At 58.3% G+C, this 53,457-nt stretch carries 63 protein-coding genes, 1 other RNA gene and 1 pseudogene (2 of these 65 cut by a window edge); 36 read left to right on the forward strand and 29 right to left on the reverse strand.

Going from position 1 to position 53,457, the window contains the following annotated elements; translation table 11 throughout:
• Positions 1-336, forward strand: partial view of an ATP-dependent RNA helicase SrmB gene (gene srmB / locus ACF8MC_RS12345; protein WP_016929798.1) — the 3' end only. The gene continues 987 nt to the left of window position 1, outside the view; 336 of the gene's 1,323 nt are visible here — the last part of the coding sequence; its start codon lies off the left edge, out of view; its stop codon occupies positions 334-336.
• 52 nt (positions 337-388) lie between these two features.
• On the opposite strand, the gene ACF8MC_RS12350 is transcribed toward srmB, so the two are convergent.
• The 3 genes from ACF8MC_RS12350 to grcA form a co-directional block, all read right to left on the reverse strand.
• Entirely contained in the window at positions 389-1,144 is a 756-nt protein-coding gene (locus ACF8MC_RS12350) for an ankyrin repeat domain-containing protein (protein WP_074026092.1), read from the reverse strand.
• Positions 1,137-2,099, reverse strand: coding sequence for a DUF2974 domain-containing protein (locus tag ACF8MC_RS12355; protein ID WP_154030226.1), 963 nt, complete (start codon positions 2,097-2,099; stop codon positions 1,137-1,139). The genes ACF8MC_RS12350 and ACF8MC_RS12355 overlap by 8 nt, the downstream gene beginning before the upstream one ends.
• Before the next feature lie 183 nt (positions 2,100-2,282).
• A complete protein-coding gene (gene grcA / locus ACF8MC_RS12360; RefSeq protein WP_164105142.1) occupies positions 2,283-2,666 on the reverse strand; it encodes an autonomous glycyl radical cofactor GrcA in 384 nt (127 codons plus the stop codon).
• Between the two features lie 346 nt (positions 2,667-3,012).
• Here grcA and ung point away from each other — a divergent pair, with 346 nt between their 5' ends.
• The gene (gene ung / locus ACF8MC_RS12365) at positions 3,013-3,696 is read left to right on the forward strand and encodes a uracil-DNA glycosylase (RefSeq protein ID WP_033635636.1); all 684 of its coding nucleotides are present in this window, start codon (positions 3,013-3,015) and stop codon (positions 3,694-3,696) included.
• Positions 3,697-3,752: 56 nt separating this feature from the next.
• On the opposite strand, the gene grpE is transcribed toward ung, so the two are convergent.
• On the reverse strand, positions 3,753-4,337 hold the full coding sequence (gene grpE, locus ACF8MC_RS12370; RefSeq protein WP_025159545.1) for a nucleotide exchange factor GrpE: 585 nt from the start codon (positions 4,335-4,337) through the stop codon (positions 3,753-3,755).
• A 125-nt stretch (positions 4,338-4,462) separates the two neighbouring features.
• On the opposite strand from grpE, the gene nadK reads away from it, so the two are divergent.
• From nadK to bamE, 3 genes are all read left to right on the forward strand, one after another.
• Positions 4,463-5,341, forward strand: a complete 879-nt coding sequence (gene nadK, locus ACF8MC_RS12375) for an NAD(+) kinase (protein WP_019452304.1) — start codon at positions 4,463-4,465, stop codon at positions 5,339-5,341.
• Positions 5,342-5,427: 86 nt separating this feature from the next.
• Positions 5,428-7,089, forward strand: coding sequence for a DNA repair protein RecN (recN, locus tag ACF8MC_RS12380; protein WP_161727085.1), 1,662 nt, complete (start codon positions 5,428-5,430; stop codon positions 7,087-7,089).
• A 240-nt stretch (positions 7,090-7,329) separates the two neighbouring features.
• Positions 7,330-7,668: an outer membrane protein assembly factor BamE gene (bamE, locus tag ACF8MC_RS12385; protein ID WP_004929101.1), complete on the forward strand. Its 339-nt coding sequence runs from the start codon at positions 7,330-7,332 to the stop codon at positions 7,666-7,668.
• A gap of 113 nt (positions 7,669-7,781) precedes the next feature.
• Here bamE and ACF8MC_RS12390 read toward each other — a convergent pair whose 3' ends face one another.
• Both ACF8MC_RS12390 and ACF8MC_RS12395 read right to left on the reverse strand, forming a co-directional pair.
• The gene (locus ACF8MC_RS12390; protein ID WP_004929098.1) at positions 7,782-8,066 is read right to left on the reverse strand and encodes an RnfH family protein; all 285 of its coding nucleotides are present in this window, start codon (positions 8,064-8,066) and stop codon (positions 7,782-7,784) included.
• Positions 8,059-8,493 (reverse strand): type II toxin-antitoxin system RatA family toxin, encoded by a 435-nt coding sequence (locus ACF8MC_RS12395; RefSeq protein WP_033648948.1) that lies wholly within the window; start codon positions 8,491-8,493, stop codon positions 8,059-8,061. The genes ACF8MC_RS12390 and ACF8MC_RS12395 overlap by 8 nt, the downstream gene beginning before the upstream one ends.
• A 161-nt stretch (positions 8,494-8,654) precedes the next feature.
• On the opposite strand from ACF8MC_RS12395, the gene smpB reads away from it, so the two are divergent.
• The 3 genes from smpB (at position 8,655) to ACF8MC_RS12410 (ending at position 10,293) form a co-directional block, all read left to right on the forward strand.
• Positions 8,655-9,137, forward strand: a complete 483-nt coding sequence (smpB, locus tag ACF8MC_RS12400; RefSeq protein WP_033654311.1) for an SsrA-binding protein SmpB — start codon at positions 8,655-8,657, stop codon at positions 9,135-9,137.
• A gap of 49 nt (positions 9,138-9,186) precedes the next feature.
• Positions 9,187-9,550: a transfer-messenger RNA gene (gene ssrA / locus ACF8MC_RS12405) on the forward strand.
• Positions 9,551-9,633: 83 nt separating this feature from the next.
• Entirely contained in the window at positions 9,634-10,293 is a 660-nt protein-coding gene (locus tag ACF8MC_RS12410) for a hypothetical protein (protein ID WP_164105140.1), read from the forward strand.
• 149 nt (positions 10,294-10,442) lie between these two features.
• Here ACF8MC_RS12410 and ACF8MC_RS12415 read toward each other — a convergent pair whose 3' ends face one another.
• A complete protein-coding gene (locus ACF8MC_RS12415; RefSeq protein ID WP_239506353.1) occupies positions 10,443-10,703 on the reverse strand; it encodes a hypothetical protein in 261 nt (86 codons plus the stop codon).
• Between the two features lie 455 nt (positions 10,704-11,158).
• Here ACF8MC_RS12415 and ACF8MC_RS12420 point away from each other — a divergent pair, with 455 nt between their 5' ends.
• Positions 11,159-11,947 carry a malate dehydrogenase gene (locus tag ACF8MC_RS12420; protein ID WP_164105139.1) on the forward strand — a complete coding sequence of 263 codons (789 nt, stop codon included), beginning with the start codon at positions 11,159-11,161 and terminating at the stop codon, positions 11,945-11,947.
• Between the two features lie 253 nt (positions 11,948-12,200).
• Here ACF8MC_RS12420 and ACF8MC_RS12425 read toward each other — a convergent pair whose 3' ends face one another.
• Positions 12,201-12,455, reverse strand: coding sequence for a hypothetical protein (locus ACF8MC_RS12425; protein WP_306464036.1), 255 nt, complete (start codon positions 12,453-12,455; stop codon positions 12,201-12,203).
• Between the two features lie 365 nt (positions 12,456-12,820).
• On the opposite strand from ACF8MC_RS12425, the gene ACF8MC_RS12430 reads away from it, so the two are divergent.
• A complete protein-coding gene (locus ACF8MC_RS12430; RefSeq protein ID WP_164105138.1) occupies positions 12,821-13,777 on the forward strand; it encodes a retron St85 family effector protein in 957 nt (318 codons plus the stop codon).
• Positions 13,767-14,705: a retron St85 family RNA-directed DNA polymerase gene (locus ACF8MC_RS12435; RefSeq protein ID WP_164105137.1), complete on the forward strand. Its 939-nt coding sequence runs from the start codon at positions 13,767-13,769 to the stop codon at positions 14,703-14,705. The genes ACF8MC_RS12430 and ACF8MC_RS12435 overlap by 11 nt, the downstream gene beginning before the upstream one ends.
• 827 nt (positions 14,706-15,532) lie before the next feature.
• On the opposite strand, the gene ACF8MC_RS12440 is transcribed toward ACF8MC_RS12435, so the two are convergent.
• The 5 genes from ACF8MC_RS12440 to ACF8MC_RS12460 form a co-directional block, all read right to left on the reverse strand.
• Positions 15,533-15,757: a hypothetical protein gene (locus ACF8MC_RS12440; RefSeq protein ID WP_164105136.1), complete on the reverse strand. Its 225-nt coding sequence runs from the start codon at positions 15,755-15,757 to the stop codon at positions 15,533-15,535.
• Complete coding sequence (locus ACF8MC_RS12445; protein ID WP_064581110.1) at positions 15,717-16,364, reverse strand: hypothetical protein; 648 nt, start codon at positions 16,362-16,364, stop codon at positions 15,717-15,719. The genes ACF8MC_RS12440 and ACF8MC_RS12445 overlap by 41 nt, the downstream gene beginning before the upstream one ends.
• A gap of 159 nt (positions 16,365-16,523) precedes the next feature.
• Entirely contained in the window at positions 16,524-18,185 is a 1,662-nt protein-coding gene (locus ACF8MC_RS12450) for a DUF2534 family protein (RefSeq protein ID WP_204350886.1), read from the reverse strand.
• 71 nt (positions 18,186-18,256) lie between these two features.
• Positions 18,257-18,673, reverse strand: a complete 417-nt coding sequence (locus tag ACF8MC_RS12455) for a DUF2946 domain-containing protein (protein WP_239506352.1) — start codon at positions 18,671-18,673, stop codon at positions 18,257-18,259.
• A 114-nt stretch (positions 18,674-18,787) separates the two neighbouring features.
• Positions 18,788-19,240, reverse strand: a complete 453-nt coding sequence (locus ACF8MC_RS12460; protein WP_033649793.1) for a GNAT family N-acetyltransferase — start codon at positions 19,238-19,240, stop codon at positions 18,788-18,790.
• An 86-nt stretch (positions 19,241-19,326) separates the two neighbouring features.
• Between ACF8MC_RS12460 and ACF8MC_RS12465 the strand changes: the two genes are divergently transcribed.
• Positions 19,327-20,061: a bifunctional 2-polyprenyl-6-hydroxyphenol methylase/3-demethylubiquinol 3-O-methyltransferase UbiG gene (locus ACF8MC_RS12465; protein WP_033649792.1), complete on the forward strand. Its 735-nt coding sequence runs from the start codon at positions 19,327-19,329 to the stop codon at positions 20,059-20,061.
• A gap of 62 nt (positions 20,062-20,123) precedes the next feature.
• Here the strand turns inward: ACF8MC_RS12465 and ACF8MC_RS12470 are convergent, their stop codons facing one another.
• Entirely contained in the window at positions 20,124-20,621 is a 498-nt protein-coding gene (locus ACF8MC_RS12470) for a GNAT family N-acetyltransferase (RefSeq protein WP_033649791.1), read from the reverse strand.
• 85 nt (positions 20,622-20,706) lie between these two features.
• Between ACF8MC_RS12470 and ACF8MC_RS12475 the strand changes: the two genes are divergently transcribed.
• The gene (locus tag ACF8MC_RS12475; protein WP_033635666.1) at positions 20,707-21,633 is read left to right on the forward strand and encodes a LysR substrate-binding domain-containing protein; all 927 of its coding nucleotides are present in this window, start codon (positions 20,707-20,709) and stop codon (positions 21,631-21,633) included.
• On the opposite strand, the gene ACF8MC_RS12480 is transcribed toward ACF8MC_RS12475, so the two are convergent.
• Positions 21,628-22,143: a DUF1543 domain-containing protein gene (locus ACF8MC_RS12480; protein WP_033649790.1), complete on the reverse strand. Its 516-nt coding sequence runs from the start codon at positions 22,141-22,143 to the stop codon at positions 21,628-21,630. The two genes, ACF8MC_RS12475 and ACF8MC_RS12480, sit on opposite strands and share 6 nt — an antisense overlap.
• 120 nt (positions 22,144-22,263) lie before the next feature.
• Here ACF8MC_RS12480 and ACF8MC_RS12485 point away from each other — a divergent pair, with 120 nt between their 5' ends.
• Positions 22,264-22,446, forward strand: coding sequence for a YodC family protein (locus ACF8MC_RS12485; RefSeq protein ID WP_025303973.1), 183 nt, complete (start codon positions 22,264-22,266; stop codon positions 22,444-22,446).
• Positions 22,447-22,478: 32 nt separating this feature from the next.
• On the opposite strand, the gene ACF8MC_RS12490 is transcribed toward ACF8MC_RS12485, so the two are convergent.
• Both ACF8MC_RS12490 and ACF8MC_RS12495 read right to left on the reverse strand, forming a co-directional pair.
• Complete coding sequence (locus ACF8MC_RS12490) at positions 22,479-22,757, reverse strand: GNAT family N-acetyltransferase (RefSeq protein WP_025303974.1); 279 nt, start codon at positions 22,755-22,757, stop codon at positions 22,479-22,481.
• Between the two features lies 1 nt (position 22,758).
• Positions 22,759-22,988, reverse strand: a pseudogene (locus ACF8MC_RS12495) ((4Fe-4S)-binding protein).
• A 192-nt stretch (positions 22,989-23,180) separates the two neighbouring features.
• On the opposite strand from ACF8MC_RS12495, the gene ACF8MC_RS12500 reads away from it, so the two are divergent.
• Positions 23,181-23,594: a DoxX family protein gene (locus tag ACF8MC_RS12500; RefSeq protein ID WP_033635670.1), complete on the forward strand. Its 414-nt coding sequence runs from the start codon at positions 23,181-23,183 to the stop codon at positions 23,592-23,594.
• 50 nt (positions 23,595-23,644) lie between these two features.
• Here ACF8MC_RS12500 and smrA read toward each other — a convergent pair whose 3' ends face one another.
• Positions 23,645-24,217 carry a DNA endonuclease SmrA gene (gene smrA / locus ACF8MC_RS12505; protein WP_103773057.1) on the reverse strand — a complete coding sequence of 191 codons (573 nt, stop codon included), beginning with the start codon at positions 24,215-24,217 and terminating at the stop codon, positions 23,645-23,647.
• Between the two features lie 184 nt (positions 24,218-24,401).
• Between smrA and ACF8MC_RS12510 the strand changes: the two genes are divergently transcribed.
• Together ACF8MC_RS12510 and ACF8MC_RS12515 are read left to right on the forward strand one after the other, a co-directional pair.
• Positions 24,402-24,737 carry an MbeD/MobD family mobilization/exclusion protein gene (locus tag ACF8MC_RS12510; protein ID WP_004928976.1) on the forward strand — a complete coding sequence of 112 codons (336 nt, stop codon included), beginning with the start codon at positions 24,402-24,404 and terminating at the stop codon, positions 24,735-24,737.
• A gap of 67 nt (positions 24,738-24,804) precedes the next feature.
• Positions 24,805-25,251, forward strand: coding sequence for a DUF1198 family protein (locus tag ACF8MC_RS12515; protein WP_025303978.1), 447 nt, complete (start codon positions 24,805-24,807; stop codon positions 25,249-25,251).
• 25 nt (positions 25,252-25,276) lie between these two features.
• Here the strand turns inward: ACF8MC_RS12515 and ACF8MC_RS12520 are convergent, their stop codons facing one another.
• From ACF8MC_RS12520 to ACF8MC_RS12530, 3 genes are all read right to left on the reverse strand, one after another.
• Entirely contained in the window at positions 25,277-25,615 is a 339-nt protein-coding gene (locus ACF8MC_RS12520; RefSeq protein WP_016929830.1) for a DUF2002 family protein, read from the reverse strand.
• A gap of 91 nt (positions 25,616-25,706) precedes the next feature.
• Positions 25,707-26,888: an MFS transporter gene (locus tag ACF8MC_RS12525; RefSeq protein WP_033635673.1), complete on the reverse strand. Its 1,182-nt coding sequence runs from the start codon at positions 26,886-26,888 to the stop codon at positions 25,707-25,709.
• Between the two features lie 98 nt (positions 26,889-26,986).
• Positions 26,987-27,883: a LysR family transcriptional regulator gene (locus ACF8MC_RS12530; RefSeq protein ID WP_033649787.1), complete on the reverse strand. Its 897-nt coding sequence runs from the start codon at positions 27,881-27,883 to the stop codon at positions 26,987-26,989.
• Between the two features lie 105 nt (positions 27,884-27,988).
• On the opposite strand from ACF8MC_RS12530, the gene ACF8MC_RS12535 reads away from it, so the two are divergent.
• Both ACF8MC_RS12535 and ACF8MC_RS12540 read left to right on the forward strand, forming a co-directional pair.
• Positions 27,989-29,371, forward strand: coding sequence for an MFS transporter (locus ACF8MC_RS12535; RefSeq protein WP_033649786.1), 1,383 nt, complete (start codon positions 27,989-27,991; stop codon positions 29,369-29,371).
• The gene (locus ACF8MC_RS12540; RefSeq protein WP_164105134.1) at positions 29,368-29,748 is read left to right on the forward strand and encodes a DUF4440 domain-containing protein; all 381 of its coding nucleotides are present in this window, start codon (positions 29,368-29,370) and stop codon (positions 29,746-29,748) included. Before ACF8MC_RS12535 ends, ACF8MC_RS12540 begins: the two co-directional genes overlap by 4 nt.
• Before the next feature lie 195 nt (positions 29,749-29,943).
• Here the strand turns inward: ACF8MC_RS12540 and asr are convergent, their stop codons facing one another.
• The gene (gene asr / locus ACF8MC_RS12545; protein WP_004928953.1) at positions 29,944-30,294 is read right to left on the reverse strand and encodes an acid resistance repetitive basic protein Asr; all 351 of its coding nucleotides are present in this window, start codon (positions 30,292-30,294) and stop codon (positions 29,944-29,946) included.
• A 230-nt stretch (positions 30,295-30,524) separates the two neighbouring features.
• On the opposite strand from asr, the gene ACF8MC_RS12550 reads away from it, so the two are divergent.
• The gene (locus tag ACF8MC_RS12550) at positions 30,525-30,833 is read left to right on the forward strand and encodes a YqjD family protein (protein ID WP_004928950.1); all 309 of its coding nucleotides are present in this window, start codon (positions 30,525-30,527) and stop codon (positions 30,831-30,833) included.
• A gap of 61 nt (positions 30,834-30,894) precedes the next feature.
• Here ACF8MC_RS12550 and ACF8MC_RS12555 read toward each other — a convergent pair whose 3' ends face one another.
• Positions 30,895-32,328 carry a PLP-dependent aminotransferase family protein gene (locus ACF8MC_RS12555; RefSeq protein ID WP_164105185.1) on the reverse strand — a complete coding sequence of 478 codons (1,434 nt, stop codon included), beginning with the start codon at positions 32,326-32,328 and terminating at the stop codon, positions 30,895-30,897.
• 95 nt (positions 32,329-32,423) lie between these two features.
• On the opposite strand from ACF8MC_RS12555, the gene ACF8MC_RS12560 reads away from it, so the two are divergent.
• The 5 genes from ACF8MC_RS12560 (at position 32,424) to nrdF (ending at position 36,880) form a co-directional block, all read left to right on the forward strand.
• Positions 32,424-32,855, forward strand: coding sequence for a carboxymuconolactone decarboxylase family protein (locus ACF8MC_RS12560; RefSeq protein ID WP_041036428.1), 432 nt, complete (start codon positions 32,424-32,426; stop codon positions 32,853-32,855).
• A 274-nt stretch (positions 32,856-33,129) separates the two neighbouring features.
• Complete coding sequence (gene nrdH, locus ACF8MC_RS12565) at positions 33,130-33,360, forward strand: glutaredoxin-like protein NrdH (protein ID WP_033635681.1); 231 nt, start codon at positions 33,130-33,132, stop codon at positions 33,358-33,360.
• Between the two features lie 9 nt (positions 33,361-33,369).
• Entirely contained in the window at positions 33,370-33,774 is a 405-nt protein-coding gene (nrdI, locus tag ACF8MC_RS12570; RefSeq protein WP_033649781.1) for a class Ib ribonucleoside-diphosphate reductase assembly flavoprotein NrdI, read from the forward strand.
• Positions 33,756-35,900, forward strand: a complete 2,145-nt coding sequence (nrdE, locus tag ACF8MC_RS12575) for a class 1b ribonucleoside-diphosphate reductase subunit alpha (RefSeq protein WP_072265932.1) — start codon at positions 33,756-33,758, stop codon at positions 35,898-35,900. Before nrdI ends, nrdE begins: the two co-directional genes overlap by 19 nt.
• Positions 35,901-35,908: 8 nt before the next feature.
• On the forward strand, positions 35,909-36,880 hold the full coding sequence (gene nrdF / locus ACF8MC_RS12580) for a class 1b ribonucleoside-diphosphate reductase subunit beta (protein WP_033635683.1): 972 nt from the start codon (positions 35,909-35,911) through the stop codon (positions 36,878-36,880).
• 62 nt (positions 36,881-36,942) lie between these two features.
• Here nrdF and ACF8MC_RS12585 read toward each other — a convergent pair whose 3' ends face one another.
• From ACF8MC_RS12585 to ACF8MC_RS12595, 3 genes are all read right to left on the reverse strand, one after another.
• Positions 36,943-37,146: a DUF1289 domain-containing protein gene (locus ACF8MC_RS12585; protein ID WP_033654334.1), complete on the reverse strand. Its 204-nt coding sequence runs from the start codon at positions 37,144-37,146 to the stop codon at positions 36,943-36,945.
• A 64-nt stretch (positions 37,147-37,210) separates the two neighbouring features.
• On the reverse strand, positions 37,211-37,951 hold the full coding sequence (locus ACF8MC_RS12590) for an SDR family oxidoreductase (RefSeq protein ID WP_164105133.1): 741 nt from the start codon (positions 37,949-37,951) through the stop codon (positions 37,211-37,213).
• A gap of 151 nt (positions 37,952-38,102) precedes the next feature.
• Entirely contained in the window at positions 38,103-39,047 is a 945-nt protein-coding gene (locus ACF8MC_RS12595) for an MBL fold metallo-hydrolase (protein ID WP_048321887.1), read from the reverse strand.
• 206 nt (positions 39,048-39,253) lie between these two features.
• Here ACF8MC_RS12595 and ACF8MC_RS12600 point away from each other — a divergent pair, with 206 nt between their 5' ends.
• Positions 39,254-40,225: a patatin-like phospholipase family protein gene (locus tag ACF8MC_RS12600; RefSeq protein WP_043147847.1), complete on the forward strand. Its 972-nt coding sequence runs from the start codon at positions 39,254-39,256 to the stop codon at positions 40,223-40,225.
• A 97-nt stretch (positions 40,226-40,322) separates the two neighbouring features.
• On the opposite strand, the gene ACF8MC_RS12605 is transcribed toward ACF8MC_RS12600, so the two are convergent.
• A complete protein-coding gene (locus ACF8MC_RS12605) occupies positions 40,323-41,678 on the reverse strand; it encodes a 2-hydroxycarboxylate transporter family protein (RefSeq protein ID WP_392423408.1) in 1,356 nt (451 codons plus the stop codon).
• 326 nt (positions 41,679-42,004) lie between these two features.
• Between ACF8MC_RS12605 and ACF8MC_RS12610 the strand changes: the two genes are divergently transcribed.
• Positions 42,005-43,597: a sensor histidine kinase gene (locus tag ACF8MC_RS12610; protein ID WP_039568659.1), complete on the forward strand. Its 1,593-nt coding sequence runs from the start codon at positions 42,005-42,007 to the stop codon at positions 43,595-43,597.
• Between the two features lie 32 nt (positions 43,598-43,629).
• Entirely contained in the window at positions 43,630-44,316 is a 687-nt protein-coding gene (locus ACF8MC_RS12615) for a response regulator (RefSeq protein ID WP_033635694.1), read from the forward strand.
• A 16-nt stretch (positions 44,317-44,332) separates the two neighbouring features.
• On the opposite strand, the gene ACF8MC_RS12620 is transcribed toward ACF8MC_RS12615, so the two are convergent.
• Positions 44,333-44,596 carry a hypothetical protein gene (locus ACF8MC_RS12620; protein ID WP_126171105.1) on the reverse strand — a complete coding sequence of 88 codons (264 nt, stop codon included), beginning with the start codon at positions 44,594-44,596 and terminating at the stop codon, positions 44,333-44,335.
• A 126-nt stretch (positions 44,597-44,722) separates the two neighbouring features.
• Between ACF8MC_RS12620 and proV the strand changes: the two genes are divergently transcribed.
• The 3 genes from proV to proX all read left to right on the forward strand — a co-directional run bounded on the left by proV (position 44,723) and on the right by proX (position 48,096).
• Positions 44,723-45,925, forward strand: coding sequence for a glycine betaine/L-proline ABC transporter ATP-binding protein ProV (proV, locus tag ACF8MC_RS12625; protein ID WP_033649772.1), 1,203 nt, complete (start codon positions 44,723-44,725; stop codon positions 45,923-45,925).
• A complete protein-coding gene (gene proW, locus ACF8MC_RS12630) occupies positions 45,918-47,024 on the forward strand; it encodes a glycine betaine/L-proline ABC transporter permease ProW (RefSeq protein ID WP_033649771.1) in 1,107 nt (368 codons plus the stop codon). The genes proV and proW overlap by 8 nt, the downstream gene beginning before the upstream one ends.
• Positions 47,025-47,094: 70 nt before the next feature.
• Complete coding sequence (proX, locus tag ACF8MC_RS12635) at positions 47,095-48,096, forward strand: glycine betaine/L-proline ABC transporter substrate-binding protein ProX (protein ID WP_033635697.1); 1,002 nt, start codon at positions 47,095-47,097, stop codon at positions 48,094-48,096.
• Positions 48,097-48,125: 29 nt separating this feature from the next.
• Here the strand turns inward: proX and ACF8MC_RS12640 are convergent, their stop codons facing one another.
• Positions 48,126-49,004: a LysR family transcriptional regulator gene (locus ACF8MC_RS12640; RefSeq protein ID WP_033649770.1), complete on the reverse strand. Its 879-nt coding sequence runs from the start codon at positions 49,002-49,004 to the stop codon at positions 48,126-48,128.
• Positions 49,005-49,109: 105 nt separating this feature from the next.
• Between ACF8MC_RS12640 and ACF8MC_RS12645 the strand changes: the two genes are divergently transcribed.
• The 5 genes from ACF8MC_RS12645 to ACF8MC_RS12665 form a co-directional block, all read left to right on the forward strand.
• Entirely contained in the window at positions 49,110-50,309 is a 1,200-nt protein-coding gene (locus ACF8MC_RS12645; RefSeq protein ID WP_033635700.1) for an MFS transporter, read from the forward strand.
• Positions 50,310-50,430: 121 nt separating this feature from the next.
• Entirely contained in the window at positions 50,431-51,177 is a 747-nt protein-coding gene (locus ACF8MC_RS12650; protein ID WP_033649769.1) for an AzlC family ABC transporter permease, read from the forward strand.
• Entirely contained in the window at positions 51,167-51,514 is a 348-nt protein-coding gene (gene ygaH / locus ACF8MC_RS12655; protein ID WP_103773066.1) for an L-valine transporter subunit YgaH, read from the forward strand. Before ACF8MC_RS12650 ends, ygaH begins: the two co-directional genes overlap by 11 nt.
• Before the next feature lie 161 nt (positions 51,515-51,675).
• On the forward strand, positions 51,676-52,194 hold the full coding sequence (mprA, locus tag ACF8MC_RS12660) for a transcriptional repressor MprA (RefSeq protein ID WP_004928879.1): 519 nt from the start codon (positions 51,676-51,678) through the stop codon (positions 52,192-52,194).
• A 27-nt stretch (positions 52,195-52,221) separates the two neighbouring features.
• Positions 52,222-53,457, forward strand: the 5' portion of a protein-coding gene (locus ACF8MC_RS12665) for an efflux transporter outer membrane subunit (protein WP_033635706.1). It continues 216 nt past the right edge of the window; only the first 1,236 of its 1,452 coding nucleotides appear in the window; its start codon is at positions 52,222-52,224; the stop codon falls past the right edge of the window.

The raw sequence follows: 53,457 nt of genomic DNA on the forward strand, positions 1-53,457 counted from the left end.
GACACCTACCTGCACCGCATTGGCCGTACCGGCCGCGCCGGGCGCAAAGGCACCGCCATTTCGCTGGTGGAAGCGCACGACCATCTGCTGCTGGGCAAAGTGGGCCGTTACCTGAACGAGCCGCTGAAAGCGCGCGTGATCGACGAACTGCGGCCAAAAACCAAGGTGCCGAACGAGAAGAGCAACGGCAAGCCGTCGAAAAAAGTGCTGGCCAAACGCGCGGAAGATAAAGCGAAGAACAAAGAAAAGGCCAAGGTGAAAGTGCGCCATCGCGACGCCAAAAACGTCGGCAAACGCCGTCAGGCGAAGGCCAAACCGGCCGGCGACGCGGAATAACCACCGCTGCCTAAGAAAAAACCGCCTGTACAGGCGGTTTTTTTATGGGCGTTTACGGCTGCGCGTAGTGCGTGGCCAGGCGGTGCCCCTGCAGCCATTTATCCAGTTCGCGGAACTGCGCCTTCAGCTCGTCATTCTGCAAATGCACCGGCGTTTGCGAGAAATAAAACTGGAACGCAAAGCCCTGCTGGTTGCGCGCCCGGGCATCGGCCCCGGCCTGCAACAACAGCAGCGCCAGGTGCGGCGCGTTAATCTTCGCCGCCAGATGCAGCGGGGTATCCCCCAGCCGATCGCTCAAGGTGGTGTCCGCCCCGGCCGCCAGCAACAGCCGCAGCTGCTCTTCGCGCCCGGCCAGCACCGCCGCCGCGAGCGGCGTGGCGCCGGTAACGGCATTGCGCACGTTCACCGGTGCCCCTTCGGTCAGCAGCAACCGCAGGTACTGCGCGTCTTGCAACATCGCCGCGGTGTGCAGCGCGCTGTTGCCGTCCAGCCCCGCCGCCGCCGGGTCAGCCCCGAGATCCAGCAACGCCTGCACGCTACCCGGCTGCTGCGAAAGCACCGCCCACTGCAACAGCGTGACCTGCCGATCGCCCCGCTCGCGCAAACGATCCTGCGTGGCCTGCGCACGGATGCCCTGCGTATCGCCGCGCGCCACCGCCTGAGCCAGCGCCAGATTGCTGTGGCCGTCAAACGGCGAAATCTCCTGCCCCATCTGTTGCTCCTTAGCCATCATCAGTAAACCGGTCACCGCGACCAGCGCCAGTAAGGCTATCGCCAGCGCCCACCGCAAGCGACGCCCTTCAGGCATTGGCCTTCGCCTCCCACGGCTTTTGTTCCGTCATCGAGCTTATCACCTTGTCGATGCCGTGCGCCGTCAGGCTGCGATCCAGATGCTTGCTCGGCCGCCAGTCATCGATGCCGGTCAGGGTATCGTTGTTGGCCAGGGTGATGTTGTGGCCGATGGCGTCCGGGATCAGCGAGGTCGATTCTTGGGTGCTGGTCAGCATGTCATATTGCTCGCTGTAGCGGCGAATGCTGCCGGCTTCGGCATCTTTCTTCGCCGCCGCCGGATCGATACCCAGGCGATTCAGGGTGTAATCCGAGACCCCGGCCGCGTTGAAGGTGACCGCGACGGTGCCGGTCGCCAGCGCCGCCGTGGCCGCCAGACCGCCGCCGAGCGAATGGCCGGCGATCACCAGCGCATCGCCGAAGGCCGCCTTGGCGCTTTTGGCGGCGGCAACCGCCTGATTGTACTGCACATCGTCATAGCCCGTCGCCTGCCGCACGTTGCTCAGCCAGTCGCGCCAGTCGTTGGTGCCGGCGAACGCCAACACATACTGCTTGTCGTTGCTGTAAATCCCGGCCTGGAAACCGCTGCCCGCGTCGTGCAGGCTGGCGGGATCGATGCCAAAACCGAGCAGCGCGCTGTCGCTCAGGCGATTGAACCCGGCGGCACCCTGGCCATTGAGTGAATAAACGTCCTTGGCCAACAGCGCCAACGCATAATCCCCCTCCTGCGATTGCTGCCCCCGCGTCACGCCCGGCGCTGCCGCCGCCGTCGGCGCCGCCGCGGAGATATCGCCAACCAGCGTATTCAACAGATTCTGCGCATTGAGCGTGTTCTGAGAGGGAGAGGCCACCGGCGCCGGATTTGCCGGCGTTGCCGCGGGCAGCGCCGCCGTCGCCGTCTCGGCAGCGGCGCGCGGTGTAGGGATCGCGGCCACCGGGGATACTGCAGAGGTAAAACTTAAAGGCATACTCATGCCGACTCCTTGTCGATAGACTTTTTATTTAGCACCTGAATAGGTGCTGATTTAGCTATCGGCAGGTCGGATGAGTTCTGTATTAGAAATGCTTATCTTTGTGCAGAATGTGATCCGCGTTCGATTTTCGGCCGTCAAACGCAGAAAAGGGAGCCGAAGCTCCCTGATTGACTGCGCCGCAAATTACAGGCTTTCGGTAAAGGTGCGGGCGATAACGTCGCGCTGCTGTTCCGGCGTCAGGGAGTTGAAGCGCACCGCATAGCCGGACACGCGGATGGTCAGCTGCGGGTATTTTTCCGGGTGCTTGACCGCGTCTTCCAGGGTTTCGCGACGCAGCACGTTGACGTTCAGGTGCTGGCCGCCTTCCACGCGCACGGTCGGCTGCATTTCCAGCGGCACTTCACGGTATTCGATCTGGCCCAGATCGCTCATCGCGACAACCTGATCTTCCGCGTAGTTGGCCTTGGCGCACACGCAGCGAGCTTCCGCTTTTTCATCGTCCAGCAGCCAGAAAGAATTCACCAGCGCCTGGTCGTTCGCTTTGGTAATTTGAATACCGGTAATCATTATGTTGCCTCCGTACAAGGGCGTAAAAATTCACGTCGTGAGAAAACCCAATTCTGGTTTCGGCCATTTGGTAAAACCATTGTTGTCTTGTTGTTCTGTATACCAGCCTGACCAAGCCAGTTCCTTGATTAAAGTCAATTTTTACCGGGTAGGCACAAGGCGTGAAGGAGCAAATTTATGTTTTATATCAATTTTCCCACTGCGGCAAAAACCAATTATTTTTGTAAATTTTCAAAATTAATTGCATAAGACGCAGCGGCGAGAAATGAAAAGCGGGTTTCGCTGCGCGAGCCGACACGGTAAGCTATAGCCCATGAATTGCTAAAGAAAACAAAGGAGAGCGTTTATGGCCACCTCCCTCACCTGGCATGACGTGATCGGCAAAGAGAAAGAGCAGCCCTATTTTGTTGAAACGCTCGCCTTTGTTGCCGCTGAACGCCAGGCCGGTAAGACCATTTATCCACCGCAGAAGGACGTGTTCAACGCTTTCCGCTATACCGAGCTGGCGGACGTCAAAGTCGTCATCCTCGGCCAGGATCCGTATCACGGCCCCAATCAGGCGCACGGCCTCTCTTTCTCGGTGCGCCCCGGCGTGCCGGCGCCGCCGTCGCTGGTGAACATGTATAAAGAGCTGGCGACTGATATTCCCGGTTTCGAACGCCCGGATCACGGCTACCTGCAAAGCTGGGCCGAACAGGGGGTGCTGCTGCTCAACACCGTGCTGACGGTGGAAGGCGGCCGCGCGCACTCGCACGCCAACCTGGGCTGGGAAACCTTTACCGACAAAGTGATCGCCGCCCTGAACGAGAACCGTGAAGGCGTGGTGTTCCTGCTGTGGGGCTCGCACGCGCAGAAGAAAGGCAACTTTATCGACCGCAACCGCCACCATGTGCTGAAGGCGCCGCACCCGTCGCCGCTCTCCGCGCACCGCGGTTTCCTCGGCTGCCGCCACTTCTCGCAGGCCAATCAGCTGCTGGAGCAGCAAGGGCTCACGCCGATCGACTGGATGCCGCGCCTGCCGCAGGCGTAGTCCAGAGACAAAAAAGGCACCCTCGGGTGCCTTTCTTTATGCCGTTGCCGGGGCGATTACGCCTTGGCTTTGGAGACCGCAACCATCGCAGGGCGCAGCAGGCGGCCGTTCAGCGTATAGCCTTTCTGCATCACCATCATCACGTGGTTCGGCTGATGATCGGCGGATTCCATCATGCTCATCGCCTGATGCACTTCCGGGTTGAACGGCACGTTGACGTCGCCGACGATTTCGATGCCGTACTTACGCACCACGTCCAGCAGCGATTTCAGCGTCAGCTCGATGCCTTCGATCATCGCGGCCAGTTCCGGATTGTTTTTATCTGCCAGATCCAGCGCGCGCTCCAGGTTGTCGATCACCGGCAGCAGATCGCCGGAGAATTTCTCCAGGGCGAACTTGTGCGCTTTCTCGACGTCCAGTTCGGCACGGCGGCGGATGTTCTCCGCTTCGGCTTTGGCGCGCAGCAGGCTGTCGCGCTCGTGCTGCTGAGCTTCCGCCAGTTGGGCTTCCAGTTCGGCGATACGCGCATCGCGCAGATCGACGCCTTCCGCCGCTTCCGGCAGCGTATCCTCGTGATGAGCGTGTTGTTCCATTTCTTCCGAGACTTGCTCGTTTGGCGTCTTCTGTTCTTTACTACTCATGAATATCTCCGCGTTTTAGCATTAATCTCGCAACTTGGCTTATTATGGGGATCAAAACCGGGGTTTCAAGTCAACCGGTCACAATGTGGGGCATAAACGGCTCCCGGTGAGGAAAATCACAACAAATGAATAAAAAATTCGCCTGTATTGGCATTGTTGGCCACCCGCGTCACCCTTCAGCGCTGGCAACCCACGAGATGCTGTTCCACTGGCTGGTCGCCCGCGGCTATTCGGTGATGGTCGAACGCCAGATCGCTCATGATTTGGGGCTGAAAGACGCCGTCACCGGCAGCCTGGCGGATATCGGCCAGCGCGCCGACCTGGCGGTTGTGGTCGGCGGCGACGGCAACATGCTCGGCGCCGCGCGCGTGCTGGCGCGCTACGACATCAAAGTGATCGGGGTCAACCGCGGCAACCTCGGCTTCCTCACCGATCTCGATCCCGACAACGCCCTGCAGCAGCTGGCGGACGTGCTGGAAGGCGAATACATCGACGAACAGCGTTTCCTGCTGGAAACCATCGTGCATAAAGAGCACCAGCAGTGCCGCATCAGCACCGCCATCAACGAAGTGGTGCTACACCCCGGCAAAGTGGCGCACATGATCGAATTCGAGGTGTACATCGACGATCGCTTCGCCTTCTCGCAGCGTTCCGACGGCCTGATCATCGCCACGCCGACCGGCTCCACCGCCTACTCGCTCTCCGCCGGCGGACCGATCCTCACCCCGTCGCTGGAGGCGATCGCGCTGGTGCCGATGTTCCCGCATACCCTCTCCGCCCGGCCGCTGGTGATCAACGGCGACAGCACTATCCGCCTGAAGTTTTCGCAGATCGGCAGCGATCTGGAGATCAGCTGCGACAGCCAGATCGCGCTGCCGATCCAGGAAGGCGAAGAAGTGCTGATCCGCCGCAGCGATTTCCACCTGAACCTGATTCACCCAAAGGACTACAGCTATTTCAACACGTTAAGCACCAAACTGGGCTGGTCGAAAAAATTGTTCTAAAATCTGCGCCGGCCACTTTACTGTATATAAAACCAGTTTATACTGTATGAAACTACAGTTATGTGTTTATACACAGGAAGGTTCCCATGCTGGCGCAATTAACCATCAGCAACTTTGCTATCGTTCGTGAGTTGGAAATCGATTTTCAACCGGGTATGACGGCGATCACCGGTGAAACCGGCGCCGGCAAATCCATCGCCATCGATGCGCTGGGGCTGTGCCTCGGCAACCGCGCCGACGGCAACGTGGTGCGCCTGGGAGCCGCCCGCGCCGACATCTGCGCCCGCTTCTCGCTGGCGGACACCCCGTCCGCGCGCGAGTGGCTGGAACAGAACCAGCTGGACGACAGCAACGAATGCCTGCTGCGCCGGGTGATCAACGCCGACGGCCGTTCGCGCGGCTTTATCAACGGCACCGCCGTGCCGCTGTCGCAGCTGCGCGAGCTGGGGCAACGCCTGATTCAAATCCATGGCCAACACGCCCATCAGCTGCTGCTCAAACCGGAGCACCAAAAAGCGCTGCTCGACGCCTACGCCGACGAACCCGCCCTGCTGGCGGCGATGAGCCAGGCCTACCAACGCTGGCACCAAAGCTGCCGCGAGCTGGCGCACCATCAGCAGCAGTCCATCGAGCGCGAAGCGCGCAAGCAGCTGCTGCAATACCAATTGAAAGAGCTGAACGAATTCGCGCCGCAGGCCGGCGAGTTCGAACAGACCGACGCCGAGTACAAGCGCCTGGCCAACAGCGGCCAGCTGCTGACCCTCAGCCAGCAGGCGCTGCAGCTGCTGGCCGACAGCGACGAAAGCAACATGCTCAGCCAGCTTTACAGCGCCAAGCACCTGCTGCTCGAGCTGGCCGGGCTGGACGACAAGCTCAGCGGCCTGCTGGACATGCTGGAAGAGGCCTCTATCCAGATCAGCGAAGCCAGCGACGAGCTGCGCCACTACGCCGATCGCATGGATCTCGATCCCAACCGCCTGCACGAGCTGGAACAGCGCCTGTCGCGCCAAATCAGCCTGGCGCGCAAACACCAGGTTGCGCCGGAAGAGCTGCCGCAGCTGCATCAGCAGTTGCTGGATGAACAGCAGCTGCTGTCGCAGCAGGAAAGCGACCATGAGCACCTGAACGAGGCGGTCACCCTGCATCACCAGCAGGCGCTGGCGCTGGCGGAACAGTTGCATCAGAAACGTCTGCATTACGCCGCCGAGCTGACCACGCTCATCACCGACAGCATGCAGGCGCTCTCCATGCCGCACGGCAAGTTCAACATCGACGTGCGTTTCGAGCCGCAGCATCTGAGCGCCGAAGGGGCCAGCCGCACCGAGTTCTGCGTCTCCACCAACCCGGGGCAGCCGCTGCAGCCACTGGCGAAGGTCGCCTCCGGCGGTGAGCTGTCACGCATCGCGCTGGCGATTCAGGTGATCACCGCCCGCAAGATGGAAACCCCGGCGCTGATCTTCGATGAGGTGGACGTGGGTATCAGCGGCCCGACCGCCGCCATCGTCGGCCGCCTGCTGCGCCAGCTCGGCGAATCCACCCAGGTGATGTGCGTGACCCACCTGCCGCAGGTGGCGGGATGCGGGCATCAGCACCTGTTCGTCAGCAAGCAGACCGACGGCACGGTCACCGAAACCCAGATGGCGCCGCTGGATAAACGCGCCCGGCTGCAGGAGCTGGCGCGCCTGCTCGGCGGCAGCGAAGTCACCCGCAATACGCTGGCGAACGCCAAAGAACTGCTGGCGGCATAAAAAAGCTCAACTTTTTCACTTTCCTGCGGTCTGACAGTGACGCTGTAGACCCGAAAGATATCTAAAGTGCAGCGCGGCGGCGATCCTAAGCCTCCTCAACGGCCTGAAACAGGCCAAGCGCTTGAGGTGCTGAAAGAAAGCCAACGCGTCGCAACTTGAAAGATGAAGGGTATAAAGGTTTCCAACTGCCGCAAGGTCTATTATCATCGGCATCCTATGCCCTAAAGGAATGTGATTACTATGCGCTGTAAAACGCTGACTGCCGCCGCTGTAGTTCTTGTGATGCTGACTGCAGGCTGTTCTACTTTTGAAAAGGTGGTTTATCGTCCTGACATCAACCAGGGGAACTACCTGACGTCGACCGACGTGGCGAAAATTCAGAAAGGGATGACCCAGCAACAGGTCGCTTACACATTGGGCACCCCAATGCTGCAAGACCCGTTCGGAACTCAGACGTGGTTCTATGTGTTCCGCCAGCAGCCTGGCCATGAAGACATCACCCAGCAGACGCTGACGCTGACCTTCGACAGCGCAGGCGTGTTGACCGATATCCAGAACAAACCGGCGCTGACCAAGTAATCGGCGCCGCTCTTCCGGCCCATGAGGGGGCATGCTGTTCCTCATGACAGTCGCAGGCTGCAACGCGGAAGAGAAAATCAGTTTCAGATAAAAAATAAGGCGCTTATAGCGCCTTATTTTTTTGCCTTTTCTGCCCGTTGCCGGCGCAGCTCTTTCGGATCGGCTATCAGCGGCCGGTAGATCTCCACCCGGTCGCCGTCGTTCAGCGTATCGCCCAGCTTGGCCGGGCGGCTGTAGATGCCGATTTTGTTGCTCTTGAGATCGATATCCTGGCGCAGCTCCAGCAGGCCCGAAGCCTGGATCGCTTGCTCGACGCTGCTGCCCTCGGCCAGCTTCACCTTGCGCAGGTACTGGCGCTCCGGCAAGGCGTACACCACCTCGACCTGGATGTCAGACACTGTAGACCTCTTTCGCCCGCTGGGTGAATGCCTGCACCATGTTGCCCGCCAGCTCTTTGAACACCTTGCCGAACGCCAGCTCAATCAGTTTGTTGGTGAACTCGAAGTCCAGGTGCAGCTCCACCTTGCAGGCCTCTTCGCTCAGCGGCGTGAACTGCCAACCGCCCATCAGCTTGCGGAACGGGCCATCGACCAGCTGCATATTGATGCTCTGGTTATCCAGCAGCGTATTGCGCGTGGTGAAGGTCTTGCTGATACCGGCCTTGGCGACGTCCACCGCGGCGGTCATTTCGTTGGAGGTAGCGTTAAGCACCCGGCTGCCGGTGCAACCTGGCAGAAAATCGGGATAAGAGTGAACATCGTTAACCAACTGATACATCTGCTCGGCGCTGAACGGCACTAATGCAGACCGACTGATCTGGGGCATATCATTTCCTGTGAGACATAAAACGTACAGATAATACCATTTATCTGGCGGCAAACAAAAAATCTGCTAAGGGATGAGGGCGCCAAAAATGCGAAAAATTGCGCAGGTGCTGAACGGGAAAGGATTTCTTTCGCTGAAGCATCCAGTATAATGAACGCACTATGACAAAGAAAAAAGCACACAAACCCGGTTCCGCCACCATTGCTCAAAACAAGCGCGCGCGTTTCGAATACTTCATTGAAGAAGAGTTCGAGGCGGGCCTGTCGCTGCAAGGGTGGGAAGTTAAATCGCTGCGTGCAGGCAAAGCCAACCTCAGCGACAGCTACGTGACGTTCCGTGACGGTGAAGCCTATCTGTTTGGCGCCACCATCACCCCGCTCAACGTGGCTTCGTCGCATGTGGTGTGCGATCCGACGCGTACCCGTAAACTGCTGCTGAAACGACGCGAGCTGGATACCCTGCTCGGCCGCGTCAACCGCGATGGCTACACCGTGGTGGCCTTGTCCCTGTATTGGAAAAATGCCTGGAGCAAGATCAAGATCGGCGTAGCCAAAGGCAAGAAAGAGCACGACAAACGCGATGACATCAAAGATCGCGAATGGCAGACGGCGAAAGCCCGTATCATGAAGCACGCCAATCGTTAAGCCGCTGGCTTATCGAAGTAGACTTCTGGTATACTGCACAAAGTTACTTGGGGCTGATTCTGGATTCGACGGGATTTGCGAAGCCCTAGGAGCATGCCGAGGGGCGGTTGGCCTCGTAAAAAGCCGCAAAAAAATAGTCGCAAACGACGAAAACTACGCTTTAGCAGCTTAATACCCTGCTTAGAGCCCTCTCTCCCTAGCCTCCGCTCTTAGGACGGGGATCAAGAGAGGTCAAACCCAAAAGAGATCGCGTGGATGTCCTGCCTGGGGCTGAAGCGTTAAACTCAATCAGGCTAGTCTGTCAGTAGCGTGTCCATCCGCAGCTGGCCGGCGAATGTAAAGATTGGACTAAGCATGTAGTGCCGACGGTGTAGTAATTTCGGACGCGGGTTCAACTCCCGCCAGCTCCACCAAATAAAACAAGGGGTTACGTGAAAGCGTAGCCCCTTTTTCTTACAAGTGGCGGCAAAATGGCGACAGCCAAATGCAGGTGGGTATGGAAGATATTAAAGCAGCCAGCACACGATTAATCCTATCCTCTGCTGGCCTCATTCTCTTTTTAGGGGGCTGGGCATCTTTCGCTGACTCGATCCCGATCGGGAGTCTGGGATTAAGAATTACTTCTCTTCGTATAGCTCCCATCATACTGATCGCATTTTGGGCTTTCAGTTGGCAGCGTTTTTTCGTGCTCTCCCGTACCGCTAACAAACCCGCAATTGATGATTTGTTACTCAAAAGCGTCAATGCATCTACACTTGCCCGCTCAATATTTCCCCCTAAACTCTTTGGTTTGCCTGGTGCTGTCGGGGTGCATAAGTGGGGGTGGGATCATTCAGAAATTCCACAGGCAGCTCCTGACAACCATATATTTTATAAACGCATGTTTTTTAGTCGTTTGTTCATGTTTCACTATTTTGGCAATGACACAAACGACAGTGCACTATGCGTACACTTTGGCCCGGTTGCTTCAAATATTAATAATGGGTCAGTAACACCACTTAAACGTGGTTACTGGAAATGCATTTGGTTTGAAATCAAAACATTAGCACCTAGATTTTTTGATACCCCTATCATCGGGTTTCACTATTTCCCCCATTTTTTCGCCTACGTCGCCTTTGTTTGCCTGCTCGTCTGGTGTTTTGGTTTGGTTACATAAATTTCAGTTCCATCGACACAGATTCATCCCCCAAAACCCTTGCCACACCTGGCTCGCCGCGTGCTGGCGACTTTTCCGCGCGATCCACTCCAAACGATCCGCGATCCACGTAATTTATATTTATCCCATATTTTTCAATGCATTGTGATTCACACCCATAACACTGCGTGATCCGAAAACTGAAAAACACTGAAATTCTTTTCAATCTTTTCAGTTTGGGATTGCTCGCAAAGCCCCAGGCGTGGCGCGGCTCGGCGGGGTGTTTTGTAGAAAATCAGAACTGAAAAAATTTCCTGATCCAAATTGCGCAGGCGGGTGCGGTGTAGTGCCGTTTTCGTGGGCAAGGTGTTTATTTCGTGGGATTTCTGCCGCGCTGGCGGCACGCTGCTGCGGTGATCGAATTTATTCACAGTGATATGTAGCCGGGCTAGAAAGCGGCTCAAAATGGCTTACAGGCAGCCAGATTGCTGGCATGAAAATATCCGGATGGGGCGGTCTGGTGTTTACTGGTCAAGGGTTGCCACGAACTGTAACATCTCGACGTCAGCTTTGAACGAAGAGCAGACATAGCACCGTCCGATACTAATCACAGCAGAAAATAAAATATTTATTCATTCCTTACTGAAAAGCTATGAAGTAAATAAATCGGATTTGGGCGCGTACGGCACTGGACAGTGCCGCATTTCCGGGCGGTTTTGTCCTGTCTCATTCCTTCGATCGGACAGGGGAATGCCGCAGCGGGTAGGATCACTGGGGGCACTGGATAGAATGACTGTTGACTCCAGTATGAAGAAAAGAAGGTTAAGTATGGTAGAGTTTCTATATGCTAAACCTTGTTACTCGACTATGCAGCCCGGAAGACACCATGACAAACCAACAACTGGAAGAAAGATTTAAGGCGCTTGAGAAAGATTATGAGGCGCTCATTTCCACAAAGTATACTGAGCGGAGCGTTCTCAATCACAGTATGGAAACTTATGTTGATTCCGGTAAATATCAAAACTGGATCTCCAGAGTGAAAAAGTTAATAGAGGACAGCTACGGAAAAGACTCTGATTATTACAATGACTTTAATACTGCAAGCGACAGTTGGTTTAGTAATTACAAGACCCTGATAAGAAGTTATAAGCCGTTGTTTGATGCGGCGAGAGATGATCTTGCGCACTCTACGGTCAGTACGAATACGCTTCAAGAAAGTTCAGCGCTGAGCCTTGTACTTAATATTCTTAACAGGTTTCCAGCCTTTGTTCGCCAGTTGAAGAGACGGCACAACGGTCGTGCGCCGCTTGAAGTTAATGATGAGTATGACGTACAGGATATGGTTTATGCGCTGCTGACGCTTCACTTTAATGATATAAGGGCGGAAGAGTATACCCCCAGCTTTGCGGGCGCAGCCTCAAGACAGGACTTTCTTTTGAAAAACGAGAAAATTGTGATCGAGGTGAAGAAAACCCGTGAGTCGCTGGGAGCCGGTAAAGTTGGCGGGGAGTTGCTTATTGATATGGCGCGCTACCGCGCTCATCAGGACTGCGATACGCTGATTTTGTTTGTATATGACCCAGATTGCTACATAAATAATCCTTTGGGTGTGAAAACCGATCTGGAATCTAAAGATGCGGAAGGAAAAGTGAAGGTGGTTATTGCGCAGTTCTGACACGCTTAAGTGTCACCTTACAGGATTAGTATAGGTCTGCTTTCAGCACGTGCCGGACGTTCACGTAAGCTCACCATCACCTTCATATCAGATCAGATCAAAACATTAAAACAGCCCGCGCGTGGCGGGCTGGTGTTTCCTGGTGCTGGCTTTCTTATTTGTTCAATTTCGACACGGTTACGCGCTCAAATGATAATTGGTTGTGTAGATCAATTACTCATTATTGATCGGTGCTGGCGATCAATATTTAGCCCTACCCAATCACTGGCGCGTATTTGGCTTTCAGCTGGCTGGACTTCGTGTCGGCGGCGCTGATTGCCCCCGCGTTCTGCGGTGCGCCGGTGTTGCTGTGGGTGTGTGCGGCAGTCTGCTGCGCCAGCTCCTCCTCCAGCGTTTCCAGCATCAAGGCCATCACGTTGATTTGCTGGCTCCCCACCCACACCACCGGGGCGATCACTTCCTGACGCGCTGCCGCTATGTTGCTGCGGATTTTGCCGATCTTCTCCATTATGCTGCCGGCCACCGCCGTGGTGGCAGCCCATCCTAAACAGCTAAGACTAAGGTCTTTACAGACAAAGGTGCTAGTTAGGAAGGAGATGCCTGTCACTTAGTCGTTCTGTTAGGCAAAAAAGTTTGAACATCGCCACTCATCATGCTATAAAAGAAAAACTCTTTAGCGTATGGGCTTTAGTTAAATAGCCTTGTCGGGCGTTTCGCCAGACACTAACTTATTGTTTAGATTTAGGGTTGCGTCAGATGCAAATCGGCCGATCCTGCTCGCTCACTCACACGATCGGCCGATTTGCATCCGCCGCATCCTTTAGTAAAGAGTTAAAAAGAGACTTAGGTCTCTTTTTTTATTTGGACAATTAGATGTACGAACAAATTATAAAAGATACATTTAAAAATCTTGAAGTTGAAAATTTCACTGTCATTAATAACAGCCTAAATTTAATATTTGTTTGTGGTGGGCTTGTAGATGTAAGACAACCCATTCCTACAAGTATGCGCGGACAGCTATACGCTTATACAGCTACTGAACATGAAGAGTTTCATAATTGCCTAAGGATGGCTGAATCTTTCAAAGACTATATTGAGTCAGGTCAGTATGATGATTTGCTTCATTTCGAGCACGACATCGCAAAAATATCATCACAAGTTCTTCTATTTCTCGAAAGCCCCGGATCATTAGTTGAGTTAGGGATATTTTCTTCTTTCGAAAACTTATATGATAAAATTTGTGTTATTGCACCAGAAGATCATGTTGAGAGCGAAGACTCATTTATTTTTTTAGGGCCACTAAAAAGAATATCCACTTATGTAAATGAAGCAGTACTCACATACCCATATGATGCCGAAAAGGGAAAGTTTGACACATCAGTGTGGGGCGAAATTTGCGAAGATATTCTTTCAAGAGTTAACAGTAAAAATAAGATTGAAAAATTCAGGAAAAATGATGACGGCCATCTATGTATGCTTATACTTGAGATAATAAATATCTGCTTTCCTGTTCAAATCTCTGAAATTGAATCAGTTCTTTTGTCTTTTCAAATTAAGATCCCGCAAAAACGTCTTTCTCAATTAATCTACCTACTACTCACATTAGAGCTAATACAAAAAAAGAAAAGAAGTTCAAATGCATATTTCTTCCCACCAAAGAAGCTGGCTAATGATAACTACATAAAATTTGGTTCTTATTCAGATAAAAAACAATTCGACAAAACAAAAAATAAAATAAATTTAAAGCAAGAACTCGCCTTTAATTTAAAGGATAAAGAACAACGACGCCTTAGTGTATTAGCCAAGTATGGTGAAGAAAATGACAAATAATCTAAAATCATTACGCAAGCTTTTACAAAGCACACTTTTTTTAAGTGATGATCTCATTAATATTTTTATTGCCACAGCTCCCTATAGATATAAGACTTATGAAATCAACAAAAGAAACTCCAATGAAAAGCGTAAAATTGCGCACCCTTCAAAGGAGCTGAAATTCATTCAACGGATTATTATTAAAGAACTATCTGATATACTGCCTGTACATGATTGTGCTTATGCTTATAGATCTGGGCGAGGAATCAAAGAAAATGCGCTCATGCACTCAAAAAATAGTTATTTGTTAAAACTGGATTTATCCAACTTTTTCAATTCGTTAACACCTGAAATATTTTTTGCTGAATGTAAAAGAAACAATATTGATTTTGATAAAGACAATGCCTCTATTATATCAAACTGTTTGTTCTATCGTGAGCATAGAAAATCAAGTTTAAAATTAAGTGTTGGAGCACCCAGCTCACCGTTTATCTCCAATGTAATAATGCACTCATTTGATAAAATTATTGAAACAGAGTGTCTGAATAGAGAGATAACATTCACAAGATATGCTGATGATATGACATTTTCGACAAATATAAAGAATACACTTATTGGATTTGACAATTTAATAAGGAAAGTTTTAATCGATCTGTTCAGAGACTCTATATCTTTAAATAATGATAAAACCATTCTTTCTTCGAAAGCTCATAATCGACATATTACGGGTATAACAATCTCGAACAATGATAACATCTCACTTGGGCGAGAAAGAAAAAGATTAATATCGTCAGCAATTCATCGTTTTTCTTATGATAAATTAGATCAGAAAGCCGTGGACAAGTTGAAGGGCTTGTTAGCTTTCGCACATTACATTGAACCTTCATTTGTGGCTGCAATGGAAAAAAAATACGGAAGGGAAACAATAAATAAATTAAAGAAGTAGAACAAAAATCACACTACAAAAACACCATTATAAAAGAGGTTTGACGCCTCTTTTATTTTGTATTAAATCGGTTACCCTCTATTTTACTTACCTCTTCAAAATATAATTTCACCTGTTATTTTTCAAGGATTTCTTTTAAGTTATACTTAAATATCTTTTCATAATCAACCAAAAATATGACTTTTCCTTTATATATTTTTCAATCAGTTTTTTATTTACCTCCTGCCTGTAAAATAGTTTTTTATATTTAACCTTTCTCTTATCCCTTCGATCTTAGTTGTCCTTCTATTGAAACGACTACCGCTCTTGAGTCTAAATTCATTTGTGGCTTAGTTTGCTGTTTCTGCATGATCAAGCATCCTATCAATAGAACCGCTATCAGATTTATCACGCCAAATATTGAAGCCATTTTGATTATAATTTTTGATTAGTTCTTTATTGTATTGTTTTTTTAAATCTGTTGAGTATTTTTGCAGCTTTTAACTTTTGAGTCTGTTGGTCTACTATATTTCTTGCTGAGTTTAAAGCGGTTGTTGTTATTCCTAATGAGTTGTTCACTCTGGTTAATGTATGTTGTGTCTGATGTAATGTTGTGCTGACTGATTCGTGTCCGCTCGAACCAATGAGGGATGGAATCGATGATTAAGTGTATGATGAGCTGCCTGCCTAATCGGACCACCAATCCACTAACGACACAGTTTCCCTGGCGGCTCCGCTCAGATCCAGTAAAAAACAGCCCCCCCGAAAGCCTTGGGAATGCAGTAGATGAAATGATTGGCACAGTGGAATCTTTGCAATGGCGACAAGAAAATTACGTCGCCACTTTGTTACCGCTCCCCACGCAGCCATGCAATCGCCAGGGTGATTAGATAGCCGGCAACGAAGAACCCAACAAAGCCAGCAACCTTCATCACTGCCCCATCAAGTAAGAACAGCGACACGAAAGCAGCAATCGCGCAAACGCCGGTTACTATCGCTTCCAAAGCATGCGAAGCACCTAACCCTATATACTTAGTGAGTTTTCTGGTTAGAGAGGATTTTGCAGAGTTCATTCTGAATACCTTTACAAAGCATAGGGTGACTGTTAATGAATTGGAGATAAGGCTCTAGTTGCTCCTCAACCAAGAAATATGCCATATCTAAATTTAACGCCGACACCTTCCGGTATGTTTGAGGAAACTTAACTTGCATTCGTCGGGATGCTTGGGCTGCCTCTTCGATAAGTCCCTGTAACATTACAAGGTTGAGAGTGAACGAAGCGCCAAAGCGTACAAATTGTTTATACGCCAATGCAGAGGTCGCTTTCCTTAGCATCATGTGAGCCGCAAATTGCGCCAATGCAAATTGGCCCCCAGTTCGTCCACCAAGACGACCGGCACCATAGGCTAGTTTATTATTGATGGATTCTTTACCGCTAGCGTCTAATTTCTGATAGAAATCAGTGATCACAATAGTAATCAGGCGTCGTAAGGGTTCTTCACTGTTACCCATCGACTTAACCATACGGGCGAAACGTTCTGTTTCTTCTTGGTTTCTAGTCTTGAGGCTACTACCAGCCAATCCAGCCCCCTGCCAAGTGCGAACGACGCCATGATACATCCCGCTGGGAATAGTCGAAATTCCATCCAAAATTCCATATGCAACTTGCTTTGCGTCCATTCACTTTCCTTAAGCAAAATGTGTCCAGCTCAGAGAATAACCAAACCAGGGAGCGATTACCAATTCACACATTCTTCAGTTGCACCGTACAGGCGATGATACTCGCTTAAACCCCATTCCCAAATATCCGGCATGCCCGCAGGCATGCCGGACGCTACCTCACCGCCCCTCGTTCTCCCCCAGGAAGAAATACCACAGCGGAATGGAAAGCAGCAGGGTGAACACCAGCGTATACAGCAGCACCATCAGGCTCTGCATGATCACCATCTGGGCGCTCCAGTCGCCGATCGGCAGCTGAAACTGCTCGACAGTGCCGCCAAGGATCGCTCGGCCCATCACGCAGCCGACCGCCAGCGCCACCGTCGCCACCGCCGCGCGGAACTTGCGCACCTCGGCGCGGCGGGCGGCCGCTTCCGGCGTTTCGTTCTGAAGGCCTTGCCGCTGGCCGCGCCAGCGCCACACGTCCACCAGCAGCAACGCCGCGAGGCTCACGCCCATCACCGGCAGGCAATACCCCAGTACGGAAGCCACCAGCAGCGTGACGGCACGCGCCGGTAGGGAAAGCGCCAGCCAGGCGGCGACCAGCGTATGCACCGGATGCTGCGCCCCTGCCGCCGGGCGGCGGATCCACCACATGCGGTAACCCAACGCAATCATCAAGCACAGCCCAAGGCCGAACGCCGCCAGCAGCAGCTGATTCGGCAAGCCGAACAGAATGCCCATGTGGGCGTCGATGCCCCAGCGGGTCAGCTTGGCGATCAGCGGGAAGGTGTCGAACCGCACCTGATCGATGACGGCGAAGCTTTGCGGTGCGATGGCAACCGCGTCCACCTGCGTTGGCCAGCTGCGATCCACTTCGGTTACCGTCCAGGCTTTGCCCTCGCCTTTCGGCTGGCGCAGCTCGACCTTGGCGGCGCCTATTCCAGCGGCGCGCGCAGCGTGCAGCGCCCGATCCCAGTCGCCGTTCAGCGCATTGCTCTGCGCGGCAGGCCCCATCTTCATGCCCGGCATCATCCCGTGGTGCTCGGCGTGCGGATCGGCCGGCGTCTGCGGTGCATCGGCCTGCAGGCTGGTGTTGACCTGCGGCGTCAGCCAGCCCAGGTTGGCCCGCAGCGCGTCGATGTTGCCGCCGGCCCACTGCGACCAGGTCAGCCCGGTAGCCGAGAAGAACAGCAGCCCGGCCAGCAACGCCACGCCCAGCGTGATATGCCAATGGCGGCTGGCGGCAAAGCCCCCTTTCGCCCTTTTCAGCTTGCGCTTCGGCCGCGTCGCCAACCACAGCGCCACGCCGCCCAGCGCGGCCACCCACAGCCAGGAGGCCGCCAGCTCGCTGTAGTTACGCCCCAGATCGCCGAGCAGCAGGCTGCTGTGAAGCTTGTCCAGCCAAGTGCGCAGCGGCAGCACGCCGGAGGTGCCGTACACCGTCATATCGCCCTTGATCGCCAGGGTATAAGGATCGACAAACAGCGCGCGCGACTCGGAAGCACCCAGATCGGCACCCGCGAACTGTACGCGCGTGGTGTCCATTGCGCCGGGTGCCGGGCGCACGGCGTAAATGCGCGCCTCGTCACCCACCGCGCGGCGGGCGGCGGCGATCTGGTCAGCCAGCGATCTCGCCTGCCCGTGCGGTTCGGTGAAAAGCGCATCGCGATACAGCGCCTCTTCAAGCTGCGGCGTCAACACATACAGCGTGCCGGTCAATGCAGCGACCAGAATAAAAGGAGCGACCAGCAGGCCGATATAAAAATGCAGCCGTCTGATCAGGTTCAGCATCGCGCCACGCGGCGATGCGGCAGGTGGAGTTTTGGTTATGGAAGACATGGCCTTTCTCGTTTTTCAAACTGTGCGCGCAGGCAAACCGTCCGCAGCGATACGGACGGCGTTACCCATGATCAAGCAATAGGGAAAAACGGTTGGCCGGGCGGCCCGCGCGGGCTCGGCCGCAGAACAAGGCGCCGAATGGGCGGAGAAACGATGCGCGGCGCGCTAGGCAGGCGCGCGATGCGCGCCATCAGCCACAGCAGCGGGACGAATGTCCACAGCAGCAGCGGCACGTGGATCAGCAGCTCGCAATAACCGCAGAAAATCATTTCCGCAGGATCCATGCCGTGGTGGCCGGCATGCTCGGCGGCGGGCATCGCCATCGCGTGCATGTCGTGCGGCATAGCGGCGTCCGTCTGCGCCATGCCGCCCATCATCTGGTGGTGCATCAGCGATTTCGACACCACCGGCGCCACAAACAGCAACAGCACCGCCATAATGGCGATGCAGGCGGTAAAGCGTTGCTGTAGCTGGCGTGACACTCTCATCGCGGCGGCGAATTAACCCGGTCGGTGGCGAACAAGCGGCCAGTGTAACCCGCGATGCGCGATGAGGTGAACGAAAAGAAAAGTCAGGTTTGTCTTACGCACACCCGGCGGCGATCACAACGCCCGCGAATAGACCCGCGAGGCTTCGCCCCAGGGGTGATACCCGAGCCCGTTGTAAACGAAGCCGCTGCGCTCGTAATACCCCTCCAGATCGGTGCACAGGTGCAGCTGCGGGAAGCCCAGTCGGCGGGTTTCCGCCGCCACATGCTCAATCAGTTTGGCGCCGTGGCCCCGGCCGCGCTGCGCTTCCTCTACATAGAGCGCACACAGCCAGGGATACAACTCCCCACGGCTGATAAAGTCGTTGGTGATAAGCCCCGCGCAGCCGAGGATTTGGTCATTTTCCATCAGCAGGTACCACTGCGGCAGCGGGTTGGCGGCGCCGAGGCTGCGGTTGATGGCGTCTTCATACATCATCAGCGTCTCTGCCGTGGCCCAGTGCCGCTGAAAATACGCAATGGCGCGCGGCGCCAGCTCGGGCGCTTGCCGCACCGAAATCATGTCCATCATCATTCCCGTTATTCATGTTGTCAGCGTAGAATTATGCAGCAATATGCAGGGTATGGCAGCGGCATTCATCCCAAGGAGTCATCATGACGCAAAACATCTATGACAATCAGGCCTTTTTCGACGGCTATGCGCAGCTCAGCCGCTCGCAGCACGGCCTGGACGGCGCGCCGGAATGGCCCGCCATCCGCCGCATCCTGCCGGATTTGCAGGGCAAAAGCGTGGTTGATCTCGGCTGCGGCTACGGCTGGTTCTGCCGCAGCGCGCGCGAACAGGGTGCAGCCAGCGTACTGGGGCTGGACGTCTCGGAAAAAATGCTGGCCAAGGCGCGGGAGATGACCGCCGACGCGGGCATCGCGTATCGTCGGCAGGATTTGGCGCAGCTGCAGCTGCCGCCGGAAAGTTACGATCTGGTCTACAGCTCGTTGACGCTGCACTACCTCGAGGATCTGGCCGCGCTGTTCGCCACGGTTTACGCCGCGCTGAAACCCGGCGGGCAGTTCATCTTCACCGCCGAGCACCCGATCTACACCGCCCCGGCGCAGCAGGGCTGGCTGACCGACGGCAACGGACAGAAATCCTGGCCGGTGAACGGCTACCAGCGAGAAGGCCAGCGCGTTTCCAACTGGCTGGCGGAAGGTGTCATCAAGCAGCACCGCACGCTCGGCGGCTATATCAACCCGCTGGCGCAGCAAGGCTTTATCATCCAGCATTTGAACGAATGGGGCCCCAGCGCGCAGCAAATTGCCGCTAATCCGGCGCTGGACGAAGAGCAGGAGCGCCCGATGATCTTCATTCTCGCCGCCCGCAAACCCGCCTGATTGATCCGCAGTAAACCGTTCACATCACCACAGTTGGGGAGGCCGCCTCCCCCCAACGGCTATTATGCCGGCAGCGCCGCCCCGTGCGCCGCGAAGTGCGTCAGCGCCTCGCCTTCCATACGATAGCGCACCCACTCGCCCTGCGGCTGCGCGCCGATGCTGAGGTAGAAATCGATGGCCGGTTGGTTCCAGTCCAGCACGCTCCACTCCAGGCGGCCGCACTGCCGTTCGCACGCCAGCTGGGCGATGTGCCGCAACAGCTTTTTACCGGCGCCCGCGCCGCGATGCTTCGGCGCCACGTACAGGTCTTCCAGATAGATGCCGTTTTTACCCAGCCAGGTGGAGTAACTCATAAAGAACACCGCATAACCCGCCGGCTCGCCGTTTACCGTACAAATCAGCGCTTCGGAACAGGCGCCCGGCCCAAACAGGCTGCGTTCGATATCTTCCACGCTGGCCAGCACCTGCTCGCGCGCCTTTTCGTACACCGCCAGCTCGATAATCATATCCAGAATCAGTTTGGCGTCGCTTTTTTGCGCCGGGTAAATCTCAATGGTCATGGCAAATCCTGAGTGTGTTGATGGCTGTGCTTGCCAGCATATCGCGCCTCAAATACTGTATGAACTGCATTTTCATCAACAGGTAATGAATATCATGCATCTGGATTTGAAACGCCTCGATCTCAATCTGCTGCTGGTGTTCGAAGCGGTGTATCGGCTGCGGTCGGTGACGCGCGCCGCGGCGGAGCTGGCTCTCAGCGCGTCGGCGCTGAGCCACGCGCTGATCCGGCTGCGCAAGGCGCTGGCGGACGAGCTGTTTTACCGGGTCGGCAACGACATGCACCCGACGGTGTATGCCGACAGCCTGGCCCCAACCGTCAGCGAAAGTCTGGCGCTGCTGGCCAAAGGGCTGCATCCGCGCCCGCGCTTCGTTCCCGCCGAAAGCCGGGAGAGCTTCACCTTCGCCATTACCGATTACACCGCCTTCGCGGTATTTCCCGCGCTGATGGCGCAGATGCAGCGCCTGGCGCCGGGGCTGTCGTTCCAGCTGCGCTATTCCGAGCGCAAAGTGGCGCTGAACGATCTGCTGGCGGGGCGCATCGACTTCGCGCTGGGCTTTACCGAAACCGACGGCGAAAGCTACCCGGAGATCGACGAAGTGAGCTGGCTGGAGGATGAGTATGTGGCGATTTGTTCACCCGCCTTCAGCGTCAAATACGGCGAACTGACGCTGGAAAACTACCTGCGGGCGCGCCATCTGGTGGTGACGCCGTGGAACGAACAGCGCGGCGTCATTGACTATCAGCTCGATAAGCTGGGGCTGCAGCGCGATATCGCCATCCGCACGCCTTCGCTGCTGGGAGCGCCGTTCATCGTCGCCGACAGCGAACTGGTGATGAGCATGCCGCGCTACGCCGCGCAAAAATTGCGGCAGGCGGCGGCGCTGGCTATCCATCCCCTGCCGTTTCCGGTGCCGCCGTATCAGATCAAAATCTACCTGCACCGCAAAAACGGCCGGCCGGAGGCCTGCCGCTGGTTGCGGCAACAGCTGCAGGCGCTGGCGGCGCTATAACGCGGGTTCGCCGATCGGCAGATACCCCTGCCACAGCGGCCGGGCCGGTTTGCCGTGCGGGTTGGCCCGCAGATGCACGTGGTAGCCCTGCAGCGCCTGCAGCAGCAGGCAGTCGTCCACCTCGGCCAGGTCATCCTTGTGCTGCTGCGCGCTGTCCGTCAGCAGCACCCGTTTGGCTTTGTCCTTCGCCTCGTCGGCAGAGCGCGCCACAAACAGGCCGAACTGGTGCAATTCCGCCAGCTCATCGCTGCGGTAGCCGCCCACGTTGACGAAAAACAGCTTCTCTTCACCGGCGAACGGCGCAGGCTCCAGGCTCACGTCGTAACCGTCCGCCCAGTCGATGCGCGCATAGCCGTCGACATGCACCTTGCGCTTATCGCCGAACCACTTTTCACGCAGCAGCGGATACGCCTCTTCCGGCCGATCCGCCGCCGCGAACTGCACGTCGTGCAGCTCAATATTGGCGCCCGGCGCCGTACCGCCCACATAAAACATCAATAATCCCGGCATGTTAGTCTGCTCTCCTTGGTGATAATCGCTATATAAAATAATGCATAGCGAAACATCTGCCAACGGCGGCGCCATTCTGTGTTATCAATAGGTAAGGTTTAATCTGTTGTGGAGGAACGCATGGCATTCAATATCGGTGATTTTGTTCAACGCACCACCGGCGGCCCAAAGATGACCGTGGTGGCGATCGACGGCGAAACCCTGGTTTGCAGCTGGAATGAACTGGGTAAAGAGCAGCGCACGGAGGTGCAGGCCAGCGACGTGGCGCTGTACCACGAAGACGGCGATTTCGGCGTCTGCTGAATAACCGGGGCGCGCCGCGCCCCGTTATCGCGTCAGGCGCGAATGTCCTGATAGGCCGGCGTGGTATCGAACTCGTGTTTGGCGAACGGGCACAGCGGAATGATTTTACGCTGCTCCGCGCGCATTTTCTCCACCACCAGCGCCACCAGCTTTTTACCGACGCCCTGCCCCTTCAATGACTCATCCACCCAGGTGTGATCGATAATGGTCAGCTTGTCGCCGCTCGGCACGAAAGAGATCTCGGCGATCAGCTTGCCTTGTTCGTCATTGATATAAAAACGCTTCTCGTCTGCCAGTATTTTATGATCCATATTATTTCTCCCTATATTTCAGTGCGCCGCTGGGGCAGGTGTCGATGACGCGTTTCACTTCGGCCGGCTCGGCATTGTCGGCATAATCCACGGGCGGCGGTTCAAGGTAAAAATAGCCGCGTTGCCACGCACGCAGTTGGCAGAATGGCGGCATATCGCGCTGTTAAAATAAACGTCAATCTTATCACCGGAATAACGGCGGTAACCGGCGGCGGTCAATTCCTCGTCCATCTTGGCCTCACATTGCCTGTTTTATTGTTTTTGCTCCGGGTTCAAGTATAGGCAATGCCGCCGGCTTCACCACGCGTCTCGCACACCGAAAAAAGTGGCGCAACCGCCCGTCGCCGCTAGAAAAAAACGTAAATTGTTCTAATCTTTATTCAGTAAGACAACATAATTCCGACAGTGGCTAAGGAGTTCGAAATGGGTGATAGCTCAAAAGACGGCGTCATTCTGCTGTCCCGCATATTACTGATGATTCTGTTTATCATTTTCGGCTGGATGAAATTGGTCAACTTCGGTGCGACCGTCACGGCGATGGAAGGCTATGGCACACCGATGCCTTATTTGGCGGCGATCGTTGCCGTGCTGGTGGAGTTTATTTTCGGCATCGCGCTTATTCTCGGTCTGTTTACTCGCCCTATCGCGGTCATTTTCGCCCTGTATGTTTTGGGCACCGCGTTTATCGGCCATCCGTTCTGGAAAATGACCGGCATGGAAATGATGGGCAACGAAATCAACTTCTTTAAAAACATCAGCATCATTGGCGGCTTGCTGTTGCTGGCGGTGACCGGCGCCGGCCGTTATTCGCTGGACTATAAAATATTTAATAAATAATTCATCGATGGCCGGCGACTCTCGCCGGCCATTTTATTTCCGCTATCCTTTCAACGGCTGCGCTTGGCGTGGCGCTCAAAGTTTTCCGCCCTGGCCTGCGCCGATTTTCGCAGCGTGACGTAGCAGGCGCCCTCGCCGCCGTCGCGCGGTAAGGCGCGGCAAAACGCCTGCACCTGTTCAAACTGCGCCAGCCATTTGGCGACGTAACTGCGCACGATATTCGGATGGCTTTCGTTCTGCCGCCCGCGGCCGTGCACGATCAGCAGCGAACGCAGGTTTTGCGCCTCCGCCTGCAAGATGAAGCGAAACAGCGCCTGCCGGCTGGCTTCGACCGGCTGGCGCAACAGGTTCAGCGAAGCCTGCGGCGGGTAACGCCCGTTGCGCAGCTTGTCCAGCACGCCCTGCTGAATGCCTTCCCCTTTGAACTCCAGCGGCTGTTCACAGGGGATCACCTCGAGGAAATCGGTGCTGAGGAAGTTTTCCTGCCGCAGCCGCTGCGCTTCGCGCCGCGCGCTTTTGTCTACCGTCTCCTGCGGCTTGAGGTACAGCGTCTGCCGCCCGCTCGCCAGCGGCACCACGTCCGCCATCGCCTGTTCAAAAAAGTCTTTTTCCTGCTCGCTCATATTCCACCTCTCTTGAACGGCAGCCTTTACGGCCGGGAATGGGGTCGATTGTAAGACGCCTTGCCACGGTTGCAAGCCGGGAATTGTCAGCGGCATTTGTCTCATTTGTCGTCAACGGGTGAGCTTGCGAACAGTTTTCGCTATACTGCTAAGCCATCATTGAGTGCCGCAAAGGATCGAGCCCATGACAATGCGCGAGCTGGAAATCCAGTTTCAAAATGCGATGAATGAGTTGCAGAGCAGCTTCGAACGGCAACACCGCGAATGGCAGCAGAGCTATCAGGCGCTGCAGCAACTGCTGGAAGAAGCCAAACAGCGCGAAGCCGCACTGCGGGCGCAGAATGAACAACTGGCGCGCAAACTGAGCACCGCCAGTTCGGTGCCGGAGCAGCATGCGCTGGTGAAGCAGATCAAAATGCTCGGCGCCCATCTGGATGCGCTGGCCAAAGACGCGGCCACCTTCAATCACCACCTGCGCCAACAGAGCGCGGTCGGTAATTTCAGCGGCGAACAGCATTGATAGCGGGCGCTGTCGCACAGCGCCTCCCGCCCCTCTTCTGGCGTATTGAGAGTGTAATAAAGCCTAAATGACCTGGATCATCCTCGCCGCCCTGATCGTCGTATTTATCATCGGTTACCGCATCCTGACGTCCGACACCCGCAAAGCCATCGATTCGCTGGCCCATCTGCTGAGGGTCAAGCCGATGCTGATTGAATCGATGATCCAGGAGATGGGCGGCCGCCAAAGCCAGACCTTTATCCGCATGCTGAACAACGGCTACACCGAAGAGATGCACCAGGCGGCTTATCTGCTGTTCATCTACCTGACGTTCATCAAACAGGCGGACGACGAGCAGATTGCCCTGTGGCGCGACGTGCTGCTGCGCGCCGGGCTGTCGCCGGAGCTGCACGCCGAGCACACCGAAGCGGCGCTGTTTTACTTCGCCGAGCTGGATATCGATGCGTTTGAACTGGCGCAGTTCCGCCGCGCCTACAATGAGCGTTTCAACCGCGAAGCGTTGGCCCACGGCTGATCGCGTCCCCCGGGCGGGGGACCGATTACAGGAACATGCTGTAGAGGTAGCGCGACAGCGCTTCGCGCGAGCTGAAGCCGTGTGCGATGCCGTAACGCTGGTTCGGGGCGTCGCTGCTTAAATCCAGGGGAAACTCCAGATACTGCTCGCTGGTGCGCACCGGAGAGGTCGGCGTGGCGAAATGCACGCTTCTCTCTTTCAGAGCCGGGTGGATCACCAATGCGGTTCTGCCCATCCGCGCTTCGCGATTCACATACACGTAGTGTGTACCCTTGCGGTAGCCATAGGCCTGGTCGGTGACATAATCACGCTCAAAGCCGGTATTCTCCAACACTTTAGCCACTTCATCCGGCCGTAAATACATCGATTCCTCCTCTCATTCTGGACCGCTGAGCGACCTTACCGTAATCATTCACCGAAACAATGATTTTCTGGGGAGGAATCCGGGTTTCAGACTATTCCTGAATGGCTCGGCTGCGCTGCAGCAGACGCAGGGTGAGCAGCACCCCGAGCGCCACCAGCAGCGCCGCCGCCAGATAGATCGACGGCACGCCCGCTTGCCCAATCAGCAGCCCGGCCAGCGGCCCGGTGATGCCCAGCGCCAGATCGAGGAATGCCGAATAGGTGCCGAGCGCCGTGCCCTGGTTCTGCGGCGGCACCTGTTTCACCGCCTCGACGCCCAGCGCCGGGAACACCAGCGAGAAACCGGCGCCGGCCAGCAACGCGCCGGTTTGCACCATCCAGGGTTCGCCGGCCTGCCAGATCAACAGCAACCCGACGATCTCGACCAGAAACGACGCCAGCGTCACCTTCAGACCGCCGTGGCGGTTGATGACGTTGCTGAAGATCAGACGGATGCCGACGAAGGCGCAGCTGAACAGCGTCAGCGAAAACGCCGCGCCGCTCCAACCTTTGTCGGCGTAGTAAAGGGTGATGAACGTGGCGATCACGCCGAAGCCGACGGTGCCCATCGCCAGCCCGAGGCCATAGGCCCAAATGCGGCCGAACACCGCGCGAAAGGCGATGCGCTGCCCGGCGGCGATCGAAACGTCCGGCTTGCCGCTCGCCAACAGCAGCGCCACCGCAACCGCCAGCACGATCAGCGCCGCCACCCCGGCCAATCCCCACTGCTGATTCAGGTACACGCCGAGCGGCGCCCCGGCCGCCATCGCCCCGTAGGTGGCGACGCCGTTCCAGGAAATCACCCGCGCGGTGTGCATCGCTCCGACCCGGCCGATACCCCACAGCGTGGAACCGGTGCTGGCGAAGCTTTCGCCGACGCCGAGAAACACCCGCCCCACGCACAGCAACAGCAGGCTGAGCCACGGGTAACCGTCAACGCCGAACGCCAGCGCATAAAACAGGCCGCTGGCGCCGCAGCACGCCAGGCCGAACAGCACCACCTTTTTCGGCCCCAGCTGATCGGCATAGCGCCCGGCGTGCGGGCGGCTGAACAGCGTGGCGAAGTACTGCGCGCTGATGATGAGGCCCGCCAGCACCGAATTGTAACCCAGGTGGTCATGCACAAATCCCGGCAGCACCGCCAGCGGCAGGCCGATGGTCAGGTAGCAGACGAAGGTGAACATCACCACGGACAGAATGCGTCGGTTCAGCTGGAGGTTATTTTCTGCGGTCATCGAAGGTGGCTCGCATCGGACGGGGTAGACAGAGATTGCCAGCATACCCCGATGGGATCTGATGATAAATGAGAGAGTTATAACGAATTATTATTTCGCTAACGGTTGGCCGCCACCCGCGCGCGTAGAAAATCGATAAACGCCCGCACCTTTTCCGGCACGTGGCGGGTATTCGGGTAGAGCGCGTAGATGCTCTGCTCGGGGAAACGGTGATCCGGCAGCAACCGCTGCAGCCGGCCGGCGTCGATTTCGGGCTGCGCCAGCCACGCCGGCAGCAGCGCCACCCCGGCGCCATGCAGGGCGAATGCCAGCAATGCCGCGGCGCTGTCGCCGGTGAGCGTCGCGGCGTCCGCCACCTTGAACAGCACCGCTTCGCGCTGCGGCGTGGCCACCTGCCAGCTGAGCGGCGAACTGAGCCGGCTGTGGGCGATCCACTGCGCCTGCGCCAGCTCGGTCAGCGAATGAATCGGTCGCTCGGCCAGGTAACCCGGCGACGCCACCGGAAAAATGGCGAAACTGTCGATCAGCGCCGCGCGGTGGCTGGAATCCGCCAGCTGGCCCAGGCGGATCGCCACGTCAAAGCGCTCCGAGATCAGATCGGCGTGATAAGAAGAAGAGACATGCTGGATGCGCAGCCGCGGATGCTGCCGCGAAAACGCCGCCAGCGCCGGCACCACCACCTGCGCGCCGTACTCCGGCGTACTGGTGATGCGCAGCACGCCGCTCAGCCCGTGGTGATCGCGGCGCACGTCGTCCAGCACGTTTTCCGCCTCCTGCAGCAGCTGCAGGCTGCGCTGGTAAAAGCGCTCGCCGGCGTCGGTCAGCGACAGCCGCCGGGTGCTGCGCGCCAACAGTGACACCCCCAGCTCGTTCTCCAACTGCTTGACGTTAAAGCTCACCACCGCCTTGGTTTGCCCCAGCGCCGCCGCCGCCGCGGTAAAGCTGCCCGCTTCCACTACCGCCGCGAAGATCGCCAGGCGCTGCAAATTCAGCATTTCGCCGCCCTTATTGTCAAAATCATTTTGACAGTGTAATCGCCCGCCGCCGATTTATCCGCACTTTTCCCCCCGATACACTGCTCGCCTTCAACCGGAGGCACCATGTCTTATCGCAGCAAAGTGGCAATCGTCTATCTGCTCGGCTTTTTCGTCGATCTGATCAATATGTTTATCGCCAACGTCGCCTACCCCGCCATCGGCCAGGCGATGCGGGCGTCGGTCAGCCAACTGGCGTGGGTCAGCAACGGCTATATTCTCGGCCTGACGCTGGTGATCCCGCTCAGCGCCTGGCTGGCGCAGCGCATCGGTGGGCGGCGGGTGTTCCTGCTGTCGCTGGCGCTGTTCATGCTGGCCACCTTCGGCGCCGGCAACGCCGACAGCATCGGCGCGCTGATCGGCTGGCGCACCCTGCAGGGCATGGGCGGCGGCTTGCTGATCCCCATCGGCCAAACGCTGACCTATCAGCTGTATCGCAGCCATGAACGCGCCGCGCTGTCGGCGGCCATCATGTTGGTGGGGCTGCTGGCGCCGGCGCTGTCACCGGCGCTGGGCGGCTGGCTCGTCGATCGGCTGGACTGGCGCTGGGTGTTTTTCGCCAACCTGCCGCTGGCGGCCCTGGCCCTGGCGCTGGCGGCGCTGTGGCTGCACGCGGAAACGTCGGCGACGGCGCGCAAACCGCTCGACGGCAAAGGATTGCTGAGCGCCTGCGCGGCGCTGACGCTGCTGCTGCTCGGCCTGACCCGGCTGAGCGAGGCCGGCCATCAGGTTTCCGGTGCGGCGCTGCTGGCCGCCGGCCTGCTAGTGCTGGCGTACTATCTGCGCCATAGCCTGCGCACCCCGCAACCGTTGCTGAACCTGCGGCTGGTCGGCGATCCGCTGCTGCGCAACGCCATGGGGGTTTATTTGTGCATTCCCGGCCTGTTCATCGGCGTCAGCCTGGTGGCGATGCTGTATCTGCAAAACCAGCTGGGGATGCCCGCCGCCCAGGTCGGCGGCCTGATGCTGCCCTGGGCGCTGGCGTCGTTCCTGGCCATCACGCTGACCGGCAAAACCTTTAACCGCCTCGGCCCACGGCCGCTGCTGATCGCCGGCTGCCTGTTGCAAGGCGCCGGCATGCTGACGCTGGCGCAGATCGACCAGGCCGGGCAACACGCGTGGCAGATCGCCGCCTTCGCCCTGATGGGATTTGGCGGCAGCCTGTGCAGCAGCACCGCGCAGAGCAGCGCGTTCCTGCAGATCCCCGACGCTCAGCTGGCGGACGCCAGCGCGCTGTGGAACATCAATCGCCAGCTCAGTTTTTGCCTCGGCGTGGCGCTGCTCAGCCTGCTGCTGAATCTGCTGCTGACCGGGCTGCCGCCCGCAGCGGCCTACCGAACCTGCTTCATTCTGGCGGGCGCCAGCGTATTTATCCCGCTGCTGCTGTGCCTGCGCCTCGCCAACCGCGCCATCGTGCGCCAACTCAACGCTCAACAGGATGCTTTATGAACCCGTATTTTACCGAAGTGATCGACGCCCACATCGCCATTGAACGCTGGCTGGGCAAAGGGGCTGGAGAAGAGCAGGCGCTGCTGGCGCGCTTTACGCCGGATTTCAGCATGATCGCGCTGAACGGCGCTCCGCTGGATTTCACCGCGCTGTGCGCCTTTTTCCGCGCGCATCGCGCCGCCAAACCGGGATTGGAAATCGAGATAGAAGAGATGAAGCTGGTGGCCGAATGGCCGACGGGCGCGGTAGTCAGCTACCGGGAAAAACAGAGCCTGCCGGGGCAAAGCGCCACGCTGCGCTATTCCACGGTGGTCTTTGAACGTCAGCCCAACGCGCTCGGCTGGCGGCATTTGCACGAAACCGCCGCGGCGCAATAATTACAGAAAGCTGCCGGCCAAAAACAGTTCCCAACCGACGATCGCTCCGCACAGGGTTACCGCGCTGAAAATGACTTCAAACAGATAGCGATTGATCATCGTTCGTCGCCTCAAAAGAAGACACCCGGGATAACCGGGTGTCTGGAGTACGGGCTGGAGAGTGCGGAACCTTTCGGTTCCGCAAACATCACTTAATTAAGCTTTTTTACCGGCTTTTTTGTGGTGTTTTTTAGCGGCCTGAGCTTTCTGCACTGGCGCTTTTTTGTGGTGTTTTTTAGCTGCCTGGGCTTTCTGAGCCGGCGCTTTTTTGTGGTGCTTTTTAGCGGCCTGCGCTTTCTGGGCTGGCGCTTTTTTGTGATGCTTGGCTTTCTTGTGGTGCGTTGCTTTAGCCGGCGCTTTTTCAGCAGCAGCCGCTGGCGCAGCGGTAGTGGTGGTCGCAGCTGGCGCGGTGGTGGTAGCCGGAGCAGTAGCTGCAGTATCAGCAGCGAAAGCAACAGAAGACAGACCCATAGTGGCAGCAACGATCAGCGCTAATACTTTTTTCATCTTTACATCCTCAGAGTGTTGTTTCGGTAAGCTCCGGTGGAGCCGTTGAAACAGATACTAGTGGAATCAAACTGCCGCTTCCGTGAGTGATTGGTTTCGCCGAGTAACCAAATGTACAAAGCCCAGGCGCCGGCAAACACCTGCGTGACGGCGGTTTTTTTTCCGTGATCGGCCACGCAAATCGCGCCATGGTCTACACTTAAGAGACATGTGTCGAAATGGAGAGCTGAATGTTTAAGAAAGCGGAAAGAACAGAACGCGATATCGATCAGGACGTCACTCTGTTGGCCGATACGCTGGATGAAGTGTTGCGCGAGTCCGGTGACAAGACCAAAGAGGAACTGAAAGAGCTGCACAGCAAGGCGAAAGGCGTGCTGCGCGACGCGCGAGCGCGGTTCAATGGCTCCACCAGTCTGACACAGCATGCGCGCGATGCGGTTGATCAAGCCGATAGCTATGTGCGTGACAAACCTTGGCAGGGCGTAGGGATCGGTGCCGCCGTTGGCATCGTGCTCGGCGTGCTGCTGGCCCGGCGTTAACACCCCTGCAGTCATAAAGATAAAACAGATGTGCGTCTGGCCCGCGGAAATCGCGGGCCGTTTAATTTAGGCGTTTGAACAGCTGCGCCAGCCCCTGCACCGCCCGTTCCGTCTCCTCTTGCCGAGTGAAATTGGCAAACCCCAGCAGTAACCCCTGCCCCGCAGGATGATCGATTCGCCAGTCCGACAACGCCTGCGCCGCCAACCCCAGTTGCCAGGCTTGCGCCGCCAACGGCGTATCCGCCACCCCGTCACGTAGCCGGGCCAATAGCTGAATGCCGCCCTGCTGCGGCACCACCCTCAGCCACGCCCTCAGCTGCCGCTCCAACGCCTGCGTCAGCCACTCGCGCCGCTGGCGGTACAGCGGCCGCATGCGTTTCAGATGGCGGTAGAAATGCCCTTGCCGGATAAAATCCGCCACGCCGGCCTGCAGCAGCGGCGGGCAACCGCAGCCACGCAGCCGACTGCTGCACGCGAATGTCTCCGTCAGACCGACGGGCACCACCAGATAAGCCATGCGCAGCGCCGGGAACAGCGTTTTGCTGAAGGTGCCGGCGTACAGCACCCGCCCCTGAACGTCGAGGCTCTTCAGCGGCGGCAGTGGCCGCCCGTGATAGCGAAACTCGCTGTCGTAGTCATCTTCCAGGATCCAGGCCCCGCGCTGCTGCGCCCAGTCGAGCAGCGCCATGCGCCGCGCCAGGCTGAGCGAGACGCCGAGCGGGCTTTGATGGGTTGGCGTCACCACCGCCAGCCGCGCCTCAGGCGCCGTCAGCATACCGGCGGCCACGTCCATGCCTTGTTCATCCACCGGCACGGCGAGCGGCCTGACGCCGGCGGCCCGCAACAGCGGGCGCGTAACCGGATAGCCGGGATCTTCTATCCATACCGCGTCGCCGGCGTGCAACAGCGTCTCCACCACCCAGTCCAACAGCGCCGGATAACCGGCGCAGAGGAAAATTTGCTCCGGCCGACAGCTGATGCCGCGCGACAAATGCAGATAATGGGCGATCGCCTCACGCAGTTCAGGCAGGCCGCCGGCCGGCGGCAGCGCCAGGGAAGCCACCGTGGAAGCGCGCAGCCGGCGGGCGACAATGCGCTGCCACAGCGCCCGCGGAAACGCATCCAGCGCCGGCACGCCCAGCTGGAAAGGCTGCAGCATGCCCTGCGGCTGCAGCGGATCCGGCGCTATCGCCGCCAGCGGCGGCGCGGCGGATACCGCGCCCGGCGGCACGTGCGGCAGCTGCGGTGAAACATAGGTGCCCGCTTGCCCGCGGCTCTGCAAGAAACCTTCAGCAATAAGTTGCGCGTAGGCGCTTTCCACCGTGGCGCGCGCCACGCCCAGATCGCTCGCCAACCCGCGCACCGAGGGCAACCGGCTGCCCGCCGCCAGGCTGCCCTGGGCGATGGCGTCTTTAATCCGCAGGTAAATCTGCCGGTACAGCGGTTCGGCGAGCCGGCTGTCCAGCCGCAGCGAAGTCAGGAAAGATGGCATTATGGCCCGGTTAAATAATCATTTTATGGCCCTATAGCATAGACCATAAGGCCGCTAAAGTAGCGCCATGATTTCGTTACTACCGATTGAGGTTGACCATGATTAAGCAACGTTTGAACTATGCCGAATTGGCGCCCGCCCCGTACAAAAATATGGTGAGCGCGCTGATGGCGCTGGAGAAAGGCGCCCTGGACAAAGCGACCATCGAGTTGATGTTTATGCGCGTTTCGCAGATCAACGGCTGCGCCTACTGCCTGGATATGCACGGCAAAGCGCTGCGCGAAAGCGGCTTCAGCCATGCCAAGCTGGATACGCTGGCGGGCTGGCGCGTCAGCCATGAGTTCAACGAGCGCGAGCGCGCCGCGCTGGAATGGGCCGAGTCGGTGACGCTGATCGCCGCCACCGGCGCGCCGGACAGCGCTTTCGAGGCGCTGAAGGCGCACTTCAGCGATGCCGAGATCGCCGATCTGACCTTCGCCATCAGCATCATGAACGCCTTCAACCGGCTGGCGGTCAGCATGCGCCAGTAATGCGTTCTCTTCCCCCCTCTGCACTGAGAGGGGGGAATTTCTCACCCGCAAAAATTTTTTCCCTCGCCTTTTCCAGCCCCGGCGCGGTCTGCGCCTTCATCCTTACAAAACACCATATATGGCGTGGTTGATAAAATAAATATCAACATATAGTATTTTATAGGTCAGCCGCAGGGAATGTCGTTCGGTTGATAACGCCGTCAGAAACGCCAGGAACAATGCTCCGTTATCTGACTTGTCCGCCTTTCCTTCAGCCTAAAGGTAAATGCGAATCATGAGCATTATTATTTACAGTAAGCCGGACTGTGTCCAGTGCAACGCCACCTATCGCGCATTTGATAAACAGGGGATTGATTATCAGGTGGTCGATCTCACCCAGGATCAGCAGGCGCTGAACCACGTTAAATCCTTAGGTTATCAGCAAGTTCCGGTAATTATCGCCGGAGACGATCACTGGTCCGGTTTCCGGCCGGACAAGATCGGCGCGCTGGCGCTCACCTGCTGAGGCCCGCCGATGAATCCGCTGGTTTATTTCTCCAGCAGCTCGGAGAACACCCATCGGTTCGTTGAGAAACTGGGCCTGCCGGCGATCCGCATTCCGATCGCCGGCGCCCGCAGCAAGCTGCTGATGGAACACCCCTTTATCTTGATCGTACCCAGCTATGGCGGCGGCAGCGCCGTCGGCGCGGTGCCGATCCAGGTGATCCGCTTTCTCAACGTTCCGCAAAACCGTTCATACCTGCGCGGCGTCATCGCCGCCGGGAACACCAACTTCGGCGCGGCGTACGGCATCGCCGGCGACATCATCGCCAAAAAATGCCAGGTGCCTTTTTTATACCGCTTTGAGCTGCTCGGCACTACGCAAGACGTTGAAAACGTTAGACAGGGAGTAACCGCATTTTGGCAACGACAGAACTGACCAGGCCCGAAACGGGCGCGCTGGATTACCATTCGCTCAACGCGATGCTCAATCTTTACGATGCGGAAGGCCGGATCCAGTTCGATAAAGATCGGCTGGCGGCGCGGCACTACTTCCTGCAGCACGTCAACCAAAACACCGTGTTTTTCCACAACCTGGAGGAAAAGCTGCGCTATCTGGTGGAGGAAGGCTACTACGAGCCGCAGGTGCTGGCGCAGTACGAATTCCCGTTTATCAAGCAGCTGTTTCAGCAGGCCTACGCCAAAAAATTCCGCTTCGAGACCTTCCTCGGCGCCTTCAAGTACTACACCAGCTATACGCTCAAAACCTTCGACGGCAAGCGCTATCTGGAACGCTACGAAGACCGGGTGTGCATGGTGGCGCTGACGCTGGCGGCGGGCGACACCGCCCTGGCGCAGGATCTGGTGGAGGAGATGATTTCGGGCCGCTTCCAGCCGGCCACGCCGACTTTCCTCAACTGCGGCAAACGCCAGCGCGGTGAGCTGGTCTCCTGCTTCCTGCTGCGCATCGAAGACAATATGGAATCGATCGGCCGGGCGGTGAACTCCGCGCTGCAGCTGTCGAAACGCGGCGGCGGCGTGGCCTTCATGCTGAGCAATATTCGCGAGGTGGGCGCGCCGATCAAGCGCATCGAGAACCAGTCCTCCGGCGTCATTCCGATCATGAAAATGCTCGAAGACGCCTTCTCCTACGCCAACCAGCTCGGCGCGCGCCAGGGGGCCGGCGCGGTGTATCTCAACGCCCACCACCCGGACATTCTGCGTTTTCTCGACACCAAGCGCGAAAACGCCGACGAGAAGATCCGCATCAAAACGCTGTCGCTGGGGGTGGTGATCCCGGATATCACCTTCGAGCTGGCGAAGAACAACGAAGAGATGTACCTGTTTTCGCCCTACGACGTCGAACGGGTGTATGGCGTGCCGTTTTCGGAGATTGCCGTCAGCGAGAAGTACCGCGAGATGGTGGACGACAAGCGCATCCGCAAGTCGCGCATCAACGCGCGCGAGTTCTTCCAGGTGCTGGCGGAGATCCAGTTCGAATCCGGCTACCCCTATGTGATGTTCGAGGACACGGTTAACCGGGAGAACCCGATCGCCGGGCGGATCAACATGAGCAACCTGTGTTCGGAGATCCTGCAGGTCAACCGCGCCAGCACGTATCACGAGGATCTGAGCTACGATCGCATCGGCAAGGACATCTCCTGCAACCTCGGCTCGCTGAACATCGCCAAAACCATGGACGCGCCGGACTTCGGCAAGGCGATCGAGACCGCGATCCGCGCGCTGACCGCGGTGGCCGACATGAGCGATATCCGCTCGGTGCCGTCGATCGCCGAAGGCAACCGCAGCGCCCGCGCCATCGGTTTGGGCCAGATGAACCTGCACGGTTACCTGGCGCGCGAGCGCATCTTCTACGGCTCGGAAGAAGGCATCGACTTCACCAACCTCTATTTCTATACCGTGGCCTATCACGCCATCCGCGCCTCTAACCGGCTGGCGATCGAGCGCGGCGGCGCCTTCGACGGCTTTGAGCATTCCCGCTATGCCAGCGGCGAGTACTTCGATAAGTACACCGAGCGCGACTGGCTGCCGCAGACCGAGCGGGTGCGCGAGCTGTTCGCCGCCGCCGGCATCGCCATTCCGAACCGCGACGACTGGCGCGCGCTGCGCCAGTCGGTGATGCTGCACGGGCTGTACAACCAGAACCTGCAGGCGGTGCCGCCGACCGGTTCCATCTCGTACATCAATAACGCCACCTCCAGCATCCACCCGATCGTTTCACGCATCGAGATCCGCAAGGAAGGCAAGATCGGCCGCGTTTACTACCCGGCGCCCTACATGACCAACGACAACCTGGCGTATTACCAGGATGCCTATGAGATTGGCCCGGAAAAGATCATCGATACCTACGCCGCCGCCACGCAACACGTCGATCAGGGGCTGTCGCTGACGCTGTTCTTCCGCGATACCGCCACCACCCGCGATATCAACCGCGCGCAGATCTACGCCTGGCGCAAAGGCATCAAGACCATTTACTACATCCGCCTGCGCCAAATGGCGCTGGAAGGCACCGAGGTGCAGGGCTGCGTGTCCTGCGCGCTGTGAGGCAACTTATGACGACCGTAACATCGGCGCCGCTGGTGCGCGCCATCAACTGGAACATCATCGAAGACGACAAGGATCTGGAGGTGTGGAACCGCCTGACCTCCAACTTCTGGCTGCCGGAGAAGGTGCCGCTGTCCAACGATATCCCCTCCTGGGCCACGCTGACGCCGAAGGAGCAGCAGCTGACCATTCGGGTGTTCACCGGGTTGACACTGCTGGACACCATCCAGAACACCGTCGGCGCGCCGGCCCTGATCGCCGATGCGCTGACGCCGCACGAAGAGGCGGTGTACTCCAACATCAGCTTTATGGAGGCGGTGCACGCCCGCTCGTACAGCTCAATCTTCTCCACCCTGTGCCAAACGCCGGACGTAGACGACGCCTACCGCTGGAGCGAGGAAAACCGCGCGCTGCAGAAGAAGGCCGGCATCATTCTGGCGCACTATCGCAGCGACGATCCGCTGCTGAAGAAGGTTGCCAGCGTGTTCCTCGAGTCGTTCCTGTTCTATTCGGGCTTTTACCTGCCGATGTACTGGTCAAGCCGCGCCAAGCTGACCAACACCGCCGATCTGATCCGCCTGATCATTCGCGACGAGGCGGTGCATGGCTACTATATCGGCTATAAATTCCAAAAAGGGCTGGAGAAAGTGGACGCCGCACGGCGCCGGCAGGTGAAAAACTTCGCCTTCGATCTACTGCAGGATCTGTACGACAACGAGGTGCGCTACACCGAGGAGCTGTACGACGGCGTCGGCTGGACGGAAGACGTGAAAACCTTCCTGCACTACAACGCCAACAAGGCGCTGATGAACCTCGGGTATGAGGCGCTGTTCCCGCCGGCGATGGCGGAGGTCAACCCGGCTATCCTGTCGGCATTGTCGCCAAACGCCGATGAAAACCACGACTTCTTCTCCGGCTCCGGTTCGTCTTACGTCATCGGCAAGGCGGTCAACACCGAGGATGAGGACTGGGATTTCTGAGGACTGGCTGGCCGTATCAGGAAAAGGCTTTCGCGGGAGTGCGACGTGTCGTGCTCCCGCGACTATGTGTTTTGCTTGAAGGCCGCACGCAGCTCAAGCCGCCGCCAGATGGCGCGTTTCTCCGCGTCGCCGGCGGTCGGCCAGGCGGCGATCTCCGCCCGCGTGCGCCGACATCCCCGGCACTGCTGGGTTTCGTCGTCGATGCGGCACAGGCTGACGCAGGGCGATCTTACGCCGTGCTGGGATTGCTGATTGTCGCCCGCCATAAACCGCCCTTGATGTGATGTGTGCCGCCACAGGATACCCGATCCGGCGGCGGCGCGTCGTCAATCAGATGATGCCGCCGTTGGCGCGCAGGGTTTGGCCGTTGATCCAGCCGCCGTCGGTGCCGGCCAGGAAGGCCACCGCCGCGGCGATATCGTCCGGCGTTCCCAGCCGCTCCAGCGGCGCCATCTTCGCCAGCCGATCGATAAGCTCCGGCGTTTTGCCATCGAGGAACAAACCGGTGGCGGTCGGCCCCGGCGCGACGGCGTTTACCGTGATATTGCGGCCGCGCAGCTCTTTCGCCAGCACGCTGGTCAACGCCTCGATCGCCGCCTTGCTGGCGGCATACATGCCGTAACCCGGCTGCAGCAGCCCCACCACGCTGGAGGAGAAGTTGATGATACGGCCGTTGTCACGCAGGCGCTTCGCCGCTTCACGCATCGTGTTGAAGCTGCCTTTCAGGTTGATGTCGATCAGGCGATCCGCGTCTTCATCGCGCATGTCCGCCACCGGCGCCAACGCAATTACCCCCGCGTTATTGACCAGCACGTCGATGCCGCCAAACGCCTGTTCGGCGCTGTCGAACAGCCGGGCGACCGCAGATGCATCGCTGACGTCGGCTTTGACGCTCAAGGCGCGGCCGCCGCGCTGTTCTATCTTGCGCACCAGCTCATCGGCCGGCGCCGGGTTGCCTGAATAGTTAATGATGACGGTAAAGCCGTCGGCGGCCAGACGCCCGGCGATGGCGGCGCCGATGCCGCGCGATGCGCCGGTGACGATAGCGACGGGGGGAGTTTTCTGGTTCATCGGAGATCCTTAAAGAAAACGACGAGGGTAACGTTAATCATGCACTCTTTATCGCGGCGAATAAGCCCCGATTGTCTGGCATCATCATCCCAAATTATCGAACAATGCGTCTGGACTCGTTCGATGGCCGCCCAACGGACGGCCATCCCCGTTACAACGCGCCGTAATTCAGCGGCACCCAGCTGTACCCTTCTCCCTGGCGGTTCAGGTAGCCCAATCCCGGGAACGACAGGTGTGCGCCGCCCACCAGCTCGTTCTGCCGCGCGCTGTCGCTGAACACCCGCAGCCGTTGAGCGACCGCCGCCTTGGCGTCGCTGTCAAAGCTGATAGCCACCTTCGGATGCGGCATCTGCACCGCCGCCACGTGGATCAGATCCCCCAGCAACAGCAGCTTTTTGCCCTGGCTGGTCACCTGATAGACACTGTGGCCTGGCGTATGGCCGTGAGCGGCAAAGGCGGCGATGCCCGGCGAAAGCTCGCCGTCGCCGTTGAACGGCTTAAAGTGCCCCGCCGCCTGGTAAGGCTTGATCGCCGCCATGGCCTTTTCGAAATTGCCTTTGTTCTGCGCCTTGGCCTGTTTCAACCGGTCGGCGCTCAGCCAGAAGTCCGCATCCTGGCTGGCGGCGCGCACCACCGCATTGGGGAATACCGCCTTGCCGTCGTGCGTCAGGCCGCCGAGGTGATCCGGGTGCATATGAGTCAGGTAGATCTCATCCACCTGCTCAGGCTGATAGCCCGCCGCGCGCAGATTATCCACCAGCTTGCCCAGGCCGTCGCCCAGCAGCTGGCCGGCGCCGCTGTCGATCATCACCAGCTTGTCGCCGGTATTGATCAGATAGGCATTGACCGAGGTGACCACCGGCAGGTTTTGATGCCGCTCGGCCAACCCGGCGGCGATCTGCTGCGGCGTGGTGTTCAGCAACAGTTTGTCCGCCGGCAGGCGAATGATACCGTCAGACAACGCGGTCACTTCAAAACTGCCCAGCATGATGCGGTAAACTCCCGGCGTCGGGGTTTTGGCCTGCGGCGCGGCAGCGCCGGCCTGTAATGACATAACGGCCAGCGCCGCGCCCAGCAGACAACGTTTCCAGAACATGATGACTCCTTGCGAGAATTGAACAGCGCTAAGTATTGACGCAAAAATCCCGATGCGCCTGTTTAATAAATGCCTTTAATAAATATATAAATAATATATTTATTATGAATAGTTTTGTTTGCCGACTCACACAACCCCAATCAATATTTTCTCGCTCGCCACTTGGTTATTTTTCTTACTCCCTAAACCAAGAGTGAGGAAATATCATGAACTATCAATTCGAAAATCTGGTCTTTGAAGGCGGCGGCGTAAAAGGCATCGCCTATGGCGGTGCGCTGGAATTGCTGGAAGCCAAAGGCATCATGCCACAGATCAAGCAAACCTCCGGCGCCTCGGCGGGCGCTATCGCCGCGCTGCTGGTCGGCCTGGGCTGCAGCTCGGCCGACGTAACCAAAATTCTGTCGGCGATGGATTTTAAAAAATTCCTCGATTATAACGGCGGCTTTTTCGGTACGCTCCACGATGCCTATCGCCTGTTCAATCAATACGGCATCGCGCCCGGCGATTATTTCTATCAATGGTCGCGCGATATTATCAAGCAATATACCGGCAAGCCGGATATTACCTTCGAGCAGTTCGAAGCGATGAAAGCGGCGAAAGGGTTCAAATCGATTTACTTTATCGGCGCCAACCTCAACAGCGGCCAGCGCGAGGTCTATTCGCATCGCACTACGCCGCGCATGAAAGTGGCGGACGGCCTGCGCATTTCGATGTCATTCCCATTCGCCTTCGTGGCGAAGAACAACACCCTGGGCGACCTGTGCATCGACGGCGGCATGATCGACAACTACCCGGTGCGGCTGTTCGACTATGACTTCTCCGCCACGCCGCCTTACATCGACGCTTCAAGCCAGCGCATCAACACCCGCACGCTGGGCCTTCGCCTGGACTCCGCCGGCGAAATCGCCCAGGCCGCCGGGCAGGCCGGCCCGCGCACGCAGGTCAACAACCTGTTTGATTTCACCCTGGCGGTGGCCAACGTGATGCTGGACATCCAAACCAAGGTGCACCTGGACAGCGACGACTGGAAACGCACCGTGTATGTCGACACGCTCGACGTCAACACGTTGGATTTCGACATCAGCGAGGAGAAAAAACGCGCGCTGATCGAATCCGGCCGCCGCGGCGTAGAGCGCTACTTCGCCTGGTACGACGCCGCCATGAAACAGGCGGCATAACTCCCATCCACCCCGCCCGCGCGTACGGCCGGCGCGCGGGCAAAAAAATCCCCGCGGGGGCGGGGAAAGGCAAAGTAACGCTAAGGATTTATAGGAGTTATACGAAGAACTTGGCCAACACCAGCAGCGACAGCGAGACGTTGATAGCGCCCCCGATTCGGGTGGCGATCTGCGCGAACGGCATCAGCGACATGCGGTTGCCGGCGGTGAGGATCGCGACGTCGCCGGTGCCGCCCTGCCCGCTCTGGCAACAGGAGACAATCGCCACATCGATAGGATGCATGCCGATTTTCTTGCCGACGAAGAAACCGGTCGCCACCAGCGCGCTGACGGTCGTGACGATCACGATCAGATTCTGTACGGTGAACGCGTCCACCAGCTCCTGCCACGGCGTGATGGCCACCCCGACCGCGAACAGGATCGGATAGGTCACGGCGGTGCGGAAGAATTTGTACACCACCTGCGAGCCTTCCTGAATGCGCGGTGACACCCCGTGCGCCAGCTTCACCGCCACGGCGGCGAACAGCATGCCCACCGGCGCCGGCAGGCCGATCAGGCGGTGCAGCAACATGCCCACCATATACAGCAGGATGGCCAGCAGCGCGCCGCAGGCGATGGTGCTGACGTCCACCTTACCGCTGATTTTTTCCACCGCGTTCATGTCGCTGTCGCCCTGCTTGCTCGGCATCAGGCTGCCTTCGCCGGTCAGGTGCGGATAACGCTTGCCCAACTGGTTGAGCAGGCCGGCGATGACGATGGCGGTCAGGCTACCGAGCATCACGATCGGCAGAATGCGCCCCAACGCCACGCCCTGCTCCATGTGCAGGATCGCCGCGTAGCCCATCGACAGCGGGATCGCCCCTTCACCCACGCCGCCGGCCATGATCGGCAAGATCAGGAAGAAGAAGATCTGGAACGGCTCCAGGCCCAGCGCCATGCCGACGCCCATCCCCACCAGCATGCCGACGATCTCGCCGCACAGCATCGGAATGAAGATGCGCAGGAAGCCCTGGATCAGCACCTGGCGGTTCATGCTCATGATGCTGCCGACGATGATGCAGCAGATATAGAGATAAAGAATGTTGGTCGATTTGTAGAACTTGGTGGTCGACTCCACCACCACGTCCGGCAGCAAACCGTAGTGCACCAGCGCGGAAGGAATAAAGGTGGCGCAGATCGCCGCCGCGCCCATTTTGCCGATCAGCGGCAGGCGTTTGCCGAATTCGCCGCAGGCGAAGCCGAAGAACGCCAGGGTGGCCACCATCACCACGATATCGCTTGGCAGCTTGCCTTCCAGGCAGTCGAGCAGAATCAATACGCCGGCCAGAATAAAGAACGGTAACGGAATAATCCCTACTTTATAATTGTCCAGTATCCGCCACCATTTCTCACGCAGAGTAATATCGGCGGCCTTGTCTTTGGCTACGAGGTAAGAATCATCTGTTGTGCTCATAATCTGGCCTCTTATTAGTTTGTTCAGCCATCATAGAGAAGCGCACGGATTATCTGCTGTGATTATGTTCAAAGTTAAAAAGGGTTTTTAATGGTGGTTATGGTTTCTATGGGGTTAATTAAGATTATGTAAAAACCGGCGTGGTTTTAATGGTGTTAATGCCGTTTTTATTTTAAATCTTATCAACTTTATCGCAGACGAACAATTCTCGTCCGGTTCACTCTAATCCCGTGTGAGGGATCACAAGTTGATCGGGCGCAATATTACAGACCCCGCTTCTCGTGATAGGGTAAGGCTTCAGGATCTCTTTACGGTGAAGCTCCGCCATGCGGCTCAAACTCTCATTTCAAATCAAGCTGTTTCTGTGCCTGGTGGCCTTCTCCTGCCTGCTGCTGACCTGCATCGGCGCCTACACCTATTACCAGCTGGATGCGCAACTGCACCGCGATCTCGGCGCCCGCGCGCAGGTGCAGGCGCGGGAAATCGCCCTCATTCCTTCGCTGGTCGATGCGGTGGAAAACAACGACGCCGCCAGAATCGCCGCGCTGATGAAAAAAATCCGCGCCAGCAGCGACGCCAGTTATATCGTCATCGGCGATAATCACGCCCGCCATCTTTATCATTCCGAATATGAAGGCCGCCTGGGCACACCGATGATCGGCGGCGATAATAAAGAGGTGCTGGAAGGGAAAAGCATTATTTCCATTCGCAAGGGCGGCATCGGCGTTTCATTGCGCAGCAAGGCGCCGATCCTGGATGAAAATAATCGCGTCATTGGCATCGTTTCCGTCGGCTATTTGAAATCGCACATCGATAATTTAAATGCCAGGACGCTGACGCAAATTATCGGCTCCATCGTCCTGCTGCTGATCGCCCTGTTCGTCTTTTCCTGGCTGCTGTCGAAAAACCTCAAGCGCCAGATGTTCTGGCTGGAGCCGAAAGAGATCGCGCTGCTGGTGCGCCAGCAAAAAGCGCTGCTGGAAGCCATCTATGAAGGGGTGATCGCCATCGATCCAGAGCTGCGGATCATCACCATCAACCATGCGGCGCGCGAGCTATTGGATCTGCACCAACCCGCCGCCGGCTTGCTGGGCCGGCCGATCGGCGACGTCATTCAGGCGCAGCCGAACTTCTTCGCCGCCGCGCAGCTGGGCCAGGATACGCACGACGAGGTGTGCCGCTTCAATCACGTGCGGGTGATCGCCAGCCGAGTGCGCATCATGCAGGAGCAGGAGCTGCAAGGCTGGGTGATCAGCTTCCGCGACAAGAACGACATCAATACCCTGAGCAGCCAGCTCAGCCAGGTGAAACGCTATGCCGACAACCTGCGCATCATGCGCCACGAACAGCTGAACTGGACCGCCACGCTGGCCGGGCTGCTGCATATGCAGCGCTACGACGAGGCCATCCGCTACGTGGAGGCCCAGTCGGAGGGCGCGCAGGAGATCCTCGATTTCATCTCGCAGCGCTTCAGTTCGGCGGCGCTGTGCGGCCTGCTGCTGGGCAAATATTCCAGCGCCAGAGAAAAAGGCATCGAGCTACGCTTCGATCCGGCCTGCCAGCTGCGGCAGATCCCGGCGGCGCTGAATGAGACCGAACTGATGTCGATCGTCGGCAACCTGCTGGATAATGCGGTGGAGGCGACGCTGCACTGCCCGGCCCCGCACGACGCGATCGAGCTTTATATCAGCGACGGCAGCGACGAGCTGGTGATCGAGGTGGCGGATCGCGGCACCGGCATCGCCGAGGAGATTCGTGATACGCTGTTTGAACAGGGCGTCACCACCAAAGCGGATAAAAGCGACCACGGCATCGGCCTGCATCTGGTCGCCAGCCACGTGGCGCAGGCGCACGGCAGCATAGAAGTGTCGGACAACGAGCCGCACGGCGCGATATTCTCTATATTTATCCCTAAATAAAACCCATAACCCGATTTTTTGAGCACCCGATTATGTCACACCAAGCACTGGACGTTCTGATCGTGGAAGACGAGCCGCAACTGGCGACGCTGCACGCGGAGTTCATCGAGAAAAATTTCAACCTGCGGGTGGTGGCTTACGCCGCCACGCTGGCCGAAGCGCGGGCCAAAGCCAATGCGCATCAGCCGCGGCTGATCCTGCTGGATAACTTTCTGCCGGACGGCCAGGGCATCGAGCTGATGGAAGAGCCGGCGGTGAAGAACCCCGCCTGTTCGGTGATCTTCATCACCGCCGCCAGCGACATGCACACCTGCAGCCAGGCGATCCGCAACGGCGCCTTCGACTACATCATCAAGCCGGTATCCTACAAGCGGCTGCGCAATTCGCTCGAACGCTTCATGCAGTTCGTGCAAACCCAGCGCACCTTCAAGATCATCGATCAGGACAACGTCGATGCGCTGTACAACCTGCAGTCGAAGCAGTTCTCCAGCGAGCCAAGCGCCAAAGGCATCGAAACCAATACCCTCGAGCTGGTGCAGGCGCTGTTTATCGCCCAGCCGGCGGTGGCGCATGCGGTGGAAGACGTGGTGGAGCAGGTCGGCATCAGCAAGACCACCGCCCGCCGTTATCTGGAATATTGCGTCGCCACCCAGTTCGTGCGGGTAGAGATGCTGTACGGCAATATCGGCCATCCGCGGCGGCTGTATCGCAAGGCCTGAGGCTGCCATCTGGCTGTCATATTACGGCGATAACATAACGCCCGACGATATCCCCCTCGATATCGGCACCTGTCGTTAAAACTGATGAAATACTGATGACTTTTACCCGGCCTCTGGTCGGGTTTTTTATTATCCGAACGGCAGGCGCGGCGCCCAAATATTTCTCGGCGCCACACCGTATTATTTCCCCAAAAACCAAACCATTATGGCAAATAATGGCCGTCAATTTTGAGTCACGGGCCAAATTACCATAACTAATTAAAACCTTGATGTAAACCACTAATATCCCATTTAAATGACATTGAGGGTTGCCTCAGATATTCACTGTGTTAGGGTAAAAAGCTCTTTTATTTTGCTAAGGACAGCCCATAACGCGTTAATTAAACCAGAGGAAACAGCAAATTGCATGGCAATTAAACTCGAAGTAAAGAACCTGTATAAGATATTTGGCGAACACCCGGAACGCGCATTCAAACTGCTGGATAAAGGTCTGACAAAAGATCGGCTGTTTGAAAAAACCGGCTTATCGCTCGGCGTAAAAGACGCCACTCTGGCCATTGAAGAAGGCGAGATATTTGTCATCATGGGGCTCTCCGGTTCCGGCAAGTCCACCCTGGTACGCCTTCTCAATCGTCTGATAGAACCCACCCGCGGCCAGGTGCTGATTGACGGTGAGGACATCGCCAAAATATCCGACGCGGCGCTGCGCACCGTGCGGCGAAATAAGATCAGCATGGTATTTCAGTCATTCGCGCTGATGCCGCACATGAATGTCATTAATAACACCGCCTTCGGTATGGAATTAGCCGGCATACCGCTGCAGGAGCGCCAGGAAAAAGCGCTGGATGCCCTGCGTCAGGTCGGGCTGGAGAATTATGCGCTGTCTTATCCGGATGAATTATCCGGCGGCATGCGCCAGCGCGTGGGATTAGCCCGCGCCCTGGCCAATAACCCGGATATATTATTGATGGACGAAGCCTTCTCGGCGCTCGATCCGTTAATTCGTACCGAAATGCAGGATGAGCTGGTGAAATTACAGGCCCAGCATCAGCGCACCATCGTGTTTATTTCCCACGATCTGGACGAAGCGATGCGCATCGGCGATCGCATCGCCATCATGCAGGGCGGTGAGGTGATCCAGGTCGGCACGCCGGACGAGATCCTGAACAACCCGGCCAACGACTATGTGCGCACCTTCTTCCGCGGCGTGGACATCAGTCACGTATTCAGCGCCAAGGATATCGCCCAACGGCGCCCGGTGACGCTGATCCGCAAAACCCCCGGTTTTGGCCCCCGATCGGCGCTGCAGCTGCTGCGCGATGAGGACCGTGATTATGGTTATGTTGTTGAACGCGGAAAGAAATTTATCGGCGTGGTGTCGATAGAGTCGCTGAAAAAGGCGCTGTCCGCCAATCAAACGCTGGACGATGCCCTGCTCGAGGCTCCTGCCGCCGTGCCGGCCGACACGCCGCTCAGCGATCTGATTTCCCTGGTCGCCCAGGCGCCGTGCGCGGTGCCGGTAGTGTGCGAAGAACATAACTATCTCGGCATCATCTCCAAGGCCATGCTGCTGCAGGCGTTGGACAAGGAGGGCTCCGCCAATGAGTGATACTACGCAAACCCAAGATCCCTGGGCTACCGCACCGGCCGATACCGGCGCCGCACCCGCAAACGATGCCGCCGCCAACGCCGGCGACGCCTGGTCCAGCGCGCCGCCGCCGGCCACCCATGACGCCGCCGCGTCAGGTGCCGATTGGCTCAGCAGCGCCCCGGCGCAGCCGGAACACTTCAGCCTGCTCGATCCGTTCCACAAGGCCTGGGTGCCGTTCGATACCTGGGTCACGCAGGGCATCGACTGGCTGGTGCTGCACTTCCGCCCGCTGTTCCAGGGCATCCGCGTGCCGGTCGACATGATCCTGAGCGGCTTCCAGCAACTGCTGCTGGGCATGCCGGCGCCGATCGCCATTCTGGTGTTCTCGCTGCTCGCCTGGCAGGTCTCGGGCCTCGGCATGGGCGCCGCGACGCTGCTCTCCCTGGTCGCCATCGGCGCCATCGGCGCCTGGTCGCAGGCGATGGTCACGCTGGCGCTGGTGCTGACCGCACTGTTCTTCTGCATCCTTATCGGCCTGCCGCTCGGCATCTGGCTGGCGCGCAGCAAGCACGCCGCCAAGGTGATTAGACCGCTGCTCGACGCGATGCAGACCACCCCGGCCTTCGTCTATCTGGTGCCGATCGTCATGCTGTTCGGCATCGGCAACGTGCCGGGCGTGGTCGTGACCATTATCTTCGCGCTGCCGCCGATCGTGCGCCTGACCATTCTCGGCATCAAGCAGGTGCCGGAAGATCTGATCGAGGCCGCCGAGTCCTTCGGCGCCAGCCCGCGCCAGCTGCTGTTCAAGGTACAGCTGCCGCTGGCGATGCCGACCATCATGGCCGGCGTAAACCAGACGCTGATGTTGGCGCTGTCGATGGTGGTCATCGCCTCAATGATCGCCGTCGGCGGGCTGGGCCAGATGGTGCTGCGCGGCATCGGCCGGCTGGACATGGGCCTGGCCGCCGTCGGCGGGGTCGGCATCGTGATCCTGGCGATCATTCTCGATCGCCTCACCCAATCGCTGGGGCGCGATCGCCGCAGCAAAGGCATCGGCCGCTGGTACCGCCGCGGCCCCATCGGGCTGCTGACTCGCCCGTTCATCAAACAAGCCTGACGCTTTTCCCGCCGGCGGCTGCGGCCCCGGCGGGCTATGACACCACCACATCGAAAAAAGGGGAAACACTATGCGCACTACGGGCATCTGGGCTCTCGCCCTGACGACGCTGATTGGCTCACAGAGCGTGAGCGCGGCAGATTTACCCGGCAAGGGGATCGCGGTACAGCCGGTGCAAAGCACCATTTCCGAAGAGACCTTCCAGACGCTGCTGGTCAGCAAGGCGCTGGAAAAACTGGGTTACGACGTGAAGGAACCGCGTGAAGTGGATTACAACGTCGCCTACACCTCGATCGCCTCCGGCGACGCGACCTTTATCGCGGTCAACTGGGATCCGCTGCACGCCGATCAGTACAAGGCCGCCGGCGGCGACGCCAAGTTCTACCGCGAAGGCGTCTACGTCAACGGCGCCGCGCAGGGCTACCTGATCGACAAGAAGACCGCCGAGCAATACCACATCACCAACGTCGAGCAGCTCAAGGATCCCAAGATCGCCAAGCTGTTCGACACCAACGGCGACGGCAAGGCCGATCTGACCGGCTGCACCCCGGGCTGGGGCTGCGAAGCGGTGATCAACCACCACATCAAGGCCTACGGCCTGAGCAACACCGTCGAGCACAACCAGGGCAACTACGCGGCGATGATCGCCGACACCATCACCCGCTACAAAGAGGGCAAACCGGTGCTGTATTACACCTGGACGCCGTACTGGGTCAGCGATGTGATGGTGCCGGGCCGCGACGTGGTCTGGCTGCAGGTGCCGTTCTCCTCCCTGCCGGGCGAGCAGAAGAACGTCGACACCAAGCTGCCTAACGGCGCCAACTACGGCTTCCCGGTCAACACCATGCGCATCGCCGCCAACAAGCAGTGGGCCGAAGCCAATCCGGCGGCCGCCAAGCTGTTCGCCATCATGAAGCTGCCGATCGCCGACATCAACGCGCAAAACCTGCGCATGCATGAAGGCCAGGCTTCGGAAGCCGACATCCAGAACCACGTCAACGGCTGGATCAAGGCGCACCAGGCGACCTTCGACGGCTGGGTGAAAACCGCCGCCGAGGCGGCGAAGCCGTAACCGCTCGGGGGCGCCGCATCCGCCGCCCCCTACCCCGCCATATCGATGCCGCTGAACTGTAAAAAACGTGCGGCGGCGTTTGACAAGGGCTGCGGCCAGATGCAATACACCTGGCGTCGCGGCCCGTCTTCAATCGGAATCGACACCAGCGTGCTTAGGCGTTGCGCGGTCGAGATCGGTACGATGCCCGCCGCCAATCCGCGCCGCACCAGATTCTCCAACCATTCGATATGATCGATTTCAAAACTGACGTGCCGGCGGATGCCCGCCGCCTGGAAGGCGCGATCGGTTTGGCGCCGCGCGCCGGTGCCGCTGTAGAAATCCACCAGCGGCACTTCCGCCAGCGCCTGCAGGTTCACCCGCTCGCGGTTGGCCAGCGGATGCTGCGGCGCTACCAACGCCACCAGCGGCTCATCGGTCAACTGCCGGTGCGACATCGGCAGCAAATCGACGTCGCCGGGCCAGATGCCGACGAACGCCATATCGCACTTCTGCTGACGCACGTCCTCCAGCAGGGCTTCGCTCATGCCGACGTACAGGCGGATGTTCACCGCCGGATAGTGGCGATGAAACTTGTCGAGCTTTTCGGTCAGATCAATCGCGTTTATGGTTGAAATGGTGCCGATGGTCAAGGTGCCGGACACCGCATCCCCGGCGGCGGTCACCTCTTCCACCAGCGCCTGCTGCGCCGCCAGCAGCCGCTGCGCCGAGGGAATGAAAGCCTGGCCGGCGGGGGTCAATCGCACCCGACGCGAGGTGCGCTCAAACAGCGTACAGCCCAGCTCTTCTTCCAGTTTGGCGATCTGGTGGCTGAGCGCCGACTGCACCGTATGGCAGCGCTGCGCCGCCCGGGTGAAGCTCTGTTCCTCCGCCACCGCCAGCGCATAGCGGATCTGTTTCAGGTTCATGGCATCTATCTTGAAATGAGATAAATCAAATGAAAATTATACATTGGTTTCCGCAGACGCATTGCCGGATACTGCGCGCTATCTTCTTCCCGTGATGAAAAAATCATGAACCAACAAAACGTCCACCCGGGCCTCAGCCCGGCGCTGACCGTGCTGATCGCCATCGCTACCGGCCTGGCGGTCGCCAGCAACTATTACGCGCAGCCGCTACTGGAAACCATCGCCACCGGCTTCAATCTGTCGGTCAACCAGGCCGGCTTTATCGTCACCGCCGCGCAGCTCGGTTACGCCACCGGCCTGCTGCTGCTGGTGCCGCTCGGCGATATGTTCGAGCGCCGCGGGCTGATCGTTTTCATGACGCTGCTGGCCGCCGGGGGTATGCTGATCACCGCCACCTCCGCCACGCTGCCGATGATGATCCTCGGCACCGCGCTCACCGGGCTGTTCTCGGTGGTGGCGCAGATCCTGGTGCCGCTGGCCGCCACGCTGGCTCACCCGGAAAAGCGCGGCAAGACCGTCGGCATCATCATGAGCGGCCTGCTGCTCGGCATCCTGCTGGCGCGCACCGTTGCGGGCGCACTGGCGTCGTTCGGCGGCTGGCGCACCATCTACTGGGTCGCCAGCGTGCTGATGATCCTGATGGCGCTGATCCTGTGGCGCGCGCTGCCGCGCTATAAGCAGCACTCCGGGCTGAACTACCCGCAGCTGCTGGCCTCGATCTTCAGCCTGTTCTGCCGCACGCCGCTGCTGCGCACCCGCGCCATCCTCGGCGCCCTGTCGTTCGCCAACTTCAGCGTGCTCTGGACCTCCATGGCCTTTCTGCTCGCCGCGCCGCCGTTCAACTACTCCGAGGGGGTGATCGGGCTGTTCGGCCTGGTGGGCGCCGCCGGGGCGCTGGCCGCTTCACGCGCCGGGCATCTGGCGGACAAGGGCAAGGCCGGGCTGACCACCACCGTCGGCCTGGTGTTGTTGCTGCTATCCTGGATACCCATCGCGTTGGCTAAACAATCGCTGTGGGCGCTGATCGCCGGCATCCTGATCCTCGATCTGGCGGTGCAGGCAGTACACGTCACCAACCAGAGCGTGATGTACCGCATCATGCCGGACGCGCGCAACCGCCTGACCGCCGGCTACATGACCAGCTACTTTATCGGCGGCGCCCTCGGTTCACTGCTCTCCGCCTCGGCGTATCAGCATGCCGGCTGGTACGGCGTGGCCGCCGCCGGCGGGGTGTTATGCCTGCTCAACCTGCTGACTTGGTGGCTCGGCAAGCACCACGATCCGCAGGGGCCGGCGACAATCTGATTATCGTGCAAATAGTAACTTAAGAAATTTATTAGCGGTGCAGGGTATAAACATTACTTACTCTCTGGTAATGTTCTGGCCATAAACTATTGAAGTCCTATCTACCCTGCGACCCACAACCATGCAAAGCCAAGCTGCAGACAGCCTCAATCCGCCCGCCGTCAGCGCCACCTTCGCCAACGGCGTCGTCGACAGTTTGCCGATCGTCATCGGGTATGTCCCGGTGGCGTTCGCCTTCGGCCTCAGCGCCGTCAAACTGGGCTTTTCCCCGCTGGAAAGCATTTTCTTCTCCTGCATCATCTACGCCGGCGCCAGCCAGTTCGTGATCACCGCCCTGCTGAGCGCCGGAATGTCGCTGTGGGTCTCCGCGTTGACGGTGATGGCGATGGACGTGCGCCACCTGCTGTACGGCCCGGCGCTGCGTCACCGCATCGTCTCGCGCATGTCGCCCGGCAAAACGGCGATGTGGGCCTTTGGCCTGACCGATGAAGTTTTCGCCGCCGCGACCGCCAGGCTGATGCGCAATAACCGCAGCTGGAGCGAAAACTGGATGCTGGGCATCGCGCTCTGTTCCTGGCTCTCCTGGGTGGCCGGCACCGCGCTCGGCGCGCTGTTCGGCAACGGCCCGCTGGAGCAGTTCCCGGTGATCGAAGCCTCGCTGGCCTTCATGCTGCCGGCGCTGTTTCTCAGCTTCCTGCTGGCCGCCTTCCGCCGCCCGCAGAGCCTGACTATCGCCGCCGCGCTGGCCGGCGCGCTGCTCGGCGTAGTGCTGTTCTCCATTCCGGTCGCCATTTTGGCCGGCATCGGCGCCGGTTGCGTCGCCGCCCTGTTCCAGCCAGCCCCTGCGGAGGCCCCCCATGAACACTGATGTGCTGGCGATCGGTCTGGTGGTGGGCTGCGCCAATTACCTGTTCCGTTATCTGCCGCTGCGGCTGGCGCCGGCGCGCGCCCAGCCCGGCCTCAAACGCGGTAAAACCGCCCTGCTGCTCGACAGCATCGGCATCGCCTCGATCTGCGCCCTGCTGGTGGTCTCCAGCACGCCGGTGGTGATGCGCGAACCGGACAAGCTGCTGCCGACGTTGGTGGGGTTCGCCGCGCTGGCGCTGTGCTTCTACCGCAGCAAAAGCATCATTCTGTCGACGCTGCTCGGCGCGACGGCCTTTGGCGTCACATTAAAGCTGTTAATGCTTTTCGGTCCGGGCTGACGCCGCTCCGATCGTTTGGCTTCACTTTGGCGTTTTCAGGCGCCACATCTTTACAAACACTGACAAATGACACGAATTGCTAAATTATCCGCACGGCTGAACATTTACATTATTAGTCACCGTCGTTACTATCTCGAACGAAATTAATGAGGCCCTAAATTATGGAAAGCTCGTTTGCCCCCATAGAACAAATGCTGAATTTCCGCGCCACGCGGCAGAAAGATTTCCCTTATCAGGAAATCCTGCTGACCCGCCTGTGCATGCACATGCAAGGCAAGCTGCTGGAAAACCGCAATAAGATGCTCAAGGCGCAGGGGATTAACGAAACACTGTTTATGGCGCTGATTACCCTGGATGCGCAGGAGAGCCACAGCATCCAACCTTCTGAGCTAAGCTCTGCCTTGGGCTCCTCGCGCACCAATGCGACCCGCATCGCCGATGAGCTGGAGAAACGCGGCTGGATCGAGCGCCGGGAAAGCGACAACGATCGCCGCTGCTTGCATCTGCATCTGACACCGCAGGGGGAAGAGTTTCTCAGTCAACTGCTGCCGCCGCAGCACCAATGTCTGCATTTCCTGTGGTCCACGTTGACCGACGATGAGCAAAAACAGCTGGAACAGCTGACGCGCAAATTGCTGGCACGTCTGGATCAAATGGAAATCACAGAACAGTTACCCTAATTCACAATTTCTGTTCAGGTACCTATTATGCGATCCCCATTTAACTGGAGATTCACCCCGCTGTTCGCCGTGTTGCTGCTGGCCGGGTGTGCTTCGACCGATAATATTGCCCCGCAATCCACGCTGATGGATCCGCAGAGCCTGCAGTTGGCTCAGCCGAAAGTCAGTTCGCTGGCCGTCAGCCCGCAGTGGTGGCGCGCCCTCAAGGATCCGCAGTTGGATACCCTGATGACGCAAACGCTGCAAAGCTCGCCGACCCTGCGGCAGGCCGCCGCCCGCGTGCGCGAAGCGCAGAGCGTGGTGGGCGAAGCCAGCGCCGCCAACGGGCCGAACCTGGATCTGAACGCCAGCACCCAGCGCCAGCGCGTGCCGCAAAACGTCAATATGGGGTTGGGGTATCCGCATAAACCGATCTATTCAAGCTCCAACTCGCTGGGGTTGAACCTGGCGTACGAGTTCGACTGGTGGGGCAAATACCGCAACCAGGTGAACGCCGCCAAAGCGCAGGTCAACGCCGCGCGCGCCGAGCAGGAACAGGCGGCGCTGACGCTGACCAGCTCGGTGGCGTCCGCCTACTATCAGCTGCAGAGCAATCTGGCGCTCGAGAAGCTGCTGCAGCAGGAAGTGAACAACAATGAGCGCCTGACCGCGCTGCGCCAACAGCGCTATCAGGCCGGCCTGACCGGCGTCGACGTGCCGCAACAAACCCAGGCGCAGTCCGACGTCGCCAAGCAGCAGATCCTGCAGCTGCAGTCGCAGATCGAGCAGCTCCGGCACCAACTCGCCGCGCTGGCGGGCCAGGGGCCGAACGCCATGCAGCACCTGCGTCAGGTGCCGTTGCCCGCAGACAACCTGATGGCGCCGCAAGGCGAGCTGACGGCGGATCTGCTGGGCAAACGCCCGGACATCGCCGCGCAACGCCAGCTGGTGGAGTCTTACAGCCAGCGCGTCAGCGCCGCACGTAAAGAGTTTTACCCCAGCCTGACCATTTCAGCCTTCGCCGGCCTGATGACCACCAATACCAGTGGCACCAGCCCGAATCTGTTTGAAGCGGCCAGCCAGGCCTGGAACGTGATGCCGGCGATTTCGCTGCCGATCTTCCACGCCGGGGCGCTGCGCAGCAAGCTGGGCGAGGAATCCGCGCTGTATGACGAAGCGGTGGAATCCTACAACCAAACCATCCTGAATGCGGTACAGGAAACCGCCGACGCCATCACCATCCAGCAGAGTTCTGCGCAACAGCAGCTGCAGGCGGCGTCCGCG

The organism is Serratia sp. LACPHL-BACT-2024-00286 (genome assembly GCF_043109535.1).
In the GTDB taxonomy this organism is placed as follows: Bacteria; Pseudomonadota; Gammaproteobacteria; order Enterobacterales; family Enterobacteriaceae; genus Serratia; species Serratia sarumanii.

Excerpts from the sequence above, each read along its gene's own strand:
- ACF8MC_RS12350 (WP_074026092.1), bottom strand. The coding sequence starts at position 1,144 with ATGCCTGAAGGGCGTCGCTTGCGGTGGGCGCTGGCGATAGCCTTACTG.
- ACF8MC_RS12355 (WP_154030226.1), bottom strand. The coding sequence starts at position 2,099 with ATGAGTATGCCTTTAAGTTTTACCTCTGCAGTATCCCCGGTGGCCGCG.
- grcA (WP_164105142.1), bottom strand. The coding sequence starts at position 2,666 with ATGATTACCGGTATTCAAATTACCAAAGCGAACGACCAGGCGCTGGTG.
- ung (WP_033635636.1), top strand. The coding sequence starts at position 3,013 with ATGGCCACCTCCCTCACCTGGCATGACGTGATCGGCAAAGAGAAAGAG.
- grpE (WP_025159545.1), bottom strand. The coding sequence starts at position 4,337 with ATGAGTAGTAAAGAACAGAAGACGCCAAACGAGCAAGTCTCGGAAGAA.
- nadK (WP_019452304.1), top strand. The coding sequence starts at position 4,463 with ATGAATAAAAAATTCGCCTGTATTGGCATTGTTGGCCACCCGCGTCAC.
- recN (WP_161727085.1), top strand. The coding sequence starts at position 5,428 with ATGCTGGCGCAATTAACCATCAGCAACTTTGCTATCGTTCGTGAGTTG.
- bamE (WP_004929101.1), top strand. The coding sequence starts at position 7,330 with ATGCGCTGTAAAACGCTGACTGCCGCCGCTGTAGTTCTTGTGATGCTG.
- ACF8MC_RS12395 (WP_033648948.1), bottom strand. The coding sequence starts at position 8,493 with ATGCCCCAGATCAGTCGGTCTGCATTAGTGCCGTTCAGCGCCGAGCAG.
- smpB (WP_033654311.1), top strand. The coding sequence starts at position 8,655 with ATGACAAAGAAAAAAGCACACAAACCCGGTTCCGCCACCATTGCTCAA.
- ACF8MC_RS12410 (WP_164105140.1), top strand. The coding sequence starts at position 9,634 with ATGGAAGATATTAAAGCAGCCAGCACACGATTAATCCTATCCTCTGCT.
- ACF8MC_RS12420 (WP_164105139.1), top strand. The coding sequence starts at position 11,159 with ATGACAAACCAACAACTGGAAGAAAGATTTAAGGCGCTTGAGAAAGAT.
- ACF8MC_RS12425 (WP_306464036.1), bottom strand. The coding sequence starts at position 12,455 with ATGGAGAAGATCGGCAAAATCCGCAGCAACATAGCGGCAGCGCGTCAG.
- ACF8MC_RS12430 (WP_164105138.1), top strand. The coding sequence starts at position 12,821 with ATGTACGAACAAATTATAAAAGATACATTTAAAAATCTTGAAGTTGAA.
- ACF8MC_RS12435 (WP_164105137.1), top strand. The coding sequence starts at position 13,767 with ATGACAAATAATCTAAAATCATTACGCAAGCTTTTACAAAGCACACTT.
- ACF8MC_RS12440 (WP_164105136.1), bottom strand. The coding sequence starts at position 15,757 with ATGAACTCTGCAAAATCCTCTCTAACCAGAAAACTCACTAAGTATATA.
- ACF8MC_RS12445 (WP_064581110.1), bottom strand. The coding sequence starts at position 16,364 with ATGGACGCAAAGCAAGTTGCATATGGAATTTTGGATGGAATTTCGACT.
- ACF8MC_RS12450 (WP_204350886.1), bottom strand. The coding sequence starts at position 18,185 with ATGTCTTCCATAACCAAAACTCCACCTGCCGCATCGCCGCGTGGCGCG.
- ACF8MC_RS12455 (WP_239506352.1), bottom strand. The coding sequence starts at position 18,673 with ATGAGAGTGTCACGCCAGCTACAGCAACGCTTTACCGCCTGCATCGCC.
- ACF8MC_RS12460 (WP_033649793.1), bottom strand. The coding sequence starts at position 19,240 with ATGGACATGATTTCGGTGCGGCAAGCGCCCGAGCTGGCGCCGCGCGCC.
- ACF8MC_RS12465 (WP_033649792.1), top strand. The coding sequence starts at position 19,327 with ATGACGCAAAACATCTATGACAATCAGGCCTTTTTCGACGGCTATGCG.
- ACF8MC_RS12470 (WP_033649791.1), bottom strand. The coding sequence starts at position 20,621 with ATGACCATTGAGATTTACCCGGCGCAAAAAAGCGACGCCAAACTGATT.
- ACF8MC_RS12475 (WP_033635666.1), top strand. The coding sequence starts at position 20,707 with ATGAATATCATGCATCTGGATTTGAAACGCCTCGATCTCAATCTGCTG.
- ACF8MC_RS12480 (WP_033649790.1), bottom strand. The coding sequence starts at position 22,143 with ATGCCGGGATTATTGATGTTTTATGTGGGCGGTACGGCGCCGGGCGCC.
- ACF8MC_RS12485 (WP_025303973.1), top strand. The coding sequence starts at position 22,264 with ATGGCATTCAATATCGGTGATTTTGTTCAACGCACCACCGGCGGCCCA.
- ACF8MC_RS12490 (WP_025303974.1), bottom strand. The coding sequence starts at position 22,757 with ATGGATCATAAAATACTGGCAGACGAGAAGCGTTTTTATATCAATGAC.
- ACF8MC_RS12500 (WP_033635670.1), top strand. The coding sequence starts at position 23,181 with ATGGGTGATAGCTCAAAAGACGGCGTCATTCTGCTGTCCCGCATATTA.
- smrA (WP_103773057.1), bottom strand. The coding sequence starts at position 24,217 with ATGAGCGAGCAGGAAAAAGACTTTTTTGAACAGGCGATGGCGGACGTG.
- ACF8MC_RS12510 (WP_004928976.1), top strand. The coding sequence starts at position 24,402 with ATGACAATGCGCGAGCTGGAAATCCAGTTTCAAAATGCGATGAATGAG.
- ACF8MC_RS12515 (WP_025303978.1), top strand. The coding sequence starts at position 24,805 with ATGACCTGGATCATCCTCGCCGCCCTGATCGTCGTATTTATCATCGGT.
- ACF8MC_RS12520 (WP_016929830.1), bottom strand. The coding sequence starts at position 25,615 with ATGTATTTACGGCCGGATGAAGTGGCTAAAGTGTTGGAGAATACCGGC.
- ACF8MC_RS12525 (WP_033635673.1), bottom strand. The coding sequence starts at position 26,888 with ATGACCGCAGAAAATAACCTCCAGCTGAACCGACGCATTCTGTCCGTG.
- ACF8MC_RS12530 (WP_033649787.1), bottom strand. The coding sequence starts at position 27,883 with ATGCTGAATTTGCAGCGCCTGGCGATCTTCGCGGCGGTAGTGGAAGCG.
- ACF8MC_RS12535 (WP_033649786.1), top strand. The coding sequence starts at position 27,989 with ATGTCTTATCGCAGCAAAGTGGCAATCGTCTATCTGCTCGGCTTTTTC.
- ACF8MC_RS12540 (WP_164105134.1), top strand. The coding sequence starts at position 29,368 with ATGAACCCGTATTTTACCGAAGTGATCGACGCCCACATCGCCATTGAA.
- asr (WP_004928953.1), bottom strand. The coding sequence starts at position 30,294 with ATGAAAAAAGTATTAGCGCTGATCGTTGCTGCCACTATGGGTCTGTCT.
- ACF8MC_RS12550 (WP_004928950.1), top strand. The coding sequence starts at position 30,525 with ATGTTTAAGAAAGCGGAAAGAACAGAACGCGATATCGATCAGGACGTC.
- ACF8MC_RS12560 (WP_041036428.1), top strand. The coding sequence starts at position 32,424 with ATGATTAAGCAACGTTTGAACTATGCCGAATTGGCGCCCGCCCCGTAC.
- nrdH (WP_033635681.1), top strand. The coding sequence starts at position 33,130 with ATGAGCATTATTATTTACAGTAAGCCGGACTGTGTCCAGTGCAACGCC.
- nrdI (WP_033649781.1), top strand. The coding sequence starts at position 33,370 with ATGAATCCGCTGGTTTATTTCTCCAGCAGCTCGGAGAACACCCATCGG.
- nrdF (WP_033635683.1), top strand. The coding sequence starts at position 35,909 with ATGACGACCGTAACATCGGCGCCGCTGGTGCGCGCCATCAACTGGAAC.
- ACF8MC_RS12585 (WP_033654334.1), bottom strand. The coding sequence starts at position 37,146 with ATGGCGGGCGACAATCAGCAATCCCAGCACGGCGTAAGATCGCCCTGC.
- ACF8MC_RS12590 (WP_164105133.1), bottom strand. The coding sequence starts at position 37,951 with ATGAACCAGAAAACTCCCCCCGTCGCTATCGTCACCGGCGCATCGCGC.
- ACF8MC_RS12595 (WP_048321887.1), bottom strand. The coding sequence starts at position 39,047 with ATGTTCTGGAAACGTTGTCTGCTGGGCGCGGCGCTGGCCGTTATGTCA.
- ACF8MC_RS12600 (WP_043147847.1), top strand. The coding sequence starts at position 39,254 with ATGAACTATCAATTCGAAAATCTGGTCTTTGAAGGCGGCGGCGTAAAA.
- ACF8MC_RS12605 (WP_392423408.1), bottom strand. The coding sequence starts at position 41,678 with ATGAGCACAACAGATGATTCTTACCTCGTAGCCAAAGACAAGGCCGCC.
- ACF8MC_RS12610 (WP_039568659.1), top strand. The coding sequence starts at position 42,005 with ATGCGGCTCAAACTCTCATTTCAAATCAAGCTGTTTCTGTGCCTGGTG.
- ACF8MC_RS12615 (WP_033635694.1), top strand. The coding sequence starts at position 43,630 with ATGTCACACCAAGCACTGGACGTTCTGATCGTGGAAGACGAGCCGCAA.
- proV (WP_033649772.1), top strand. The coding sequence starts at position 44,723 with ATGGCAATTAAACTCGAAGTAAAGAACCTGTATAAGATATTTGGCGAA.
- proW (WP_033649771.1), top strand. The coding sequence starts at position 45,918 with ATGAGTGATACTACGCAAACCCAAGATCCCTGGGCTACCGCACCGGCC.
- proX (WP_033635697.1), top strand. The coding sequence starts at position 47,095 with ATGCGCACTACGGGCATCTGGGCTCTCGCCCTGACGACGCTGATTGGC.
- ACF8MC_RS12640 (WP_033649770.1), bottom strand. The coding sequence starts at position 49,004 with ATGAACCTGAAACAGATCCGCTATGCGCTGGCGGTGGCGGAGGAACAG.
- ACF8MC_RS12645 (WP_033635700.1), top strand. The coding sequence starts at position 49,110 with ATGAACCAACAAAACGTCCACCCGGGCCTCAGCCCGGCGCTGACCGTG.
- ACF8MC_RS12650 (WP_033649769.1), top strand. The coding sequence starts at position 50,431 with ATGCAAAGCCAAGCTGCAGACAGCCTCAATCCGCCCGCCGTCAGCGCC.
- ygaH (WP_103773066.1), top strand. The coding sequence starts at position 51,167 with ATGAACACTGATGTGCTGGCGATCGGTCTGGTGGTGGGCTGCGCCAAT.
- mprA (WP_004928879.1), top strand. The coding sequence starts at position 51,676 with ATGGAAAGCTCGTTTGCCCCCATAGAACAAATGCTGAATTTCCGCGCC.